The sequence below is a fragment of the Microlunatus phosphovorus NM-1 genome (assembly GCF_000270245.1).
Lineage (GTDB): Bacteria > Actinomycetota > Actinomycetes > Propionibacteriales > Propionibacteriaceae > Microlunatus > Microlunatus phosphovorus.
The window spans coordinates 3745170-3802840 of the sequence record NC_015635.1 but is presented as its reverse complement, the minus strand read 5'-3'; the positions used below and the strand labels follow the sequence as shown (position 1 = coordinate 3802840).

At 67.7% G+C, this 57671-nt stretch carries 45 protein-coding genes (2 of these 45 cut by a window edge); 22 read left to right on the top strand and 23 right to left on the bottom strand.

Annotated elements, in window-relative coordinates:
* A protein-coding gene (locus tag MLP_RS17010) for an alpha/beta fold hydrolase (RefSeq protein WP_013864393.1) crosses the window boundary here: on the bottom strand, positions 1-150 show its beginning. It extends 660 nt beyond the left edge of the window; 150 of the gene's 810 nt are visible here — the first part of the coding sequence; its start codon is at positions 148-150; its stop codon lies beyond the left edge, outside the window.
* Positions 151-229: 79 nt separating this feature from the next.
* Entirely contained in the window at positions 230-892 is a 663-nt protein-coding gene (locus MLP_RS17005; protein WP_013864392.1) for a LysR family transcriptional regulator, read from the bottom strand.
* Positions 893-909: 17 nt separating this feature from the next.
* Between MLP_RS17005 and MLP_RS29265 the strand changes: the two genes are divergently transcribed.
* The 4 genes from MLP_RS29265 (at position 910) to MLP_RS16990 (ending at position 5200) form a co-directional block, all read left to right on the top strand.
* Positions 910-1038: a hypothetical protein gene (locus MLP_RS29265; RefSeq protein WP_269453363.1), complete on the top strand. Its 129-nt coding sequence runs from the start codon at positions 910-912 to the stop codon at positions 1036-1038.
* 51 nt (positions 1039-1089) lie between these two features.
* A complete protein-coding gene (locus MLP_RS17000; protein ID WP_013864391.1) occupies positions 1090-1659 on the top strand; it encodes an NADPH-dependent FMN reductase in 570 nt (189 codons plus the stop codon).
* Positions 1660-1800: 141 nt separating this feature from the next.
* Complete coding sequence (locus tag MLP_RS16995; RefSeq protein ID WP_041792798.1) at positions 1801-4254, top strand: ATP-binding cassette domain-containing protein; 2454 nt, start codon at positions 1801-1803, stop codon at positions 4252-4254.
* A gap of 109 nt (positions 4255-4363) precedes the next feature.
* A complete protein-coding gene (locus MLP_RS16990) occupies positions 4364-5200 on the top strand; it encodes a phosphotransferase (protein WP_013864389.1) in 837 nt (278 codons plus the stop codon).
* Positions 5201-5314: 114 nt separating this feature from the next.
* Here the strand turns inward: MLP_RS16990 and MLP_RS16985 are convergent, their stop codons facing one another.
* Positions 5315-6388 carry a S1C family serine protease gene (locus MLP_RS16985; RefSeq protein ID WP_070100477.1) on the bottom strand — a complete coding sequence of 358 codons (1074 nt, stop codon included), beginning with the start codon at positions 6386-6388 and terminating at the stop codon, positions 5315-5317.
* Positions 6389-6468: 80 nt separating this feature from the next.
* Positions 6469-7638 (bottom strand): amidohydrolase family protein, encoded by a 1170-nt coding sequence (locus MLP_RS16980; protein ID WP_041790195.1) that lies wholly within the window; start codon positions 7636-7638, stop codon positions 6469-6471.
* A gap of 450 nt (positions 7639-8088) precedes the next feature.
* Between MLP_RS16980 and MLP_RS27520 the strand changes: the two genes are divergently transcribed.
* Both MLP_RS27520 and MLP_RS16975 read left to right on the top strand, forming a co-directional pair.
* Positions 8089-8226 carry a Wadjet anti-phage system protein JetD domain-containing protein gene (locus tag MLP_RS27520; RefSeq protein ID WP_013864386.1) on the top strand — a complete coding sequence of 46 codons (138 nt, stop codon included), beginning with the start codon at positions 8089-8091 and terminating at the stop codon, positions 8224-8226.
* A gap of 195 nt (positions 8227-8421) precedes the next feature.
* Positions 8422-11151, top strand: coding sequence for an aminotransferase class I/II-fold pyridoxal phosphate-dependent enzyme (locus tag MLP_RS16975; RefSeq protein WP_013864385.1), 2730 nt, complete (start codon positions 8422-8424; stop codon positions 11149-11151).
* Between the two features lie 262 nt (positions 11152-11413).
* On the opposite strand, the gene MLP_RS16970 is transcribed toward MLP_RS16975, so the two are convergent.
* Positions 11414-12934: a PucR family transcriptional regulator gene (locus MLP_RS16970; protein WP_013864384.1), complete on the bottom strand. Its 1521-nt coding sequence runs from the start codon at positions 12932-12934 to the stop codon at positions 11414-11416.
* A gap of 128 nt (positions 12935-13062) precedes the next feature.
* Between MLP_RS16970 and gabT the strand changes: the two genes are divergently transcribed.
* From gabT to MLP_RS16955, 3 genes are all read left to right on the top strand, one after another.
* A complete protein-coding gene (gabT, locus tag MLP_RS16965; RefSeq protein ID WP_013864383.1) occupies positions 13063-14412 on the top strand; it encodes a 4-aminobutyrate--2-oxoglutarate transaminase in 1350 nt (449 codons plus the stop codon).
* A 12-nt stretch (positions 14413-14424) separates the two neighbouring features.
* Positions 14425-15894 (top strand): NAD-dependent succinate-semialdehyde dehydrogenase, encoded by a 1470-nt coding sequence (locus MLP_RS16960; RefSeq protein ID WP_013864382.1) that lies wholly within the window; start codon positions 14425-14427, stop codon positions 15892-15894.
* A 123-nt stretch (positions 15895-16017) separates the two neighbouring features.
* The gene (locus MLP_RS16955; protein WP_013864381.1) at positions 16018-19239 is read left to right on the top strand and encodes a tetratricopeptide repeat protein; all 3222 of its coding nucleotides are present in this window, start codon (positions 16018-16020) and stop codon (positions 19237-19239) included.
* A gap of 24 nt (positions 19240-19263) precedes the next feature.
* Here MLP_RS16955 and MLP_RS16950 read toward each other — a convergent pair whose 3' ends face one another.
* From MLP_RS16950 to MLP_RS16940, 3 genes are all read right to left on the bottom strand, one after another.
* Positions 19264-20802: a biotin carboxylase gene (locus MLP_RS16950; protein ID WP_013864380.1), complete on the bottom strand. Its 1539-nt coding sequence runs from the start codon at positions 20800-20802 to the stop codon at positions 19264-19266.
* 62 nt (positions 20803-20864) lie between these two features.
* Complete coding sequence (locus MLP_RS16945; protein ID WP_013864379.1) at positions 20865-22820, bottom strand: primary-amine oxidase; 1956 nt, start codon at positions 22818-22820, stop codon at positions 20865-20867.
* A gap of 31 nt (positions 22821-22851) precedes the next feature.
* Positions 22852-24057, bottom strand: coding sequence for a serine hydrolase domain-containing protein (locus tag MLP_RS16940; RefSeq protein ID WP_041790193.1), 1206 nt, complete (start codon positions 24055-24057; stop codon positions 22852-22854).
* An 87-nt stretch (positions 24058-24144) separates the two neighbouring features.
* On the opposite strand from MLP_RS16940, the gene MLP_RS16935 reads away from it, so the two are divergent.
* Genes MLP_RS16935 through MLP_RS16925 form a run of 3 tightly spaced genes read left to right on the top strand, consistent with a single transcriptional unit; the run spans position 24145 to position 26914 of the window.
* Entirely contained in the window at positions 24145-25443 is a 1299-nt protein-coding gene (locus MLP_RS16935) for an ion channel protein (RefSeq protein WP_013864377.1), read from the top strand.
* Between the two features lie 50 nt (positions 25444-25493).
* Positions 25494-26282, top strand: coding sequence for a CoA transferase subunit A (locus MLP_RS16930; protein WP_013864376.1), 789 nt, complete (start codon positions 25494-25496; stop codon positions 26280-26282).
* The gene (locus MLP_RS16925; RefSeq protein WP_013864375.1) at positions 26279-26914 is read left to right on the top strand and encodes a 3-oxoacid CoA-transferase subunit B; all 636 of its coding nucleotides are present in this window, start codon (positions 26279-26281) and stop codon (positions 26912-26914) included. Before MLP_RS16930 ends, MLP_RS16925 begins: the two co-directional genes overlap by 4 nt.
* Before the next feature lie 60 nt (positions 26915-26974).
* Here MLP_RS16925 and MLP_RS16920 read toward each other — a convergent pair whose 3' ends face one another.
* Positions 26975-28282, bottom strand: coding sequence for a phospholipase D-like domain-containing protein (locus MLP_RS16920; protein ID WP_172641588.1), 1308 nt, complete (start codon positions 28280-28282; stop codon positions 26975-26977).
* 332 nt (positions 28283-28614) lie between these two features.
* Between MLP_RS16920 and MLP_RS16915 the strand changes: the two genes are divergently transcribed.
* Positions 28615-31977: a DEAD/DEAH box helicase gene (locus MLP_RS16915; protein WP_013864373.1), complete on the top strand. Its 3363-nt coding sequence runs from the start codon at positions 28615-28617 to the stop codon at positions 31975-31977.
* Here MLP_RS16915 and MLP_RS16910 read toward each other — a convergent pair.
* Together MLP_RS16910 and MLP_RS16905 are read right to left on the bottom strand one after the other, a co-directional pair.
* Positions 31906-32877 (bottom strand): aldo/keto reductase, encoded by a 972-nt coding sequence (locus tag MLP_RS16910; RefSeq protein ID WP_013864372.1) that lies wholly within the window; start codon positions 32875-32877, stop codon positions 31906-31908. The two genes, MLP_RS16915 and MLP_RS16910, sit on opposite strands and share 72 nt — an antisense overlap.
* A 37-nt stretch (positions 32878-32914) precedes the next feature.
* A complete protein-coding gene (locus MLP_RS16905; protein WP_013864371.1) occupies positions 32915-33448 on the bottom strand; it encodes a gamma carbonic anhydrase family protein in 534 nt (177 codons plus the stop codon).
* A gap of 132 nt (positions 33449-33580) precedes the next feature.
* Between MLP_RS16905 and MLP_RS16900 the strand changes: the two genes are divergently transcribed.
* Positions 33581-34381, top strand: coding sequence for a universal stress protein (locus tag MLP_RS16900; protein WP_172641587.1), 801 nt, complete (start codon positions 33581-33583; stop codon positions 34379-34381).
* Positions 34382-34405: 24 nt separating this feature from the next.
* Here the strand turns inward: MLP_RS16900 and MLP_RS16895 are convergent, their stop codons facing one another.
* From MLP_RS16895 to MLP_RS16875, 4 genes are all read right to left on the bottom strand, one after another.
* Complete coding sequence (locus tag MLP_RS16895; RefSeq protein ID WP_172641586.1) at positions 34406-36802, bottom strand: CHAT domain-containing protein; 2397 nt, start codon at positions 36800-36802, stop codon at positions 34406-34408.
* Between the two features lie 196 nt (positions 36803-36998).
* A complete protein-coding gene (locus MLP_RS16890) occupies positions 36999-38558 on the bottom strand; it encodes a S8 family peptidase (protein WP_013864368.1) in 1560 nt (519 codons plus the stop codon).
* 588 nt (positions 38559-39146) lie between these two features.
* A complete protein-coding gene (locus tag MLP_RS26570) occupies positions 39147-40091 on the bottom strand; it encodes a hypothetical protein (RefSeq protein WP_013864366.1) in 945 nt (314 codons plus the stop codon).
* A 301-nt stretch (positions 40092-40392) separates the two neighbouring features.
* The gene (locus MLP_RS16875) at positions 40393-41805 is read right to left on the bottom strand and encodes an MFS transporter (protein WP_013864365.1); all 1413 of its coding nucleotides are present in this window, start codon (positions 41803-41805) and stop codon (positions 40393-40395) included.
* Between the two features lie 157 nt (positions 41806-41962).
* On the opposite strand from MLP_RS16875, the gene MLP_RS16870 reads away from it, so the two are divergent.
* Complete coding sequence (locus MLP_RS16870) at positions 41963-42430, top strand: hypothetical protein (RefSeq protein ID WP_041790185.1); 468 nt, start codon at positions 41963-41965, stop codon at positions 42428-42430.
* Between the two features lie 12 nt (positions 42431-42442).
* Here MLP_RS16870 and MLP_RS16865 read toward each other — a convergent pair whose 3' ends face one another.
* Positions 42443-43258 carry a response regulator transcription factor gene (locus MLP_RS16865; RefSeq protein ID WP_041790183.1) on the bottom strand — a complete coding sequence of 272 codons (816 nt, stop codon included), beginning with the start codon at positions 43256-43258 and terminating at the stop codon, positions 42443-42445.
* 75 nt (positions 43259-43333) lie between these two features.
* Positions 43334-45415 (bottom strand): sensor histidine kinase, encoded by a 2082-nt coding sequence (locus MLP_RS26565; RefSeq protein ID WP_083843858.1) that lies wholly within the window; start codon positions 45413-45415, stop codon positions 43334-43336.
* A 101-nt stretch (positions 45416-45516) separates the two neighbouring features.
* Here MLP_RS26565 and MLP_RS16855 point away from each other — a divergent pair, with 101 nt between their 5' ends.
* The gene (locus MLP_RS16855) at positions 45517-45900 is read left to right on the top strand and encodes a response regulator (RefSeq protein WP_041792781.1); all 384 of its coding nucleotides are present in this window, start codon (positions 45517-45519) and stop codon (positions 45898-45900) included.
* A complete protein-coding gene (locus tag MLP_RS16850; RefSeq protein WP_013864360.1) occupies positions 45893-46267 on the top strand; it encodes an Hpt domain-containing protein in 375 nt (124 codons plus the stop codon). Before MLP_RS16855 ends, MLP_RS16850 begins: the two co-directional genes overlap by 8 nt.
* On the opposite strand, the gene MLP_RS16845 is transcribed toward MLP_RS16850, so the two are convergent.
* Positions 46261-46899 (bottom strand): rhomboid family intramembrane serine protease, encoded by a 639-nt coding sequence (locus MLP_RS16845; RefSeq protein ID WP_013864359.1) that lies wholly within the window; start codon positions 46897-46899, stop codon positions 46261-46263. The two genes, MLP_RS16850 and MLP_RS16845, sit on opposite strands and share 7 nt — an antisense overlap.
* A gap of 148 nt (positions 46900-47047) precedes the next feature.
* Here MLP_RS16845 and MLP_RS16840 point away from each other — a divergent pair, with 148 nt between their 5' ends.
* Genes MLP_RS16840 through MLP_RS16830 form a run of 3 tightly spaced genes read left to right on the top strand, consistent with a single transcriptional unit; the run spans position 47048 to position 50088 of the window.
* Complete coding sequence (locus MLP_RS16840; protein ID WP_013864358.1) at positions 47048-48058, top strand: phosphotransferase; 1011 nt, start codon at positions 47048-47050, stop codon at positions 48056-48058.
* A gap of 27 nt (positions 48059-48085) precedes the next feature.
* Positions 48086-49066, top strand: a complete 981-nt coding sequence (locus MLP_RS16835; protein ID WP_013864357.1) for a Gfo/Idh/MocA family protein — start codon at positions 48086-48088, stop codon at positions 49064-49066.
* Entirely contained in the window at positions 49063-50088 is a 1026-nt protein-coding gene (locus MLP_RS16830) for a Gfo/Idh/MocA family protein (protein ID WP_013864356.1), read from the top strand. Before MLP_RS16835 ends, MLP_RS16830 begins: the two co-directional genes overlap by 4 nt.
* On the opposite strand, the gene MLP_RS16825 is transcribed toward MLP_RS16830, so the two are convergent.
* Both MLP_RS16825 and MLP_RS16820 read right to left on the bottom strand, forming a co-directional pair.
* A complete protein-coding gene (locus tag MLP_RS16825; RefSeq protein WP_013864355.1) occupies positions 50055-51023 on the bottom strand; it encodes an aldose epimerase family protein in 969 nt (322 codons plus the stop codon). The two genes, MLP_RS16830 and MLP_RS16825, sit on opposite strands and share 34 nt — an antisense overlap.
* Positions 51024-51050: 27 nt before the next feature.
* On the bottom strand, positions 51051-51731 hold the full coding sequence (locus tag MLP_RS16820) for a DUF4352 domain-containing protein (protein WP_156821192.1): 681 nt from the start codon (positions 51729-51731) through the stop codon (positions 51051-51053).
* A gap of 108 nt (positions 51732-51839) precedes the next feature.
* On the opposite strand from MLP_RS16820, the gene MLP_RS16815 reads away from it, so the two are divergent.
* Both MLP_RS16815 and MLP_RS16810 read left to right on the top strand, forming a co-directional pair.
* The gene (locus tag MLP_RS16815) at positions 51840-52832 is read left to right on the top strand and encodes a DUF4192 domain-containing protein (protein ID WP_013864353.1); all 993 of its coding nucleotides are present in this window, start codon (positions 51840-51842) and stop codon (positions 52830-52832) included.
* Between the two features lie 48 nt (positions 52833-52880).
* Positions 52881-53840 (top strand): PfkB family carbohydrate kinase, encoded by a 960-nt coding sequence (locus tag MLP_RS16810; RefSeq protein ID WP_013864352.1) that lies wholly within the window; start codon positions 52881-52883, stop codon positions 53838-53840.
* Positions 53841-53858: 18 nt separating this feature from the next.
* Here the strand turns inward: MLP_RS16810 and MLP_RS16805 are convergent, their stop codons facing one another.
* The 3 genes from MLP_RS16805 to MLP_RS16795 form a co-directional block, all read right to left on the bottom strand.
* A complete protein-coding gene (locus MLP_RS16805) occupies positions 53859-56111 on the bottom strand; it encodes a [protein-PII] uridylyltransferase (protein WP_231851484.1) in 2253 nt (750 codons plus the stop codon).
* A gap of 83 nt (positions 56112-56194) precedes the next feature.
* On the bottom strand, positions 56195-56533 hold the full coding sequence (locus MLP_RS16800) for a P-II family nitrogen regulator (protein WP_013864350.1): 339 nt from the start codon (positions 56531-56533) through the stop codon (positions 56195-56197).
* A protein-coding gene (locus MLP_RS16795) for an ammonium transporter (protein WP_013864349.1) crosses the window boundary here: on the bottom strand, positions 56530-57671 show its 3' portion. The gene runs 217 nt beyond the window's last position; the window shows 1142 of its 1359 coding nt (coding positions 218-1359); its start codon lies off the right edge, out of view; the stop codon is at positions 56530-56532. The genes MLP_RS16800 and MLP_RS16795 overlap by 4 nt, the downstream gene beginning before the upstream one ends.

Here is a 57671-nt window from a genome sequence, read left to right as displayed (position 1 = left end):
GTCCGCGAACGCCCCGTGCACCAGCACGATGGTCGGTCTTTTCGGGGCGGGATGGCCGGTGGTGCCGGCCGCGCTCGGATAGATGCCGGCGGTGGCCAGCAGGGTCAGAGTCGCCACAGCCAGCAGCCAGCTGCGCAGCAGTCGTCGCATGGTGAAGTCCTTTCAGTCAGGGGAGAATGAACCAGGCTGGTGCGGTCGGCACAGTCCGCGCGCTGACTGTCTCGTGACCTCACCAGACGATGTCGGGCCTGGTGGTCACCATCGTGTTCGAGGACCGCCAGCTCTCGCCAATGCCGATTCTGGCGACGCTGATGCCGCCTCGGCATGAACCGTCCGGGGCCGCCCTGGTGGCCTGTGTCAGCCGTCGGTCGCCGGGGTGGTCGCGCGAGATCGCGACCATCAGCGCTTCCTCGAACAGCGGCACGACCCGCAATGTCCTCGGGCCGATCGGCAGCCGGGTGAACGCGATGTCGACCCGACCATCGGTGACGAAGTCGACCTGGTCGGCGAGGCTGGTGAACACAGCGTCGATCTGGAGGTCGGGATGTTGACGCTGGAAGGTGGTGATGATCGATGCCGCATCGGTGCCAGGCATGAACCCGATCGTGAACCGAGCCTCCGCGCGCCCCGCCGTGCGTGCCGCTCGCTCGAGCGCTGTGGCCGCCCGCAGCAGGTCCCGAGCCTGGTCCAAGATCTCGCGGCCGGCGGCGGTGAGCTCGGTGCCCTGGCGCGAACGCTCGAACAGCTTGGTGCCCAAGGACTGTTCCAGGGCTGCGATCTGACGGCTCAGTGCGGGCTGGGTCATGTGTACCGCCGCCGCAGCACGGATGAAGCTCAGCGATTCGGCGACCGCCACGAAGTAGTGCAGTCGGCGTAGATCAAGATCGACCACGGCTGCATGCTAGTGGGGTGTCGGCGATGATTGCCGGGCGCACTCTCACCGCACTCTCATCGGCGAACGACTGTGAGCTGCGGCTGCCCGACGCGGAGGCACCAGCGCCGGGCTACGTTGGGCTGCTTGCCGCGCTGGGCTCCTGACAACCACACTTGGTCACAACGCCTAGTTCCACCAGCCGAAAGGAACAGCCCGTGACCACGTACCAGGTTGGCTATTTCATCGGAAGCCTGTCGTCCACCTCGATCAACCGGGTCTTGTCCAAGGCGCTGATCAGTCTTGCGCCGCCGGACTTGGAGTTCAGCGAGATCCCGATCGGGAATCTGCCGCTCTACAGCCCTGATTACGATGCCGACTACCCGCCGGAGGCGATCGCCTTGAAGGAGGCCATCGAAGGCTCGGACGCGGTGCTGTTCATCAGCCCGGAGTACAACCGCTCGATTCCCGGTGCCTTGAAGAACGCGATCGACTGGGCCTCCCGGCCGTGGGGCAAGAACTCCTTCCACCACATTCCGGCCGGCGTCATCGGCGCCTCGATCGGCGCCATCGGGACCGCCGTCGGTCAGCAGAGCCTGCGGGCGGTGCTGGGCTTCTGCAACGCGCGCCAGATGACCTCCCCGGAGGCGTACATCCACTATTCCCCGGCGGTCTTCAGCCCCGACGGCGAGGTCAGCGATGAAGCCACCGCCGCGTTCCTCCGTGGCTACATGGAAGAGTTCCGCGATCACATCGCCCGTGTCCTGACGGTGCTTCCCCGGCCCTGACCACGGCGGCCGTCGAGCCCTGACCCGCGCCCGGATCTGCTCGGTCTTGTCGGTTCTGCTCCATCTATTGATCGAGCGAGACCGACCAACCCGAGCAGATCGCAGCGGACCAGCCGAGAGTGTTGAGATAGTGGCGTGGCGATGACAGAAGACCTGGCCGACGGCATCCGCGTACGCGGCGCTCGACTGCACAATCTGCGCGACGTCGATGTCGATATCCCACGGAACCGGTTGGTCGCGGTGACCGGGGTGAGCGGGTCCGGCAAGTCGTCGCTGGCGTTCGGCACCATCCATGCTGAGGCGCAGCGTCGCTATTTCGACTCGGTCGCCCCGTTCGCTCGGCGGTTGATCCATCAGGCGACCAACCCGCGGGTCCGCCAGGTCAGCGGTCTGCCGCCCGCCGTCGCCCTCCAGCAGACCCGAGGTGGCGGGAACGCGCGCTCCACCGTGGGCACGGTGACGACCCTGGCCAACACCGTCCGGATGCTGTTCTCCCGGGCCGGTGCCTATCCCGAAGGTGCCGATCCGGATGGTGACGGTCGGCTCGACTCCGACCACTTCTCCGCGAACACCACCGTCGGCGCCTGCCCGGAGTGCGACGGACTGGGCGAGGTGCATCGGGCTACCGAGGCATCGATGGTGCCTGATCCCAGTCTGTCGATCGCGGAGAAGGCCATCGCCTCCTGGCCCGGTGCCTGGCTCGGCAAGAACTATCGAGACATCCTCGACACCCTCGGCTACGACATCCACCGACCGTGGCGCGAGCTGTCGCCAGAGGATCGGCACTGGATCCTGTTCACCGAGGAGGAGCCGGTCGTCACCGTCCACTCGGTGCGCGAGGCGGGCCGGATCCACCGACCGTACGAGGGCAAATACCTCAGCGCCGAACGCCACCTGCAGAAATCGCTCGGCTCGGGCTCGGCGGCCACCCGGGAGCGCGCGATGAGCTTTGTCGACGTGCAGACCTGTCCGCTCTGCCACGGTCGCCGGCTCCGCGCGGATGCGCTCGCGGTGACCTGGCGTGGTGAGCCGGTCGACGTCGTCACCGGCTGGCAGTTGGACCGGTTACGCGACGAGTGCCGTTCTCGGCTGATCGAACTCGGTGCCGATACCGGGCGGGAAACCGCGGTCGAGGAAGCTGAGGGGACCCTGCTGGCGGAACTGCTGAGTCGCCTCGATGTCCTCGTCGAACTCGGACTGGGCCATCTCAGCCTGGCCCGGCCGACCGCCTCGGTCTCGGCCGGCGAACTGCAACGATTGCGGCTCGCGACCCTGCTCGGTACGGGGCTGTTCGGTGTCGTCTACGTCTTGGACGAACCGTCCGCGGGTCTGCACCCGGCCGATTCCGAGGCGCTTCGCGATGTCGTACGTCGCTTGGTCGACGGCGGCAACAGCGTGCTGCTGGTGGAGCACGACCGCGATCTCATCCGGGTCTGCGACTGGGTGGTCGACGTCGGGCCCGGCGCCGGCCGGCACGGCGGCCAGGTCCTCTATTCGGGTCCCGTGGCCGGCCTGTCCGGAGTTGGCGATTCGCTCACTGGCAGCTGGCTGGACCGACGACCCCGGCCGATGGGTGAGCCACGAGCCCCGCAAGGGTGGTTGCCGCTCAACGGTATCCGGCGCAACAATCTGCGAGACCTCGATGTCGCGATGCCGCTCGGCGTCCTCACCGCGGTGACCGGAGTGTCCGGGGCCGGCAAGACCAGCCTGCTGGACGCGGTCGCGGACGGGGCGGGGGAGCGACGGCTGGTCCGGATCACCCAACAGCCGATCGGGCGTACGCCGCGGTCCAACCTGGCTACCTATACCGGTCTGTTCGACCATGTCCGGAAGCTGTTCGCGGCGACAACCGAGGCCAAGGAGCGTGGCTTCGGGGTGAGCCGGTTCTCCTTCAACGTGGCCGAAGGGCGCTGCCCGACCTGCCAGGGCGAGGGCATGGTCGAGGTCGGACTGATGTTCCTGCCTGGGTCGTACGCGCCCTGCCAAACCTGTGGCGGTAGCCGCTATCTGCCGGAGACCCTCGAGGTGCGCTGGCAGGGACTGACCATCGCCGAGGTGCTGGAGCTGTCGGTGGAAGAGGCACTGACCGTGTTCGCCGTCGCGCGCGAGTTATGGATAGTTTCGTCACCGACTACGGGGACGAAACTATCCATAAGTGCCGGGTCATCCATGGATGCCGTGCTGCGCAGCCTGCGGGCCCTGGATGCGCTCGGGCTGGGGTATCTCGGTCTGGGTCAGCCGGCGACCGAGCTCTCCGGTGGTGAGGCGCAGCGGATCAAACTGGCCACCGAGCTGCAGCGCACCAGCCGGGAACCCACCCTCTATCTGCTCGACGAGCCGACCACGGGGCTGCATCCCGCTGACCGGGAGCGGCTGGCGGCGGAGATCCATCGGCTGGTCGACGCCGGCAATACCGTCGTCGTCGCCGAGCACGATCGCGATCTGATCACCGCAGCCGACTGGGTGCTCGACCTCGGACCGGGCGCCGGCGACCGCGGCGGACGAGTGGTGTACGCGGGACCACCGGTCGGCTTGTCCGCCGCCGCCGACAGTCTGACCGGCCGGCACCTCGAGTACCAGCGATTGGCAGAGTAGCCGCCGTGATTGTCTCGTCGGTTCCCGACCGCTATCAGCGTCTCGACGCGCTCTGGCAGAAGATCTCGTTGCTGCCCGAGCGGTGACCCGTGCCGGATAGCCTCCCGCTATGGAGCTCCCCGAGCAGGCGCTGGCGGGCGGTATGGACGCAGCTCGGGGTGTGGTCCGGGTCGGCGACACGGTGCGTCGGCCGGGCATGCGCGCCGGGGTGAAAGAGTTGCTGCTCCATCTGGAGAGGGTCGGGTTCGTCGGCGCTCCGCGCTATCTCGGAACCGACGAGAAGGACCGCCACGTGGTGTCGTGGGTCGACGGTGACGTCCCCGTGCCGCCGTACCCGGAGTGGGCGATGACCGAGACGGCCCTGGTCTCCCTGGGGCGGTTGCTCCGCGAGTACCACGAAGCTGTCGCATCGTTCTCGCCGGTCGCGGCTGACTGGTCCACGGAATGGGCAGACCCCCACGGCGGTCCGACGGTCTGCCACAACGATCTCTATCCGGAGAACGTCGTATTTCGCGACGGCGTGGTGGTGGCACTCATCGACTTCGACATGGCCGGGCCCGGCCGGCCGCTCTGGGACCTGGCGATCGCCGCCTCGGAGTGGGCTCCATTGCATGCGCCGAGCGCGCGCCCGGCCGCTCAGCAAGGTCTGGACGCGGTGCGCAGGGTCGGGCTGCTCGCCGCTGCGTACGGTCTGGCGGCGGACCGGGCCGAGGACCTCCTCGACATCGTGCTCGAAGAGCGGGCGCATTCGACGCAGAACATCCTGAAGCAGGCTGCGGCCGGAGATCCGGTGTGGGTCGCGCATGTCAACGAGCCCGGCTTTGCCGAACGGACTGCTGCCGACCTGGATTGGCTTGATGCCCAGCGCGCCGCGCTGCAGAGCTCGACCGGGATGCCCGCTAGCGGCGAATCTGCTGCGGAAGGGCGAGGGCGGCCAACCCGCTGAGTGCCCGCGTGCCACAGGATCGACCACAGGGGATGACTCCCGCGATCGCCAGGACCGTGCGGGCGAGCGCGACGGTCCGAATTCCCAGTCGCTCCAAAAGGTGGCTTCGTGCTCTCAACCCATGATGATGTCGGTGGTCATGGACTGGTTGTCGCGCACGTACTGGATGGTGACGGTGGTGCCCGGCGGATTGCTGAGTGACGCCTCCTGCAGTTGGTCTGCGCTGGTCACGGGCTGTCCCGCCAAGGCGGTGATGATGTCGCTGCGCCGCAGGTTGGCGCGGGCTGCCGGACCGTCGGCTGTGACACCGGTGATGTACAGCCCGCTCGGGGTGAGCGTGCTATTGGGTCCGAGGACCGGTACGACACTGAGCCCGAAGTCTCCGTGCACGATCTTCCCGTCGCTGATGAGGCTGTCCGCGACCCGTTTGGCGGTCGGCGCGGGCACCGCGAACCCGAGTCCGATGCTGCCGGCCACCGGCTGTCCCAGGGAGTCGCTCGCGGTGGCACCGGCGGTCGGGACACCGACGAGATCGCCGCTGCAGTCGGCGAGCATGCCGCCGCTGTTGCCAGGGTTGATCGACGCATCCGTCTGGATGGCCGATACGAGCAGAGCGGTGGTGTCGTTGTCCGACGGGACCCGGACACTGCGCCCAAGACCGCTGACTACGCCGGACGTGAAGGTCTCGGTCAGGCCGAGTGGGGCCCCGATGGCGAAGACCTGCGCCCCGATGGGCGGCGTGGAGCCGAAGCGGACAGGCTGGGCGGGCTCTTTCGGGTCGACCTTGACGACGGCAAGATCGGTCTTTGGATCCCTCCCGACGAGCGTTGCCGGAAGCTCCTCACCATTGGGCCGTACGACGATGACAGCGCCGCCGCCGACAGCGGAGGAGATGACGTGGTTGTTCGTCAGGATGTGTCCCTCGGTGTCGAGGAACTGACCAGACCCGTTGCTGCCGGATCCGGTCCGGCTCTTGACATACAGGGTGACGACTGAAGGCATCGTCTTGGCAGCGACCTCGGCGGCCGGGCAGGTGGCGGTGGATCCGGTCCCGACGGACTGCTGGGTTGCCGACCTGGTGGTGACGGACACGGCCAGCGCAACACCCGCCGCCAGCAAGGCGGCGACTCCGAGGGCGAGCGGTCCCCAGTGCTGCAAGGGCGTCAGGTGGGTTGAGTCAGAGGGCATCCCGCGTCTCCCGAGTGCTGAGGGACTGGCGCGGCCAAGGGTAATCGGGCGCATCCTCGCCAACAACGACGACGGAGCGCTCAGCTTCGGGGCGATCGGGGCAGGAATCGATCGCCACCCTGCGGCGCGAAGAATTCGCCATCGCGGACGATCTGATGACCCCGGCTGAGGACATGCCGTGGGCGGCCTCGCCCGTGCTCGTCGGCATAGGGGTCGAATGAGTTGTCGACACTCGGCTCGAGGTCGGTCCCTTGCCAGCTGGCAGTGGGATCGATCAAGACCAGGTCCGCGTCGCTACCCACCCGAATCGCGCCCTTGCGCGGGAACATGCCGAGGGCGCGGGCGGCGCGTTCCGCCGATATCTCGGTGAAGGTGCCCACCGACAGGCCGTGAACGTTGACAGCTTGGTGCCACAGCATCGGCGTACGGATCTGAACCCCGGGCGCGCCTAACGGCAGCTCGCGGAAGTCAGTGGCCGTGGGGCGCTTGGTCGTCAACGAGTACGCGTTGTGATCCGAGCCGACGGCTTGGACGGTGCCGTTGGCGACGCCGTCCCAGAGCATCGCCTGGTCGGCTCTCGAACGGATCGGCGGCGACAGAACATAGCGCCACGGCTCGGGGCCGGTGAAGACGGTGTCATCGAAGGTCAGATAATGGGTGCAGGTCTCGGCGTACGCCTCGACGCCGATCGCGCGGGCATCGGTGACCGCGCGCAACGCCGCCGCGCCGGAGACGTGGAAGATCCAGATCGGCGATCCGAGCTCCTTGGCGAGCAGGCACAGGGTGTTGATCGCCGTGGTCTCCGCCAGGGCAGGGCGGCTCGCGGCGAAGTCGGCGATTCCGGTCCGGCCTTGATCCACGAGCTCGCGCTGAGCCTCGCCGAGAATCGTGTGGTTCTCGGCATGGAACCCGGGCAAGCCGCCGTGGTCGGAGATGGCGCGCATCAGACGCCAGGCATCCCCGTCAGTGACCAGGTTCTCCGGATAAGTCGTGAACATCTTGAAGGAGGTGCAGCCCAGATCGATCACCGTTTTGATGTCGGTCAGCACCTGGTCATCGGCGCGATTGAGCATCGGATGGACGCCGACGTCGATGACAGCGGAGGCGTTGATCGCAGCGATCCGGTTCTCAACTGCTTCGACCAGACGTTGTCCGGGCGCCATCGGAGGCACGAAATCGATCAGGGTCGTCGTCCCTCCGAGGACCGCGGCGCGGGTCGCCTGCCCGAAGGAGTCCTCGGTCTGCGGCATATCCACATGGGTGTCGATGCCTCTGCTGACCTGGGCGCGCCAGCAAGGCTGATTGCCTGCCGCGCGGATACGTACGTGCTTAACGATCGTCCGTTGTTGACCGATCGTTGACCAAGTCTGGACGCAACTGAGTAGCTTCAGGCCATGACTTCGTGGAGCGACGAGCAACTGAATGAGTTGATCGAGCAGGCGACGGTCGACTGTTACGACGAGGAGGTCGATCGGCGTTGCGCCAGCCACCGCACCAGGTGATCCGCGGACTGCGGCAGCGGTGGCTCAGTCACGCATTGCTCGGCGAGTTCCGGCGGATCGAGGTCATCAAGGGGCAGCAGGCGGTCAACGTGCTGACAGCCGCCCGACCCCGGAGAGAGGCGGTCTCCCGGACATTGATCTGCTGTCCGGCCCACGAGTGGATCAGCGTCGAGGCGTTGTTCTCGCTGATGCGCCATCGTGGTCGAGAACGAGATCACCTATCTGAGCGTGCCGGTCCCCGACGATGGCGCGGTCATCTGGGGCAAGGGCTTCGATATCGACAAGGTCGGCCGGCTGCCCTGGCTGGCCGGGGCTGAACTCGCCCTGACCCGCTGATCGGTGAGCCCCAGCACAGTCTGAACCCGCCTGCGACCGGTCCGGCGATCCTGAGCACAGACAGTCTCGTCATAGGTCGACTGAGTAGGATCTGGCCGTCGTGGCGGACCGGCCGTCGACCCCACCGATTCCACCCCGCCGCGATCCCACTCCACCGATTCACCCGTCTCGACCCACCGACCGATTCGGAGTTTCATGCCCGCCTACAGTCAGCGCCCGCCTCGCCTCAAGGTCTCCGCCCTGGCGGCGATGGCGAATCCCTCCTCGCAGCGCATCGACGTCTGGCATCTGCTCGATGATGCGACCAAGCAGCTCGCCGCCGTCCACCATGCCGGTCTGGACACCACGCTGGAAGAGGACCGGGTACGTCGTCAGCTGGACCGGCTGGCGGCGTACGAGGGTTTCTGGCTCTACCCCGGACTGGAGCGGCTGAACCGGCTCCGGGAGCACCTCGATGTCATGGACACCGCCGAGTTGGCCGAGCAGGCCGCACTCGCGGCCCGGCTGCTGGAGGAGTATGGCGACCGGGCGGCGCTGTTCGACGACGATGAGCCGTTGGAGGAGCAGGAGCTGATCGCCCGGGCCTCGCAGCAGCAGTTCTACACTGTGATGCTGGCCGACGACTCGCCTGCGACCTCTCCCGAAGGTCTGGAGGGCCAGCTGCGGGCGCTGCGTCAGCCGGGCGACGAGATCCAGTACGGGATCCTGCGCTGCACCAGCGTCGAGGACGTTTTGACGGCGGTCGCCCTGAACGGGGAGGTCCAGGCGGCGATCATCCGCCAGGATCTGCCGATGCGATCGCGGGAGCGCTCGCCGCTGATGACCCGGCTGCTCGGGGTCGACGAGATCCCGGTGGTCAAGGACCGTACCTACGACTGGGTGGAGTGCGGCCAATGGATCCGTGAGCTGCGGCCCCGGATCGACCTCTATCTGCTGACCGACGAGTCGATCGTGGCCGGTGCCGAGGAGGCGCCCGGCGTGTACGACCGGACATTCTATCGGCTCAACGACGTCACCGATCTGCACTCCACCGTGATCGCCGGCATCCGTTCCCGCTATCGCACTCCCTACTTCGACGCGGTGCGCGCGTTCGCGGAGTCACCGGTCGGCCAGTTCCATGCGCTGCCGGTGGCCCGGGGCGCGAGCATCTTCAACTCCCGCTCGCTGCGCGACATGGGCGAGTTCTACGGCCGCAACATCTTCATGGCCGAGACCTCCTCGACGTCCGGCGGGCTGGACTCGCTGCTGGATCCGCACGGCGCGTTGAAGGAGGCGATGGACAAGGCGGCGGACACCTGGAACAGCGACCGGACCTACTTCGTCACCAACGGCACCTCGACCGCGAACAAGATCGTGGTCCAGTCGCTGACCGAGCCGGGTGACATCGTGTTGATCGACCGCAACTGTCACAAGTCGCACCACTACGGCCTGATGCTGGCGGGGGCGAACCCGGTCTATCTGGACGCCTATCCGCTGGAGCAGTATTCGATCTACGGCGGGGTGCCGCTGAAGGTGATCAAGCAGACACTGCTGGACCTGGAGGCCGCCGGCCGGTTGCACAAGGTCCGGATGGTGCTGCTGACCAACTGCACCTTCGACGGAATCGTCTACAACCCGCAGCGGGTGATGGAGGAGCTGCTGGCGATCAAGCCCGATCTCTGCTTCTTGTGGGACGAGGCGTGGTACGCGTTCGCAGTGGCGGTGCCCTGGGTCAGGCAGCGGACGGCGATGGTCACCGCCGAGCGGCTGGCGAGCAAACTGGCCAGCCCGCGCTACGTCGCCGAGTACGCGCAGTGGAAGGCCGAGATGGCCGGTATTCCGCGGGAGGAATGGGCCGACCATCGGCTGCTGCCCGATCCCGCCAAGACTCGGGTCCGGGTGTATTCGACCCACTCCACCCACAAGTCGCTGTCGGCGCTGCGCCAGGCGTCGATGATCCACGTCCGGGACCAGGAGTTCAACCGGCAGTCGGCGGAGGCATTCGGCGAGGCGTTCTTGACCCATACCTCGACCTCGCCGAACCAGCAGCTGCTGGCTTCGCTCGACCTGGCCCGTCGACAGGTCGACATCGAAGGCTTCGAGATGGTGCGGCAGGCGTACAAGATGGCGCTCGCTTTCCGGCAGCGGGTCCGCTCCGATCGCCAGATCCGGCGTTGGTTCACCATCTTGGACGAGGTCGATCTGGTGCCGGCGGAGTTCCGCCATCGCCCGGAGGCCGGGCCATCGGAGACCCAGGTCAACCGGTGGAACGAAGCCTGGCAGGAAGCGGAGTTCGTCCTCGACCCGACCCGGGTGACGCTCTACATCGGCGGCACAGGCCTGAACGGCTACGAGTTCCGCGAAGACATCTTGATGGAGCGCTACGGCATCCAGATCAACAAGACCTCCATCAACAGCGTGCTGTTGATCTTCACCATCGGTATCACCTGGTCGGCCGTCCACTATCTGCTCGAGGCGCTCCGCAGCACCGCGATCGAGCTCGAGCGCCAGCACAAGCTGGCCAGCCGGGCGGAGTTGCAACTGCAGCTCAACAAGATCAGCTCGATGACCACCAACCTGCCGCACCTGCCCGACTTCAGCGACTTCGACCCCGCTTTCCGTGCCACACCGACCTCAGCCGACGGCGACATCCGCACCGCCTTCTACGCCGGCTATCACGAGAGCGAGAAGGAGTACGTCCCCCTCGGCAAAGCCCACGAGCTGCTGCGACAGGGCCGCCGGCTGGTCTCGACCACCTTCGTGGTCCCGTACCCGCCCGGCTTCCCGGTCCTGGTGCCCGGCCAGTCCATCTCGGAAGACATCGTGGAGTTCTTGATCCGGCTGGACGTCAAGGAGATCCACGGCTTCCGGGCTGAACTCGGTCTGTCGGTCTTCACCCAGGCGGCGCTGGACAAGGTGGCGGCCACTCGTTCTGCCTCGAGATGAGCAGAGCCGTGGGAACTGCTGGACCGGTCAAATTTCCCTCGCGTTCTCAGAGTCTCGCCTGGCGCAGGCGTGGCATCTGGAACGTGAGAGTGATTCTGCTCGCGGAGGTATCCAGCGGTCACCGTCTATTGACCGGACCATGGTGTGCGTTTGGCGCCCGCAGGCCACGGATGGGCGTGAGCCGAGGGTGAACCGCGTACGTCTTGCGCCGGCGGGCCACAGACGATCGCAAGGGCCCCGCTACCCGCCGCCCGGTGACCCGTCAGGCAGGTGCGGCGGTCAGCAGGGCCCAGAGCTCTGCCTTGGCCTCGAAGGTGTCCAGGTCGAGCCGGACCAGGCTGCCGGCTCGCTTCACCTGGGCCTTCAGGGTGTGCCGATGCATGCCCAGTTCGCGGGCTGCCGGGTCCCAGGCGGCATTGTGTCGTAGCCAGGTCTCCAGGACGCGCCGCAGATCTGCTCCGTCGGGCGCGGCCAGCAGGGGAGCGAGCCGCTCCTGCGCCAGGGTCTCGATCTCATCTCGAGAGAGCAGGCCGAGGATGGCGCTGGTCTCCAGTTCGATCACCTGCGCGGTCGGTGGGGCCGCGTCGAGGGCCTCGCGGGTCTCGTGCAGCGCGGCGATCAGGTCCGGCCAGCCGACCGGGCGGGACATCACGACCGGTGTCTGCCGGGCGGTGATCACCGCCGCCGCCAGATCGGCCATGGCATCACCGATCACGACGGCGAACCGCCCGTGCCAGCGGGTGGCCAGCACCGAGCGTTGCGCCCGAGCCATGCGTACCGACAGCGCGTGCTCCAGCTCGCCGGCGTCGGTATCGGTCCGCAATGGAGTGAGCAGCAGCCGCACCGGCCCCTCCGGAAGCTGCCGTCCGGCGGCGACCAACACGTCGGCAGCGGCGTCGACATGCCCGGCCAGGGCCAGCTGGAACAGCTGAGCGTTGAGGGCCAGGGTGGACTCCTCGCGCCGGGCTGCATCTTCCACCGCGAACTCGGCCAGCGCCACCGCATTGGTGATCACCGCCGTCGCGGCCGTGTCAGGCCGCTCGGCCAGGGAGACGGCCAACACGCCACGCAGCTCGTGTCGGCGGCCCAGGGTCTGCATCGTGACGGTCCGGCGTACGGACTCGGGGTGGTCCGACGGACCAGGCAGGTCCAGCGCGGAACCCGACCGCAATCGGCGCTGCAGCAAGCGGCGAGCCTCGCCCTGCACGGCCGAGAGCTCAGCACCGGCCAGCCGGTGCGGTCCATGCTCGGACAGCACCTCGCCATGAGCGTCCAGCAACAAGACACCGGCCCTGAGCCGCCGGCTGAGCTCCTCCAGCACGGCGGCGATCCGGTTCGCCGACAATGCTGCGAGGGCCAGCGCCCGCTGTGTCTCCAGTGCCCACAGATCGCGAGCATGGTCCTGCTCGGCCAGGGCGTCGGCGACCCGGCGGGCCAAGGCGATGAACGGCGTCCGATAGGGGACCTCCACCAGTGGCAGTCCGCGCTCCGCACACGCGGTGATCAACGGTTCCGGCGTGGTGCGCACCACCTCGGTGCCGAAACCGAGGGCGGTCACGCCGACGGTGACCAAACGATCGACGTACGCGGCGTACCCGGCCGGCGACGTCTCGCCGCCGAACTGGGTGCCGGTGGTGAGCAGCAGATTGTCGATCTCCAGGAACGGGGTCGGGTCCATCAGATCTGAGCTGTGTGCCCAGCCGATCTCGGCGCCAGCCTGGCCCGTGAGCAGTTGCAGGCCGAGGGCAGAATCGGAGAGCAGGTCGCTGAGTCGGATCGCCACGAGACCACCGTAGTCGCCAAACTGCCAAAGTGGCGCTCGATCCACCATAGTGGCACGGTTTGGCGGCATACGGTGGTGGGCATACCCCGAGATCACACCAGAGAGATCCCCACCAAGGAGCCACGCTTATGACCGTCTTGTCCCACGCCCTCACCGGTGGTCCGGCCCTGCCGCAGGAGCGCCGCCTGGTCACCTCGCTCCCGGGCCCCAAGACCCAGGAGCTGCAGGCCCGGAAGTCGGCCGCGGTCGCCCCAGGCATCGCCGTCATGATGCCCGCGTACGTCGCGGCGGCCGGTGGCGGAGTCGTGGTCGACGTCGACGGGAACTCACTGATCGACCTGGGTACCGGCATCGCCGTGACGACCATCGGCAACGCGGATCCGGCGGTGGCCGCTGCGGTTGCTGACCAGGCCGCCAAGTTCACCCACACCTGTTTCATGATCAGCGGCTACGAGTCGTACGTGGAGGTGGCCGAGCGGCTCAACCGGCTGACGCCCGGCGATCACGCCAAGCGCAGCGCGCTGTTCACCTCAGGAGCCGAGGCGGTGGAGAACGCGGTCAAGATCGCCCGGATCGCCACCAAGAAGCAGGCCGTGGTCGTGTTCGACCACGCGTATCACGGGCGCACCAACCTGACCATGGCGATGACCGCGAAGTCGATGCCCTACAAGAGCGGCTTCGGCCCGTTCGCCGGCGAGATCTATCGCGCGCCGATGTCCTACCCCTACCGCGACGGGCTGAGCGGTCCGGAGGCGGCCAAGATCGCCCTGACCCAGATCGAAAAGCAGATCGGCGCGGACAACCTGGCCGCGATCGTCATCGAGCCGATCCAGGGCGAGGGCGGCTTCGTCGTCCCGGCACCAGGATTCCTGCCGGAACTCGTCGCCTGGTCCAAGGCCAATGGTGTGGTGTTCATCGCCGACGAGGTGCAGACCGGTTTTGCCCGGACCGGCGCCATGTTCGCTTGCGAGCACGAGGGCATCGTCCCGGACCTGATCACCACTGCCAAGGGGATCGCCGGTGGCCTGCCGCTCTCGGCGGTGACCGGTCGCGCCGAGATCATGGATGCGGCTCATCCCGGTGGACTCGGCGGCACGTACGCCGGCAATCCGATCGCCTGCGTGGCGGCCCTGGCGACCATGGATGCCTACGAGCAGGGCGGTCTGATCGAGCGGGCCCAGCAGATCGAGGCGATCGCCCTGGAGCGCCTCACCGCGGCCCAGTCGCGTGATCCGCGGATCGGCGACGTACGCGGTCGCGGCGCCATGCTCGCCATCGAGCTGGTCGACCCGACCACGGGCGAGCCGGACGCACCCCTGGCGGCCGCGACCGCGAAGGCTGCTCACCAGCAGGGCGTTATTGTCTTAACATGCGGCACCTACGGCAACATCATCCGACTGCTGCCGCCGCTGTCCATCCCCGACCACCTGCTGGCCGAGGGCCTGGACATCATGCTCGCCGCCCTCGCCACGAACTGAAAGGTCATCGACGTGACACAGACTTTGACCCCCGCCCAGCTGCTGCCTGCCGACCTGCCGACCGGTCTGCTGATCAACGGCGAATGGACCGCAGGCAGCACCGGGTGGACCATCCCGGTGCTCAACCCGGCCACCGGTGAGGAGATCGCCACGATCGCCGACGCCGCGCCGTCCGACGCCGTCGCTGCCTTGGACGCGGCCTGCGCGGCCGGGCCTGCGTGGGCGGCGACCGCGCCACGGCAACGCGGTGAGATCCTGCGGCGTGCCTTCGACGAGGTGACGCGGCGCAAGGACGATTTCGCTCGGTTGATGACGATCGAGATGGGCAAGCCGCTGGCCGAGGCGTACGGCGAGGTCACCTACGGCGCGGAGTTCCTGCGCTGGTTCAGCGAGGAGGCGGTCCGGATCAACGGCCGCTACGGGTCGAACCCGGAAGGCACCGGCCGGATGGTCGTGTCCAAGCGCCCCGTCGGCCCGGCGTACCTGATCACGCCGTGGAACTTCCCGCTGGCCATGGCCACCCGCAAGATCGGCCCGGCGCTGGCCGCCGGCTGCCCGGTGATCGTCAAGCCGGCGACCAACACGCCGCTGACCACGCTGCTGCTGGCCCAGGTGATGATCGAGTGCGGCGTACCGGCCGGGGTGGTCAACGTGATCACCTCGTCCAGCGCCTCCTCGATCACCAAGCCGCTGCTCGCCGATCCGCGGCTGCGCAAGCTGTCCTTCACCGGCTCGACCCCGGTCGGTGTCCGGTTGCTGGCCGATGCGGCGCCGAACGTGCTGAAGACCTCGATGGAGCTCGGCGGCAACGCGCCGTTCCTGGTCTTCGAGGATGCCGACATCGATGCCGCTGTCACAGGCGCGATGACGGCCAAATTCCGCAATATCGGTCAGGCCTGCACGGCGGCCAACCGGTTCATCGTGCACGCCAGCGTGTCCGACGAGTTCGTCGCCAAGGTGACGGCTCGGGTGCAGGAGATGAAGGTCGGCAACGGCTTGGACGAGGGCGTCACCATCGGCCCGCTGATCGACGGCGGCGCGGTGGACAGCACCAACGAGCTGGTCGCGGACGCCCTCAGCAACGGCGCCAGCGTCACCGTGGGCGGCAACCGGATCGAGCGTCCCGGCTTCTTCTACGCCCCGACCGTGCTGCGCGATGTGCAGCCCGGGACCCGGCTGCTGAAGGAGGAGATCTTCGGCCCGGTGCTGGGTGTCAGCACCTTCGAGACCGAGGACGAGGCCGTCGCGATGGCCAACGACACCGAGTACGGGCTGATGTCGTACGCCTACACCCGGGATCTCGCCCGGGGACACCGGCTGATCGACTCGCTGGAGACGGGCATGATGGCGCTCAACACCGGTCTGGTCTCCAATGCGGCGGCGCCGTTCGGCGGTGTCAAGGCCTCCGGTCTGGGCCGCGAGGGCTCGGTGGAGGGCATCGAGGAGTACCTGGAAACCAAGTACACCTTGATTCCGGTCTGACGACCCGGCACCTAGTGGAATTTGCTGCGACGGCCGACGAAAGAGTGTTAGATCGGAGGCACGTAATAATCGCAGCGTCACAGGGTCTCCTACCGACGCGCACGGGTTGGAAAGAGGCCGTTGGTGATCCGCGCCGTCTTCGTCTCGTTGGCCACGTTCTTGATCCTCGGCAGTACCTTCGCGATCTCGGTGCTGGCCTGGCGCGTCGATCGCCAGTATGTGACCACGAGTTCGGCGGAAGCGGCACCGGAACCACAACGCCCTGGGTCGAAGCTACAGAGTGCGGTCCGGTCGTTCCCGTTGCACACCGATCGGGCCGTGTTCTGCGGGCCTGTTGACTCGGATGCACTGGAGACGCAGCTGCTGGAGCTGGGTACCGAGCTCGGGCTCGAGGGGTGGCTGCCCGGGTTGGCGAGCACGGCCATGGATCAGTACCAGAACGACTCCGAGGAACTTCCGTACCCGTACGAGTACCCGGACCTGGACGCCACGGTCGCATCGAACCTGAAGGCGTCGGTCGTCGCCGAGGATCCGGGTCTGGTGCTCGACCTTGCCGCGCTGGCAGTGACGGGAGCGGCCAATGCCGAGACCCGTTCCGGTTTCGACTACATGAAGGCGGGTGGCGCGCTCGCCTACAGCGTGCTGAGGCGCGCGCTCGAGGTCCATCCGACCTGCGACCTCCAGCTTCAGTTGCTGCATCTGGTCACGCTCGGCTACAACGCACGAGACGCCGCGATCAGTGCCGAGGTCGAGCGTGCGCAGCAACTCTGCCCAGACGACCCGACGCCGCTGTGGCTGAGGGCGCAGGACCGTGCCGGCCGCGCGTACGAAGCCTATCTACGTTCCGACCTGCGTCCGCAGGAGCGGATGTCGGGGGCGCTCGAGGATCTGCACACATTGCAGCGTCAGTTCCCGAGATCGCCATTGGGCTACGCCGGAGAGGCGGATCTGCTGCTGGACCGTGCGGACTCCGCCGAGAAGAACGGACTGCGTCCCTTCCAGGCCCGTCAATGGCGGCGGGACGCGCTCCGGCTCTATCAACAGGCCCGCGCTATGTCCGATGATCCTGGGCTTCTCGTCGGTGAGGCGCGGGCTCTGTCGGACCTGGACCGTCACGACGAAGCGGCAGCGGCATTCGCTCAGTTGCCGGCCGATGCGTTGCCTTTGGCGAACGTCGTGACTCAACAGGTCCGCGTCCGGCAGGCCGCTGGTGACTGGCAGGGCGTGCTCACACTGCTATCGACCGAAGTGGTCTATCAGGACGGACGGGAAGTCAGCAATTCCGTTCATCGACTGCCCGGCTACGGCCGGTTGCAAACCATGGCTACCTATGTGTGGGATGCGAGCTATCAGCCCGAGGGCGGAGCCGATACCTATGACGTCGCCTTCATTCCGCAGAGTCGGAACAGCCATCTGACCGATGGACGCTGCTTGGAGCAAGCCGGTCAGAATGCATTGCTCCTACTCGGCCGCGCTGGGGAGGCCGGGACCTGGGCACCGACGTCGTTCAAGACGCCACTGCGCTCCGGCGGTGACTCGCCATGCGACTACGTGACGACGAGCCCGGTCAGTTCGCCGAACGATGCTCAGGATCTCTTTCGCTGGGCTGGTGACCTGAGCGGGGCGCGGCAGGTCGTGGACGATTGGCTTGCGGCGAAGCCGGACTCGTACCTGGCGCACCAGCGGGCCGGCGAGATCGCGTATCTCCGCGGGGAGTGGCGGGCAGCTGTCGACGAGTTCAACGAGGCCGCGGCGGCGTGGCAGCGATCCGACACCGACAAGGACTCCACTGCCTGGAGTCTGGACCTGATCTTCCCGAGTGCCGTGCTCGATCTTCAGCTCTCCGCGGCTCAGCAAGCGGGTGGCGACAGCGGCGCCGCCCAGCGCACACTGACTGACCTGATGCTGGCGCTCGACCAGGCTGCGTCCTCACACGATGAGAGCGCGGAGGCACGGGGCGATGATCAGGCGGTCCGCTTCTATGCCGAGGCTCAACTCGGAGCAGCCGCGCTGGCCGAAGGACGAGACCGTGACGCCGTCGACCACCTCTCACGCTCGGTGCAGGCAGCCAACGAACGCACTGATACCACGTTGACCGAGGTCGTCGTGGATGCGGAAGGCGATGCACCGATGGCTCTGCTCCGGGGCGCGCAGGAGAGCAATCTGGCACTGGCACTGTCGCGTATCGGACGCCACGACGAGGCGATCAAGTCGGCCGAGGCGGCACTGAGCCGGGATCCGAGCAACCCGATCTTCCTTGACACCCTCGCCTTCAGCCATGATCTGGCCGGAGACGCCGGTGCGGCGATCCCGGCGTACGAGGCCGCCCTGACGGCTGATTCGACCTCTTTCGTGTCCGCCAACAATCTCGCCGTACTGGTCGGCAAGGCGGGAGACGATGCCAGGGCGCGTTCGCTCTTGCGACAGGTTGTCGCCACCGCGCCGACCTACGGCATCGGCTGGCACAATCTGGGCGTGGCAGAAGCCCGGTCAGGGCTCCTCAGCCTGGTGTCGTCCCAACATGCGCTCGGTACGGCGGCCCGGCTGGATCGGTCGCTGCGTAGTGCTCCGGCGGATTTCGTCGTCGACGATGCCGTCTACTCTTCGGGTCTCGATATCTCGAAGCCCTTGCCGCCGGACTGGAGCTATGCGTCCACCGCGCAGCGGACCACCAGTGGGTTCCTCTTTTCCATGATCATTTTGGTGGCGCTGCGAGCAGCTTGGAGCCTTGGCCTGGACCGCGTGCTCGAGACGGTGACCCTCCGACTTCACCGGGCCGATCGCGTACCTGGTCGCCTGGCGAAGCTCGTCGGCCGACCGATCGGGTTGGCGGTGGCACTGGGTGCCTCGATCGTCGTCCTTGCCGCAGGTCCAGTTCAGTGGGCTCCGACCTGGGGTGAGTCCGCACTGCTCCTCCCCGTGGTCGGATCGCTGGTCCTGCTGCCGATCGCCGTTCGCCAGTTGATGGTCCGCGCCGCCGGGGACAGCCCGCGTCAGGTCGGATCCGCCTCGGCAGCAGTGATCGGTCTCGTCGCCGTGCCTTTCGGGCTGACGCTGGCGCCCTACCCTGGACTCGCCGACAGTGCGGTGGAGCAACCACGACGGGTGGTGTGGGCCCCGGCGATGACCGCCGGGATCATCGCCGTCGCGTTCACTGCCCTCACGGTCATCTCGGCCGTGCCGTTGGCTCGGGTCGTTGCCATGGCGGCGGTGGCATTGTTCGCTTCGATCATGCTCCCGGTGCGACCGTTCGATGGCGCTCAACTCACCAATCGGGTGGTCGGCCTGAGTATCGGCGCGGCATCCATCCTGGTCGCCGTCGCGGCGAGCGCCGGCTGGTTGTGAGCCGACGCTCGACCCGACTTCGGCCTACTTGATCGCGCTGTTGGACGCGCTCGGCGGGGCGGGCGGGTTGGCCTCCCGCAGGGGCACGCCGGAGTACTGACCGCGGATCGCGTTGATCAGGTGCTTGGCCCGGATGGTCAGTGAGAACGGGCCGTCGCCGACGGAGTGCTGCAGCCGACCCTTGGTGACGATGACACCGAGATCGGCGCCCTTCCAGCGATAGTCGCCGGCGCCGTAGATCCGCAGGAAGAACGCCTCCTGCTCGTTCTGCAACTGGTGCCAGTCCAGCGCGGCCCGCTTGAACACCAGCGAGCCGGAACGGTCGATGGTGTACTGACCGGTCGGCGCGTCGGCGGTGATCAGCTCCACCACCGGCGAGGTCTCCTTGATCACCATCTGGCTCCACAGGTCGGCCGCGGCCAGCTCGCGCCACCGCTCGTTGATCTCGTCGATGTCGAGCTCGAAGTCGACCCCGGAGTACTCCAGCAGATGGAAGCAGAACAGCGGCACATCGGCGTACGAGCCGGCAGTCACATTGGTGATCGCGGAGGCCCCGCTGATCCGTGGGTTCAACTCACCGAGGTAGCACTCGTTGTCCTCGATGTCGACCAGCACATCGACCTCGAAGAAGCCCCGGTAGCCCTCTTGGCCGAGCCGGTCGCCGAGCCGGCGAACCAGGTCACCGGCCCGCCGGCGCAGGTCGTCGTCGAGCACGCCGGGGAACATCTCGTTGCCACACCAGCCACCCCGGTAGGGGGTGAGCTCCCGATGACCGGTCAGCTCGGTCATGAACGGCCCGACGATGGTGCCCTTGCGCGTGATCACGGCCTCGACGGCGATCGGGCGGTTGTTGATCCGCTTCATCACCTTGACCTCTTGGTCGACGATCTCCTTGGCGTTCTTCTTCCAGCCGGTCTCGTCGTCGATGAAGAAGGTGGTCTTGCCGGAGTCGCCGTACGCGGTCTGCACGACCAGATCGGTGCCCAGGCCGGCCTCGGTGGCCTGCGCGACCAGATCGTCGTAGTCGGTGACGGTGGTCAAGATGTTGGGCACGCTGGGGGCGCCGACATCGTTGCCGAGCCGGGTGGTGACGAGCTTGGAGTCCAGATACTCGCGCAGCGCTGCCTTCGGCAGGATCAGGTCATAGCCGAGTTCGGAGCAGATCCGTTCGGTCTCCTCGTCGAAGAAGACCATCGCGATCTTCGGTCGCACCCCGGGGGCCCGCCGGCTGTTGATGAAGGCCAGCACCTCCGCGTTGGAGAGCAGCCAGTTGTTGATCTCCTCGCCGGACTCGAACTCGATGTAGGGCTTGCGCCGCGGCGTGAAGACCCGGGGGTGCGCGCCGTCCCAGCCGTCGTAGTAGGTGATGTAGGTGAAGTTGCGGACCCAGCGGTCCAGGCCGAGCAGGTTGAACGGGGTGGCGCCGACGAAATAGATCGGCACCTCGTTGGTGCGGAAGAAGTGCCGCACCTCGGAGATGTTGCGAAGTGGATGACTCAACGGTCCGACGTCGGTCGGGCCGTACTGGGCGTCGTTGCTGTGGGCGATCTCAGTGTCGGTCATCTGTCCTCATTCTGCGTTGGGATGGGGGTGGTGGGGGATGGCGGAGTTTGACGAGTAGACGATCAGTGGGAATGGCAAGAGGATTCAGGGGCGCAGTGGGCGCCCTTGGTGCTGGGGGCGTCCAACGCCGGATTGGCGTCGAAGAAGCCGAACGGCTTGAGCCAGAAGGAGATGGTGTCCGCCGGCATGATCGGCCAGTCCTCGACGCGGGTGATGTGGTGGATGCCGAACACGTACCACAGCACCACGTCGGTGTTCACCAGTGACTCATCGTCTTCGGTCCAGCGCCGGATCCCCTGGGCGTGCGGCTCGGCACCTGCGGTCAGATCGGACTCGGACTGGGTGGGATAGTCACCGGCCGGCCAGCGCTCCCGGTCGTCCTGTGCGGTGACCCAGAGCGTGTGCCCGATCACCGACGCACGCTCGTAGACCGGCGAGGCCTTGTCGATCATCGCCGGGAAGGCCGCGCCCGGCACGAGCTTGTACGCGGTGTTGCTGCCGTGCCGGTTCCTCTTGCCCGGGTTGACCACCTTCCAGGCCCGCTGGGTCTCCCAGTTGTAGTCGCGGCCCGACTCACTCTCCGAGGAGATCGTGGTCGCCTTGGTGGTGAGGTTCAGTCCGTAGGGGTTCGCCGCGGTGATCGGCTCGGCGAACGAGTCGACCTCGAGGACGGTGTTCTCCTCGCCGTCGATGTCCAGATCCAGCTTGGCGATCAGGAAATGCTGGTGGAACGGCGCGTACGTCCGTGCATCCACCGTGGTTCCCCAGGCCGACGAGTCGCCCTCGCTGGCCATCGGGGTGGTGACCATCAGGCCGGTGGCCCGCACCTCACATTCGATGTTGCCGTCCTGATAGAACCGCCAGTAGATCAGGTATTCGTAGTTGGCGACCGTGGCGTGCGCGGAGACGACCATCCGACGCATCCGGCGGACCTGCGCGCCGGTCTCGGCGTCGACGTGCTTCCACAGCACGGCGTTGTCCTCCTCGTGCAGACAGATCGCCTGCTTGATCACCTGCGGCTGACCGGCGGAGTCCGGCACCACGGCGTCGGCGTAGACGATCTCGCCCAGACAGTCGCAGCCCAGCTCCAGCGAGGTCGTCATATAGCCGAGACCCCATTCGCCGATGTCGAACGCGGTCCGGCGGTAGTGGTCGTAGCTGGCGTCCCGGTAGGGGACCACCATCTCGGCGAACGACATCCGATACGCGATGTCGCGGGTGGTGCCGCTGATCGGATCGTCGAAGCTCACCTGGTAGATGACCGGACCCTCGCGGTAGTTGAAGCCCAGCCGCATGGTCCAGTTCTGCCAGCGCAGTTCGTTGCCGTCCAGGGAGAACGAGACGCCCTCGGGCTGGGTGATCTCCAGGGTCTTGAGATCGGTGCGCTCGGCGATACCGTTGACGGCCGGGTCGTACTCGGCCTGCACGTCCGGGAATCCGAAATCGTGGTGGTCCTCGATGTCGAGCACCTCGTTGGTGTTCATGTCGACGATGATCTTCAGCCCGGACACCGGATGTCCGTACGGATTGCCTTCCGGGGTGGCCCGCACCCAGATGTCGCACCAGCCGAGGCGGCGGTCACGCCACTGCTCGGGCATCACCTGCTTGCCGTAGGTCCAGACGTCGAACAGCACCAGCGACAGATCGGTGATCCCGCGTGCGGCCAGCGCCGCGGCGACGCCCTCGTGCTCGTGCAGCGCGTGATCGATGTCGTGGTACTCGTCGACGGTGAAGTTCGGCGTCACGTCGGGGATGTGGGTCCAGGAAACCAGCTGATCGGCGATCAGGTCGACGACCGCCTCGTACACGTCGTTGCTGGCCTTCTCCCAGACCACCGACAGCGACTTCCGCGCGATCGGGTCCCCGACGGTCCACGCCTTGACCTCGGACTTGGGCGGCTCGGCGAGCTCGATCGAGGCGAATCGCCAGCTCTGGTCGACACCCCTCTCTCGGCGGAGCACGGCTGCGGTGGAGCGGAACTCGTCCTCGGTGAGTGGATCGAGTGGATGGGCGGTCATGGCGGTGTTCCTCCTTTGGAATCCGCGAGGCCTAGAGCCCCGCGAGGTCGGCGCTGATCGCGTCGAACGCGGCAACAGTCGAGAACAGCTTCCAGGCATGCTGCGGGGTGGGCCAGCTGGAGAGCTTCGCGGCCACCACCCGAGCCTGCCGATTGACGTAGATCATCTGGCCGTGGATGCCGAGACACAGCAGCACCGGGCGGCGGGCATCGGGGATCCAGAACTGGTTGCGATAGAAGCCACCGGGCATCCGGTTGTCGCCGGGGGAGTCGGCGAAGGCCCGCACCGAGTCGAGGTCGCCGAGGAAGCTGTCCTCGATCCACCAGGACGGGACGACCTGCTCGCCGGTCAGCGAGGTGCCGTTGCGCAGGATCATCAGACCGAACCGGCCGAGATCGCCGAGGGTGGCCGACATGCCGCCGTCGAACATGCCGCTGCCTTCGGAGTCGATGCCGATGTTGGCGTCGAACTCTGCGCCGATCCTCGACCAGACCAGTTCGGAGGCCACGTCGGCGAAGCGCCGGCCGGTGGCAGCCTCGACGACCCAGCCGAGCACGTCGGACTCGCAGCTGCGATAGTCGAACGGACCGCCATGCGGGCGATCAGAGTGCAGGCTGAGCAGGAACGTGCGTAAGGTGCTGGGCACGTCCGGGTTGAGCCGCGGCGCCCAGCCGAACGCCTGCTCGAGCACCCGAACCTCGGCCATCGGGTCCAGATACTCCTCGGAGAAACGGATTCCGGAACGCATGTCGAGCAGGTGCCGTACGGTGGCGCCGGCATAGCCGGACTCCTGCAACTCCGGCACATAGTGGGTGAGCGGGGCCTCGGTGGCGATCACGCCCTGGGCGGCCAAGGCGCCGACCACGATCCCGACGACCGACTTGGTCACCGACATCATCAGGTGCACCGTGGACGGATCCATCCCGCTGGGATAACGCTCCACCATCACCTGGGCACCCCAGCTCGGATGATCGTGAATGACCATCCAGCCGTCGGTGTCGGTGCTGGCCATCACGGTGTGCAGCGACATGACGCTACCGTCGGAGGTGGTCACCGGCAAGATGTCCGGCTCGTACGCGATCCGTGGCAGCTGCGGCGCATGACCGGGTGCACGGCGGATCGGGACGGTGGGAAAGATCTCGGCCATGTGCTGGAAGGTCCAGTTGAGCTGGCCCTCCGACTGCCAGTTGTCGAGCGTCACCGGAAACGGTGGACGACTCGTCCCAGACCCGATCATGGCGTCAACATACCTGGGCTGGTGCTCATCCGCGTGCCACGGTTCAACTGTGGTCGGCGGCGCCGAGCGCGGCTTTAGGATCACGTCGTGACGGAGACCACGCCGCCGGCGCCACCAGCGCCAAGTCCACGCCAGCTGTTGCTGCTGGCCATCCCCGCGCTGCTGGTCGGTGTGTTGTCGGCGGGCGTCCTGTGGGCCCTCGATGAGGTCGCCGAGGTCATCGAGCACGCCCTCTGGCACGCCGCGCCGGAGGCTCTCGGGATCTCGGACGGCTCCCGCTGGTGGATCTTTGCGATCCTGACGCTGACCGGGGCAGCCGTCGGTCTGGTGGTGTGGAAGCTGCCCGGTCATGGTGGTCGTGACTCGGCGACCACCGAACTGGTAGCCGATCCGTTGCCGCTCAGCGCGCTCCCGAGTCTCGCGCTGGCGGTGATCTTGACCCTGGCCGGTGGCGTCAGCCTCGGCCCGGAGAATCCGATCATCGCGATCAACGCCGCGCTGTCCATCGCCCTGGTCGTTCGGCTGGCGCCGAGGGTGCCCCCGGCGCTGGTGATGGCGATGGCCACGGCGGCGACGATCGGCGCGTTGTTCGGCACCCCGGTGGCCGCAGCGCTGATCTTCACCGGGGTCGTGGCCGGCACCCCGGGCGGCGGTGCGCTGTGGGACAAGCTGTTCCTGCCCCTGGTCGCCGCGGGTGCCGGCTCGATCACCATGGTGATGCTGGACCAGCCCTCCTTCGCCTTCTCGCTGCCCGCGTACGGCGGTCCGCGAGCGATCGACCTGGTGACCGGTGCGCTGATCGCGGCGGGGAGTTTGGCGATCACCTTGGTGGGGGTGGTGGCCCTGCCTCCGCTGCATACGTTCTTTCACCGGCTGCGCAACCCGTTGGTGTACGCCACCTTCGGTGGCATCCTGCTCGGCCTGCTCGGTGCTGTGGGGGGTGAGATCACCTTGTTCAAGGGGCTGCACCAGACCGGTGAGCTGTTGGCTCACCTCGACGACTGGTCGGTGGGTGCGCTGGTCGTGTTCGGGCTGATCAAGCTCGCGGCGCTGGTCGTGGCGGCGGCCTCCGGCTTCCGCGGTGGTCGTATCTTCCCGGCGGTGTTCATCGGGGTCGCGTTCGGACTGTTGGGTCATCAACTGCTGCCGGACGTGCCGGTCGCGCTCGCCGTGGCCTGCGGCGTTCTGGGTGCGGTGCTCGCGGTCGCACGGGACGGCTGGGTTTCCCTCTTCGTGGCGGTGGCCATCACCGGTCAGGTCACGCTGCTGCCGGTGCTGTGCATCGTCATTCTGCCGGCCTGGCTGCTGGTCTCGCGGGCTCCGGAGATGGTGGTCGAGCACCCTGTGAAGGAACGCTGGAACCGGGCCCTGCCCGCACGTGGGTAGGTTGTCCAGCAGAGCCAGCCGCGTCGTCGCGGCAGGAGGGGAGGCGGGTTGTGGACAAGGTGGTCGGTTCCGCCGAGGAGGCCGTGGCCGATGTCAGGCCTGGAGCCCGACTGGCCGTCGGTGGCTTCGGTCTGTGCGGCATCCCTTCGGTATTGATCAATGCACTCTTCGAGGCCGGAGTCGGGGATCTCGAGGTGGTCTCCAACAACGCCGGAGTCGACGACTGGGGACTCGGGCTGTTGCTCGGTGCTGGCCGGCTGCGGCGAGTGGTTGCCAGCTATGTGGGGGAGAACCGGGAGTTCGCCCGCCAGTACCTGTCGGGTGAGCTCGAGGTGGAACTCACCCCGCAGGGGACCTTGGCGGAGCGGATGCGGGCCGGCGGCTCGGGCATCCCGGCCTTCTTCACGGCCAGTGGCGTGGGGACCCAGGTCGCCGAGGGCGGGTTGCCCTGGCGGTACGACAGCAGCGGGGCGGTCGCGGTCGCCTCTCCAGCCAAACAGACGCAGTCCTTCGACACTCCCGAAGGGCCGAAGGAGTTCGTGCTGGAGCGGGCGATCATTGCCGACTTCGGGCTCGTCCGGGCTTGGCGAGGGGATCGGCACGGCAACCTGGTGTTCCGTGACTCGGCTCGCAACTTCAACCCGCTGGCGGCCATGTGCGGGCGGATCACCGTCGCCGAGGTGGAGGAACTGGTCGAGCCCGGTGAACTGGATCCCAACCAGATCCACACACCTGGTGTCTTCGTGCACCGAGTGGTCCCGCTGACCACCGAGCAGGTGGCCGCGAAACGGATCGAGCGTCGTACGGTGCGTCCCCGGCCGGAAGGAGTCGGCCGATGAGCTGGACGCGGGAGGAGATGGCGGCCCGGGCCGCCGCTGAGCTGCGCGACGGCGACTATGTCAATCTGGGCATCGGGCTGCCGACGCTGGTGCCCAACTTCGTGCCCGACGACGTCGAGCTGGTGCTGCAGAGCGAGAACGGCATCCTGGGCGTCGGTCCCTACCCGTACGAGGGCGAGGAGGATCCCGACCTCATCAACGCGGGCAAGGAGACGGTCACCCTCCGCAAGGGCGCCTCGTTCTTCGACTCCGCGATGTCCTTCGGCATGATCCGGGGCGGCAAGATCGACGCCGCCATCCTCGGTGCGATGCAGGTCTCGCGAACCGGTGACATCGCCAACTGGATGATCCCGGGCAAGATGATCAAAGGCATGGGCGGGGCCATGGACCTCGTGCACGGTGCGAAGAAGGTGGTCGTCTTGATGGAGCACGTCGCCAAGGACGGCTCCTACAAGATCGTCGACTCCTGCTCGCTGCCGTTGACGGGGCGGGGAGTCGTGCAGCGGATCATCACCGATCTCGCGGTGATCGACATTCCTGGTGATGGTGGCGAGCTGGTTGTCGTCGAACTGGCTCCCGGCGTCGGGCTCGAGGAAGTGCGTGCCAAGACCGAGCCGCCCCTGATCTCCTGAACGCAAACAGCGCCCGGTGACGAGGTCACCGGGCGCTGCCTTGAGCAGCGGGTTGGCCGACTAGCCGCCGTCCTCCATCTCGGCGCGCTGCGAGGCGTAGTCACCACCGGAGTTCAAGGAGATCCCGTCATCGCTGCGCTTGCTCTTCAGGATGATCGGCGGGGGCGTGGAACGCAGTCGCTTGGACTTCTTCTGGATGTAGCTGAAGTTCTTGCTGTAGGCGAAGTAGTTGGTGCTGCCAAGCACCCGCAACACCATGTCGTCGTTGTACAGCGACCCGTTGCTGGTCAGGTTCTGCGAGCCGGTCCACACCACGCGCTGGTTCGTACCCTCGACGTAGCCGTTGACGATCATGGCCTTGTGGTGGGTGTACTGCTCCGCATAGTCGTTGCGGTTCTTGTCCTTCCACGCGTCCTCGACAACCATCTGGCCGTGGCTCTTCGACTTCTTCAGCAACTGCCGCATGATCGTCCGGCTGGCCCGGCCACGGTTGAGCGTGACATCGACCTTGCAGCCCTTGTTGTGCAGCGACCAGAGCTGCTTGGCCACGTCCATCCGCGGGTTGGTGAAGCCCCACATGGACATCCGGACGACCGTGCGGCCCTTGCTGCCCATGTTCTTCGCGGTCTTGCACCTCACGGTCTTCAGCACATCCAGGTACTGGATGACCTCACCACCACTAGCCGTGCGCTGCGGGTAGAAGTACAAGGTGTACGGGCCCGAGGTCGTGTTCTTCCCGTTGCCGTACTTGTGGTCCTGCTTGTTCTTGATCATGTCGCTGAAGTACGTCATCAGCCGGTCGTAGATCACCTGGTTGTTGGCGATGATGTGGGAGTTGTTGAAGCTGTTGTAGATGTTCACCCGGTGCGGGTTGGCCGAACTGATGATGGAGACGTTCTTGGCGGTGCCGGACTGGGAGAACAGGTAGTACTTCACGTGGATGGTGCCGTACGGGTAGTCCGACATGCAGGCGCCGCGATTGCACTTGACCACGAAGCTGCGGCCACTCGTGCTGGTGCCGAACGCCTTGCGCAGCCGCTTGATCTGTGAGGTGTCCCACGCGCCGTTGTCGATCAGGAACCGCACGTTCACGCCGCGCTTGTGGGCGGCGATCAGCCGGTCCGCGGTGGACTTCTCGCTGAACAGGTACATCCCCATGGTGATCGTCGCGCCCTTCGGGGTGGCGACGATCGTCTTGTCGAGCCTGGTCTGGATGCGCCGTTCCGCAGTCTTGTTGCCGGCGGCGTTGTTGAAGGTGACACCCGTCTTGGGTGTGAAAGGCACCGCCTCTGCGGTCGGCACCAGATAGACGCTCAGCAACCCGATCCCGCAGATCGCGGTGACCAGCGCCATCCATAGACGTTTCACTGCGTTACCCCTCATTCGTTCCCCCTCCGGGTGCGAGTGCTCCCGGGCCCCGACTTTTTATCGACAGTTAAGCGTGCCACACCCGTCGGGCCGGAGATCGCGACGGCGCCAAGCCCTCCGATGTGCAACAGACCCATACTCCGGGTGCTTCTCGCGCAGTCAATCTGCCCCTCTGTCGCCTGATCGGGGGTTGATCGAACGGCGATGCGTTGCATAGCCCGCCTTCAGGAATCCGCCAGAACTGGTGCCCGAACCTCCCGGTTCGTTACGAAATCGTGATGTTTAACGACTGACGACTAGCACTGTCGGTAGCGAGAGCTAGCCTTCGCGGCATGTGGGCCCGACTGCTCTCCAGCGACGCGATCATTGCCATGGTCGGGCATGAGGCGTTCGCTCGCGGGATGGTCTATGCCAACAACGGCAACGTCGCCGATGTCCGGGTCGATGCGAAGCAACTCGCTGTCACCGGTCAGGTGCTGGGTGGCGGGCGGCGTCGCTATCAGGTCCGGATCCAGTTGGTCGACACCGGTGAGCACACCGGTCATCGGTCCACCTGCACCTGTCCGGTGGTTCGGGACTGCAAGCACGCCGCGGCGGTGCTGATCGTCGCGCGGGCGACACTTGCCACGGCGGCCCAGGCGGCGCGGCCGGAATGGGAACAGGCGGTCACCCGGATGGTGCGGGAGGCTCCGGCGCCCAGCCTGGCTCCGGCCGAGATCGGCCTGGAGTTGGCCGTCGACGCCGGCCGGGTCTACGGAGAGTTTCAGTCGGCACCCCGGCTGCTGATGCGCCCGGTCCGTCGCGGCAACCGGGACCGGTGGGTCTATTCGGGAGCCTCGTGGTCTGACCTGGACTATCCGTCGGACGCCTGGTCCGACGACGTACGTGAACTGTTGCTGCAGTTGCGGGCGGCAGCCGGATCGGCGGCGCGCTTCAGCAGCCCGCGGAGCGCCTGGCTGGCCCTCGACGATGCCTCCACCATGATCTGGTGGCCGCTGGCCAGCGCCGGCCGGGCAGGTCTGACGCTGGTCGGGGAGAAGGGCGGCCAACCGATGGTGCTGACCGAGCGGGTCGCAGTTCGCTTGGAGCTGACGGCGACTGCCGACGGCGGCCTGCGGGGATCGGTGGGGCTGCCGCCTGAGGTGCTGCGGCCCAGCGAGCTGTTCGAGGTGTCGGAGAGCAGCCAGGCTTTCGGGCTGCTGGGCAATCCGGCCCACGGCGCCTACTGGCTCGCGGCACCGGCGACACCCGAGGGCCCGCGCGATCTGGTGCTGGCTCGGCTGGCTCGTCCGTTGCCTACCGAACTGCATCGACTTGCACAGCAGCAGGCGACGATCCAGATCCCGCCGGAGGATCGCGACCGGTTCCTCGCCGACTATCTGCCGGCTCTTCGTCGGGCGGTGCCGGTCATCTCCGATGATCCGTCCCTGGTGCTGCCCGCGGTGCCGGTGCCCGAGCTTCTCCTGCGGGTGGGCTTCCGGCCGGAGCATCGAGTGCGGCTCGACTGGACGGTGCGTTACCGCCGGTCCGAACAAGACGGTGCGGGGGAGTCGGAACAGCGGTTCGGGATCGATGAGTCCCCGGTCGTGAGCCACGGGCTGCGCGACCCGGTTGCCGAGCACGACCTGTTGGCTGGCCTGGACCTGCCCTACGGCGAGCTCCCGCAGCTCGCAGACCCGGATGTTCCCCGACGGCCTGCTGCCCATGCGCTGTTGGGCGGGTCGCACGCTGCGCAGTTCGTCCACGATGTGTTGCCGCGGCTGATCGAACAAGGCGTGGTGGTCGAGACTGACGGGGAGGTCGTGGACTATCGTCCGGCCACGAGCGATCCCGAGATCACCGTCTCGACCGCGGCGACGGAGGCCAGCGACTGGTTCGACCTGCACGTCCTGGTGCGGATCGACGGCGAGCCGGTGCCCTTCGACCAGCTGTTCGTGGCGCTCAGCACGGGTGCGGAGTTCCTGGTCCTGGAGACCGGGGTCTATGTGTCGCTGGACAGTCCGGTGCTGGATCGGCTGCGCGAGCTGATCGAGGAAGCCCAGCTGCTGCAGGAGCGGGACGGAGACGGCTCCCAGTTGCGGATCAATCGGTTCCAGACCGCGCTCTGGGACGAGCTCACGCAGGTGGCGGTGGTGATGGGCCAGGCCGAGGCGTGGCAGCAGACGGTGCGCGCGCTGGCGGTGCCCGATGCCTCCGCGGACGTCGTAGAGCCGGCCGGTCTGCGGGCGGACCTGCGGCCGTACCAGCGGGACGGCTACGGCTGGTTGGTGAGCCTGTGGCGGCATCGGCTCGGCGGCATCCTCGCCGACGACATGGGTCTGGGCAAGACCGTCCAGACTCTGGCGATGATCGCGTACGCCCGGGAGTGCGAGCCGGATGCAGCACCGTTCCTGGTGGTCGCTCCGACCAGCGTGGTGACCACCTGGGCGGGCGAGGCGGCCTCGTTCGTGCCGGGTTTGACGGTCCGCACCGTGACCCGGTCGCGAGGCAAGAGCGGGCGGCCGCTGATCGAGGATCTTGCGGATGCGGACATCGTGGTGACCTCGTACGCCCTGCTGCGCATCGACCACCAGGCCTATGCCGCGCAGCAGTGGAGCGGTCTGATCCTGGACGAGGCGCAGTTCGTGAAGAACCACCGTTCCAAGACCTATCAGGCCGCCCGCCTGGTCCCGGCCCGGCTGAAGCTGGCGATCACCGGCACCCCGGTGGAGAACAGTCTGCTGGATCTGTGGTCGATGCTGTCGCTCACCGCTCCGGGCCTGTTTCCGAGCGCTGAGCGGTTCAGCGACTATTACCTCCGCCCGATCGAGCGGGATGGCAGCAGCCTGCGACTTGCCCAGCTGCGACGACGGATCGCGCCGCTGGTGCTGCGACGGACGAAGGATCTGGTGGCCGGTGAGCTGCCGCCGAAGCAGGAGCAGGTGCTCCAGGTGCCGCTGCAGCCCAAGCATGCGCGGATCTATCAGACCCATCTGCAGCGGGAGCGACAGAAGGTGCTCGGCCTGCTCGACGACTTGGACGACAACCGATTCACCATCCTGCGCTCTCTCACCTTGTTGCGGCAGCTAGCCCTCGACCCGGTGCTGGTCGACGAGTCGCATGTCGGAGCGACGGCCAGCAAGACCGAACTGCTGCTCGAGCTGCTGAGGGAGGTGGTCGGCGAGGGACATCGCGCCCTCGTCTTCAGTCAGTTCACCAGCTATCTGCGGCGGGTCGAGGCACGTCTTGCCGAGGCCGGCCTCCGGACGGTCTACCTCGACGGGGGCACCGCCGATCGACAGTCGGTGATCGAGGAGTTCCGAGCCGGTGAGGCGGACGTGTTCTTGATCAGCCTCCGGGCCGGCGGGTTCGGGCTCAACCTGACCGAAGCCGACTACTGCTTCGTGCTCGATCCGTGGTGGAACCCGGCGGTGGAACAGCAGGCCGTGGATCGGGCGCACCGGCTGGGCCAGACCAGACCGGTGATGGTCTACCGGCTGGTGGCCCAAGGCACGATCGAGGAGAAGGTGATGGCGCTGAAGGAGCGCAAGAGCGCGGTCTTCGACGCTGTCCTTGGCGGCGACTCGCTCTCGTCGGCGGCCTTCGGCGCCGACGAGATCCGATCCCTGCTGGGACTGGCTAACTCACCAGGCGTAGTCCTCCGGGGCGGTACGCCGACCGGGAAAGATCTCGTCCAGCCGATCCAGCGTTCCTGAGTCCAGCGACAGTTCGGTCGCCCGAACTGCGCTGTGCAGCTGGTCGGCGACCCGCGGGCCGATGATCGGTGCGGTCACGGCGGGACGGGTCAGCAACCACGCCAGAGCGAGTTCACCGGGCGGCGCACCCAGTTCGGCGGCCAGGTCCTCGTACGCCTGCACCTGGCTGCGATGCTGTTCCAGCGTCTCCGCGGCACGACCCTCGAGCCGGCGTACCCCTTGGTCCTGCTGACGGATGACGCCGCCGAGCAGACCGCCGTGCAACGGAGACCAAGGAATGACGCCCAAGCCATAGTGCTCGGCGGCCGGCAGCACCTCCAGTTCGATGGTGCGGGCCATCAGATTGTAGAGCGACTGCTCGCTGACCAGACCGAGGTAGTGCCGGGACCGAGCGGCCTCCTGGGCCTGCGCGATGTGCCAGCCGGCGAAGTTGCTGCTGCCGGTGTACAGGATCTTGCCCTGCTGGACCGCGACCTCGATGGCCTGCCAGATCTCCTCCCAGGGGGTGCCACGGTCGATGTGATGGAACTGGTAGAGGTCGATGTAGTCCGTCTGCAGCCGCCGCAGGCTGGCGTCCAACGCCCGGCGGATGTTGAGTGCGGACAGCTTCCCGTTGTTCGGCCAGGGATCCATGTCGCCGTACAGCTTGGTGGCCAGCACGGTGCGCTCGCGGCGACCTCCGCCGGAGGCGAACCAGCGGCCGATGATCTCCTCGGTGTGCCCCCGGTGGTCGGTGCCGCCGTACGCGTTCGCGGTGTCGAAGAAGTTGATTCCGAGCTGGTGCGCGGTGTCCATGATCGCGTGGGCATCGGGCTCGGAGGTCTGCGGGCCGAAGTTCATCGTGCCCAGGCAGAGACGGGAGACTGTCAGGCCGGTGCGGCCGAGATGGGTGTACTCCATACCCGCCTGCCTATCACTGGGGACAAGTGTTGCTGATTCAGCCCGTGACAAGCCGGTGCTGGGCAGCCAACTCCAGATAGATCTGGGCGTTGGCGACCACCCGGTCGAACTCGGTGTCGCTGAGCTGGCGACGGACCTTGCCGGGGACCCCGGCCACCAAGGACCGCGGCGGGATGACGGTGCCCTCCAGCACCACGGTGCCGGCCGCCACGAGGGAGCCGGCGCCGACCCGCGCGCCGTTCAGGATGGTGGCGTTCATCCCGATCAGGCAGTCATCCTCGACGGTGCAGCCGTGCACCACGGCGGCGTGTCCGACCGACACGCCGGACCCGATCCAGGTAGGAAAACCGTAGTCGGTGTGCACCACGACGTTGTCCTGCAGGTTGCTGCCGGCGCCGAGCGTGACCTTGTCCATATCGGCTCGGACCACCGCGCCGTAGAACACACTGGCCGTGGACTCGATCGTTGCGTCGCCGATCACGGTCGCGGTGGGCGCGAGCCAGGCATCGGCGTGAATGGTCGGCTGGCGGCCGTCATAGGGCAGCACCAGCGCCGCGTGCGGTGCGTTCATGGGTGCCATCCTCGCACCACGGCTCCGGCTGTCGGGACCTAAGTCCTGAGGGTCCTGGTCGATCGCCTCTCGGGACACCGATGGGCCTGCTGGCACGGTCGAAGTAGCCAGCGAATGCCGGAGGAGGGTGAGATGGAATCGGGACGACCGCGGACCATCGCGGTCGGCGTCGACTCCTCGCCGGAATCGCTGGCGGCGGCGAGGTTCGGGGCCAAGGCAGCTGAGTTGCGCGGTCTCAGCCTGACGCTCTGCCATGCGGTGTGCCCGCCGGCGACAACGGCGTCGTCGGCGTGGCAGCTGGCCCGGGTTCAGTCTCAGTTGCGGATCGCCCCGAGCGTGGAGGTCCATACGGTGCTGGACCAGCTCTCGCCGGCTGTCCTGCTGAAGGAGATCGAGGACGATGCCGCGATGCTGGTCGTGGGCCGGCGCCGGACCGACCGGCCCGAGCACAGCATTCTCGGCAGTCTCGCGGCGCAGCTGGTGGCCTCAGTGCGCCGACCGCTGGTCGTGGTGCCGGCCGGCTGGACCCCGCCGCCGTGGACCAGCCGACCGGTGATCGTCGCGCTCGATGCGACGACCGAGGCAAACGAGGTCCTCGCCTACGCCTGCGAGGAGGCCGCCCGCTGGCAGGCGCCCCTGGTGGCGACGCATGTCGTGGCGCCGTCGGCGCTCGGCGAGCCCGAGCTGTCGCGTCGGGCCGTGCACGAGTTGTTGGCCGGCTGGAAGCAGGACTACCCCGAGCTCACCATCGATGTGGACGTGCTGGTCGGGGAGCCGGACAACGCCATCATCGAGGCATCCCGGCGGGCCAGTCAGCTGGTCGTCGGCAGCCCTCGCCACCCGCAGCGCAGACGCGGCTGGACCGACTCGGTCTCCCGTACGGCGGTGCGCTGGACGCACTGTCCGCTGGTGGTCGTGCCACGCAACGACTGAGCCCGGCAGCTGAGTTCAGACCGGTCAGGCGCGCCAGGCCGTGCCGAAGCAGACGAACGGACTCGGCTCCTCGACTCCGGCCGCGGCGGCGCACAACGCCTCGGCCGCATTTGCCCCCCGAACCAGGTGGCGGTGGTAGCCGGTCATGATCTTGGCGGCGGTGTCGTCGTGCACGCGGGCGACTCCGGCGACCACGCTGGCCGTGCCCAGCTGGAGCAGAACGCTGGTCAGGCCCAAGGTCTCGGTGGCTCGCACAGTGCTTTGTCCGGCATCGCAAGCCGACAACACGACGTGCTCGGGCAGCTGCGGGCGCTGGTCCAGCTCGTAGGCGAACAGCGGTCCGGAGGTCAGGGACAGCGACGAGAACATCGGGTTCTCGCTCCGGTGGACGCCGTGGGCGGCGACGTGGACGAGTCGGCTGGTCGCCATCGCCTCCAGCAGCTCGGCGGGCGTCGCCCCCGGCAGCTGGCGTACGTCGGCACCGGCCGACCAGCTGGCGGCCACGTCGGCGGCCTCTTCCTGGGCGCGGGCCAGCCCTGGTCCTGCCACGGCCGTCATCGACCAGCGATCCGCGGGGGCGGCGCCGGCCAATCTGGTACGCCCGCGGAGCCAGCCACTGAGCGAGGGAGCCACAGTCAGCGGGCGTCCGGCCAACGGCGGCAGCAGCGACCAGGGCAGTGTCAGCAGGCTGCCGGGTGAACTGAGCACCACCGGCCGGTCGTCGTCGACGATCGCTGGACCGAGCAGCCGGCCGAGCTCGGCTGCGCTGTGCCGCAGGGAACGCCTGACGGCTGCTTTCATCGCCTCGGGCAGCCCGGCATTGGCCAGCACGTCCAGGTCGGCAGCCAGCCGGCGCTGCCAGCCACGGACGGTTTCCGCGTCGGCGAGTTCCCGCAGTCGCATCCGGCCGCCCTCGGTGATGGTGACGGAGCCGATGTGCCCGCGGTGCTCGATGACGGTGACCAGATGACAACCGTCCGTGGCGGCCGCGGCGCGCAGGTCACGGACCGGTGCCGGCGGCTGCCAGGCGCGGCTGCCGCTGTTCAACCAGGAGCGGGTACGCAGTTGTGCTTGTAGGTCGGCGACCTGCCGCAGGGCCGGCGACGCCGGAGCCCTCCGCGTCCCTGTCGCCGACAGTGGTCGGGCGCCGGCTTGCACGTCGTCGGCAGCCGTCTCGGCGGCGCGCCGCAGCGCGGTGAGCAGCCCGGCGGTGGCCTCGTCGGCCGGCGGGGTGACCGGTTGAATTCGGCTGGTGACGGCTCGCGACCGTTCGACGGCGGCCAGCACGGCGACGGCGCGGCCGGAGCGGATCGCGAGGTCGACGTCGTGCTCCACCAGCCTGCGACCGTGAATTGCGCTCGCGCTTTGCAGGTCGATGCCGCCGAACTGGGCCTGATAGGCGGCGAGTTCTCGCAACCCTTGAGCGAGCGAGCGGCGTGCCGCCGGCAGCCGATCGTGCCGTTCCAAGCTGACCGCCCGAACCAGGCGATGATGCAGCCGGACGGCGATCGGCTCGGTCCTGCCGACTGTGCCGATCTGGTCGAGCAGAATGTCGGCCGCATCGGTCTGGTGCCGCTCGAGTTCGAGTTCGGCCGCCAGCAGCAGCGTGCTCCGCGCCTGCTGGCCGAAGTCGGCCGCGGCGAACTCGGCCGCCAGTCGCCGCGTCGGCGGGAGCAGCCGGGCCGGTGGCCGCCCGGCAGCCTGGTCGGCGTGCAGCAGCACCAACTCGGCGTTGCGTCGCCAGCGGTCGTTCCCGTGCCGCCGGAAGCGATCCCGCGCCCGGCCCGCCAACAGCCGCGCCTCGGCGACCCGGCCGGTCAGCAGCGCCACCTCTGCTCGGGTCAGATCCACCTCGGCCAGGTCCTGCCAGCACCGATCCCGCCGGAAAAGCTCGCCCGCCTGGGCCAGTGCGGCGTCAGCTTCATCGGGGAGTCCCGCCGCCAGCAGCACCCGGGACCGATCGAGATGGGTGAGCCCTTCCAGCGTCTGGCTGTCGACCTCGAGCGCTTCCTGCATCAGCCGCAGGGCCGTTGGTAGATCGCCGGAGGTGAACTCCAGGCAGCCCAGGTTATGCAGGGCGATGTGCTGGAACTGGGTATCGCCGAGCGGGCGGGAGAGCTGAACCGCCGTCGCCAGATCCAGACGAGCACGGCCGATCACGCCCATCTCCACGAAGAGCGCGCCGCGATTGAGGAGCACTCGGATGGCATCGCGGTCGCCTTCGCGCATCAGGTCGAGGGCGTCGGCGAACGTCTGCTCGGCTTCCTCGAGTCGCCCGCCACGAAACAGGATGAGGGCCTTCTGGCTGAGCATCAGCGCAGTCAATTCCTGGTCGGCGAGGCAGGTCGACCAGTCCAGGGAGCGTTCCATGGTGGCCAATGCGACTTCGATACCGCTCATCTCGACGGCGGCCTTCGCCATGGTGGCCAGCATCCTAGTTGCCAGGCGGCACCGAACTGGCTCACAGATCGCTTCGCTGTGAACGTCAGGGAGCTTCAGCAGCGCCCAGCCGGCGGTGGCCAGACGGTGTCCGCGCGCCACATGGCCCGAGCTGTTCTCGATGGCGGCGCGATGCTGATAGTCCTGTGCGCGGGCGAGAACCGAGGCTGGGATCGGCTCAATGACTGTGTTTTTCGGCGACATCGCGTACGACGTTCGCTAGTTCGGAGCCCGGCTCATCCAGGTGGACCTGCAGGCAACGGCCGAGGAAGGCAGGCGCTGCGAACGAGGTTCCAGACCAGGTCGCAAACCCCGAACTGAAGTCATCGAGGTCCAGCGACTCACGCTGGCGCTGATCCCACTCGGTGCGCGCCGTGGGCTGGATGCCGCCTTTGGTGAACGTCTCCGGCAGGGTGCTCATCAGTTGGGAGCCCGTCCAATAGGTCTTGACCCAAGCGCCGGCGTTGCTGAACAGGGCCACGGTGTCGTTCGGGTTGCGGGCACCCACGCTCGTCAGGTTGTCGACGTCGTCGGCGAAGGCCGCGGGCAGCAGTGGCCGGTCGGTGGCGTCGTTGCCGGCGGAAGCGACCATGACTACGGTCCTGCCACGCCGGTCCTTCTCGGTCGAGAGGTTCTTCAAGGTGTTGTAGAGCGACGCCGTCTTCGACTTGTCCTCTTCCTCGTGGTAGTAGCCGAACGACATCGAGATCGCGTCGACCGCAGTGCCCTTGATCCGCATGGCGGCGAGTTCTTCGAAGGCGGTGATCATGGCCGACTCCGGCACGTACCCGCTGGAATCCATCACCGGGAACATGATCAGACTGGCATCTGGACAGGTCTGCCGGAGCAGGCCGGCGATGAAGGTGCCGTGTCCGGCGAAGTCGTCCAGTCGGCCTTCGAGTTGATCGTGACAGATGCCGGTGTCCTCCGCGCAGACCGATCCGGGGTTCGATCCGACGACGGTGACTCCCTGCTCCAGCCAACGGTGCTTGCCGATACCGGTGTCGAACAGGGCGACAACCGGTGCGTCCTTCCGCCCACTCCGGAGTGGATCGGCACCGACGTAGGACACAGGCGTCCGTCCACCGAGGCCTGGGATCGCGTATTCATCGCTGAACCCGACGCCGATCGTTTTCGTGACGCCGATGGTCTTGGTCACGCCGATCGTCTTGGTGCCGCCGACGGTCATCGACTGGCCGAGGATACTCGCCCCCATCAGGTGATCCAAGCCCACCCTTGTCGGCGCCAGGATCGGCCGCTCCCCGCATTCGGTACGTTCTGGCATCTCGCGTTCAGCCGCCGCTGGAGCATCGGCAGCAGGATCCCGCTCAGGTGTCGCCCGCTTGTGATCGTCGCCTTCGCCACGCTGCACCGCCGCGCGGTATTGCTGGATCAGCGTCCAGGAGTCGATCGTGACGGCATGTCCGGGGGCCGGAGCCAACGTCATCGGGGTGACCCAGGGCGTTGTGCGCTCGTCCCTGACCCGAGTGTTGAAGACGGCAACATTTCGACGGTCAGGGACCGCAAGGATGTGCTTGTTCTCCAGAAGCCAAGCTTGGAAGTCGGTGATCTCGTCGCTCTCCGGAGCGCCCTCGACAAGGATGCTGTCGGCGATGTACAGCGTTGACGATGCGCTGCTGTCCGAGGTCCGAATCGCTTTGCCGGGCTCGAGCGCCCGGGCGTTGTACGCCGCAAGCGGGTCGTACATGCCGTGGTATCGCTGCTGCACTGGACTCATGATCTCCCCCGATTTCGTCCGCTGCTCGTGTCAGCGTAGGGGGCCACGGGTTCGATAGACCACGAACTTTTGTCCGTGCTCCTCGGTCATTTTCAAACCGAGAATCCCGATCCGAAGTGGATTCGGTTCACGAGTTGCTGGTGCCGGCGCCGGCGGAGCTGCCGCGATGCGGCCCGACTCGGAGTCCGCCGACTCGGCACCTGGCGTGCCCTCCCGTCGTCGGCTGTATCAGCCACCGACGGTCTTCGTGGCCTCTGCGGCGAGCGGGATGAGCGATGATGCCGCAACGATGAGGGTTGCGATCGCGTACTTGATGGTCTTGGGCATGCTGGTCCTCCTCTCAAAGATGAGCCTCTCGAGCAAGAGGGCGGATCCGATGGTTGTGCGGCCACTATCGGGCTCATCCTTGGCGATGACCACCAGCCACAAGCGGCGACATCCGGATCCGTCGGTTTGATGGAGCCATAAGTCGCCAGTCGATATGTGGTCCTGTTTCGAATGGCGACTATCGGCTGCTTCGCGGCCCGGGAAAGGACCAATCCTCGCCTCTCGGTGAGCGGCACCGAATCGAGTGGTGACTTTCGGGTGTCAGGACGTGGGGGACCGGCGCCGTGGCTCGAATGCCTCGCACCACTCGGGACCGAATATCGGGGGCGGACCGTCGTATCCGCGAGATACCAATGCCTCGAAGATCCGCATGACGACGTCGCGCGGACGCTTCAGATGCGCCTTCGCGACACGCACCGGAACCACCCCGAACGCGACGAGGCGCTCGTACCGTCGCAGATCCCTCGCATAGGTGTCGGGATCGGTGCGATGCTGATCGCCCTCATACTCCCCGGCTACCCGCCAGGTTCTGAGATAGAGGTCGACCCGCGCGATGAAGCCACGCTCATCACCGAGCTCGACATTGCACTCCGGCTCAGGCAACCCGGCCAACACCATGAGCAGCCGGAGCCGGGTCTCGCGTGGCGACTCACTCCCCGCACGAACAAGCTCGGCGGCGCGACGAGCCCGGCAACAGTCCCGCCCCTCGGCGGCCGCCAGCGCAGCCTGCACCTCGCTCAGCGTCGCATGCCGCGCTCGGATCAGCCAATCTCCGGCGACCACCAGACTCACCAGATCCAGATCATGTCGGGCTGCGACCAGTGCCGGCAACGGCAGCAGCACCTGGTGCTGACAAGGCGGCAACCCCTGACTCGTCCGACGGACCCGTACCTCGCCGCGCACCGAGTGATGCTTGGCAGTCGTCACATACCGGTACGGTCGCTCTGTGCCGACCTCGACACCCCACAGCCGCAGCGCACTCACCCCGTCGACGGCAGTCACACCCGACGGAAGCACCGTCAAATAGGCCGCAACCAGCGTCTGGTACGTCGGGTCACAGCTGGCGGCCAGGAACAGTCCCCGCCCGATCCGTTGGACGCCCGGCCCACGCAGAGCACCTGGTTTGATGCCTGCGGCCGCAGCCCGACCGGGTCCGAACGCGCCTGTCGTCAACTCCTGCGGCAAGGGCTTGCGACGGGCTGGCATGCGCCTACCCTGACTGACCAGACCCGAGCCCACCAGAGGTTCAGCGAAACGGACAACACCCTGCAGAAAACGACAACACCCCACTGAAACGGACGACACCTCAGCCGCTTTGTGTGTGGCCACCCTGCTGGCGCGGTGAAGCAGCTGAAAGTCGCCACTCGATATGAAGTCCCACGTCGAGAGGCGAGAACTCGTTGTTTCAATTGCCGCGAAACAGCCGGAAGTCGCCGCTCAACCGCTACCCGCCAGATACGTCAAATCGAGTGGCGACTATCGGCTCCTTCAAGATGGCTCTGAGTCGTCAGTCTTCCAATGCCCGGCCGCGCAACTCCGGCAGTGCCAGTGCGGCGACGGCGGCGATGGCGAAGGCCAGCGCGAAAATCGCGAACAGCCCGGTGAGACCAGTGGTCGTGCTCAGCAACGGCACCAGCAGGGGCGCGATGATCGAGGCGAGCCGGCCGAAGGCGGCCGCGCTGCCGGCACCGGTGGCCCGCAGCTGTGTCGGATAGACCTCGGGGGTCACCGCATACAGCGCGCCCCAGGCGCCGAGATTGCAGAACGACAGGGCCATCCCGGTGGCGAGCACGGCCGGTACGGAGCCGGCCAGGCCGAAAGCGACGGCGCTCAGGGCCGAGCCGGCCAGAAAGAGCGCCAGCGTCGGTCGGCGGCCCCAGCGCTCGATCAGGATCGCGGAGAGCGCATAGCCGGGCAGCTGAGCCAGCGTGATGATCAGCGTGAACTCGAATGACTTCACCAGCGTGAAACCCGAGGCCACCAGCAGCGTCGGGAGCCAGATGAACGCGCCGTAGTAGGAGAAGTTGGTGCCGAACCAGGTCAGCCACAAGGCGAGCGTCCGGCGTCGATAGGCCGGCGACCACAGCGCCAGCCACGACGGCGGCGCGCTCGCACTCTGGCCGTTCGTGCCCTGGCCGATCGGATTCTGGCCGGCGGAGACCTGGACAGCCGCGAGCTGATCGATAGGACTCGGCGCCGGAACTCCGGCCGAGCTCTCGAACCGGCGGACCGCCGCTTCGGCATCGGCGTCTCGGCCACGGCGCTCCAGGAACCGCACCGACTCCGGCAATCCCCAGCGGACCACCAGCGCGTACGCCGCCGGGACCACACCCAACGCAAACGCCCATCGCCACCCGTCGGCCGAGGAGGGCACCACCAGGTAGCCGATCACCGCCGCGGCCAGCCAGCCGAGGGCCCAGAACGCCTCCAAGGCGACGACGACTCGACCGCGGATCCTGGCTGGTGCATATTCGCTGACCAGGGTGGAGGCCACCGGCAGTTCGGCGCCCAGCCCGAGACCGACCAGGAACCGCAGCATCAGCAGCATGCCCACGCCGGTGGCCAGCGCCGAGGCACCGGTGGCCAATCCATACACCAGCAGGGTCAAAGCGAAGACCTGGCGGCGACCGATCCGGTCGGCGAGCAGCCCGCCGAGGCTGGCGCCGATCGCCATCCCGACGAAGCCGATCGAGGCGATCGCGGAGAGCTCGCCGGGCGAGAGAGACCACTGGGTGGCCAGGGCAGCCAGCACGAAGGACACCAGGCCGATGTCCATGGCATCCAGCGCCCAGCCGATACCCGAGCCGACGAGCAGCTTGCCGTGCTGTCGGCTGAACGGCAGCCGATCGAGCCGTTGCGATCTGCCCAGGACAGGGTTTGCCGAAGCAGAGTTGGCTGTGTCCTCAGACGACTGGTCCACCCCGAGATTGTGTCAGGGCGGACAATCCTGAGGAAATCTTGAGCCGCTCTTCGGGCACCGCGCGGCACCTGATGAGGCGGATCATCGATGCTCTCTTGCAGGGCCGTGGGGGCGGTCCACAACCCGGATGGGGATCCGGGCAGAAGAAGGGACAGTCGTGCTGACTCATCACGTCGCCGCCTTGTGCGCTGCAGACGCGGTCGGCTGTCCGGCGACAGCGCAGCCCGGGGGGACGGGCGAGACGCTGCCAGCCGCGGAGCCGGTCGGGTCAGTCGGGGGACTGCCCGCGCCGGCTCCGGCGGCGGCCGATGACCGATTCGTGGCCCTGGATCCCGGTCAGGACGCCATGAAGCAGTTCGTCACCGACTATCTGCAACTGCTGGACGGGCGACTCGACGCGATCCGTCGCTGTCTTGCGGACAGCGACATGGAAGGCGCCCGGGTCGCGATCCTGAGTCTGGAGTCGAGCAGTCTGATGCTTGGCAAGAACCCGCTCACTGCCAGCCTCGCTGAGTTGCGGTCTCAATTGGATCTCAGTTCAGCCATGCAGCGGCACGCACTGATGTCGTCGGTCGAGCACGCTGCGACGAGCTTCCGCGCGGATCTGGAGCGGGCGGCGCAGTAAGCCGGTGCTCGCCTAGCGGACTCGCGGCTCCGCGATCCGATAGCCCACGCCACGGACCGTCTCGATGTAGCGCGGTGAGGTGGCATTGTCGCTGAGCTTGCGGCGCAGGTTCGCCATATGCACCTCGACCGCCCGCCGATCCGAGTCGGAGACATAGGCGCCCGAGGTTTCGCCACGTAGCTCCAGAGCCAACGTGTCTTTGCTGATCACCCGACGTTTTCCCGCCATCAAGGTCAACAGCAGATCGAACTCACTGCGGGTCAGTTCCACCGGCGCACCGTCAAGGTCGCACAGCCACATGTCGCCGTTGATCCGCAAGCCGTTGTGCGTCAACCAGCCGGTGGAGTCCGCGGCGGTCGTGTCCGGTGTCGGCGCCGGGGTGGCGGCCACCACGAGCGGAGTTGCGTTGTTGACGTCGCCTTCCGGTCGGCTGGGGTGGCGGCTCCACATGGTCTTGCGTCGGCGCATCATGGCTTCGATCCGCGCTCGCAGCTCGCGCGGCCGGAATGGCTTGGTCAGATAGTCGTCCGCGCCGGCATCCAAGCCCATCAGTGTGTCGATCTCTTCATTGCGGGCCGACAACATGATCACGTACGTGTCGGAGAAGCTCCTGATCCGGCGAGCGACCTCGAAGCCATCGATGCCCGGCAGGCTCACGTCGAGCGTGGTGAGGATGGGTTGGTGCTGACGTACGGCGTTGATGCCCTCGATGCCGGTGGCCGCAGGAACGGCGTGGAACCCGGCCTCGTTGAGAATGGCGGCCAACAGGTTGCGGACGTCGACATCGTCCTCGATCACCACCGCCGTCCGCTCCTGACCCGTCACCATGGCCACTACCGTAGTCGGACACGGGTTCTACATCATCCGAATGGGGTCATCCATCACCCAACGGGGGTGGGGTGTTCACCGCCCGTCTTCGACTTGCCCGTCGGAGTCGGCGGGCAGGGTGAAGGTGAACGTCGAGCCACGATCAGGATTGTTCTCGGCCCAGATGCGGCCGCCCAGGCGGTGGACGATGCTCCGGCTGATCGCCAAGCCGAGACCGGTGCCGCCTTTGTCTCGGGCATCGGAGGAGTCGACCTGTTCGAACCGTTCGAAGATGAGGTTCAGTCGATCGGCGGGGATGCCTCGACCCTGGTCGATCACCCGGAAGGCCACCATCCGATCCTCCGGTGCGGCCTCCATCACCACCTGGCTGCCGGGCGGAGAGAACTTGATCGCGTTGCCGACCAGGTTGATCAGGGTCTGCACGACCCGATCGGCATCAGCAAGCACGGTGCCCTCAGCGCGTTCGATCAGCACCCCGACTTCGGCATCGGCGGCCAGCACCTGGACCTGGTCGTGCGCCGCTCCGAGCAGGTCAGCGCTGGCGTGCGAGCCGATCTCCATGGGCAGCGAGCCGGCCTCGATCCGTTCCATGTCGAGGATCTCGTTGATCAGCCGAGTGAGCCGCTCACTGCTCTCCACCGCGATCTCGACCATCCGCGTCGCCGGCGGGGTCAACTCACCCAGCGCTCCGCCGGCCAGCAGTCCCAACGACCCGCGGATGGCGGTCAGCGGGGTCTTCAGCTCATGACTCACCATCGAGACGAACTCGTTCTTGAGCTGATCCACCTCACGGCGGCGGGTGATGTCGCGGAACACGACCACCACCCCTCGAACCCCGCGACTGTCGGTCATCGGGCTCGCACTCACTTCGACCGGCACCTGTCGGCCGTCAGTGGTCCAGTACGAGTCCTCGATGCCGGTGATCGCGACCCCGGTGTGCAGGATGGCACGCAGATAGCAGTCGCCGGGCGGATGTGAGTGAAAGCGCTGATGTGCGGGCAGGCCGAGGAGCTCGTTGCGGCGCGTGCCGAGCAGCCGGTCGCCGGCCGGGTTCATGAAGGTGACCCGTCCCAGGCTGTCGACGCCGTAGACCCCGTCCTCGACGGAGTTCACCATCAGGTCGGTGCGCTGGGTGACCTCGGCGAGCTCGGTGCTCCGTTCGGCGACCCGCTGCTCCAACCGTGCTCGCAGCCGGTCATTGTCTGCCAGCAGCAGCATCTGGCGCACCAGGATGGCCACGGTCACGGTGGCGAGCAGGACGAGCACGGTCAGCGGGTCGGTGCCGCGAGACATCGTGTTGAGGGACAGCCAGCCTGCAACCATGAAGACCGCGAAGATGACCAGGGACCTCACCACGGGGGAACGGTCGATGCTGTCGACATCCGGTGGCGTGGGGAAGGTCGACGGCGACCACATGATGGCGATCGTCAGCAGCGCATAGCCGGTGATCCAGCCGATGTCGGTGACGCTGCCGAAGGAGAAGGCGCCGTGGGAACGGCCGATCGCCGCAGCGATCTCGGAGAGGGAGAACAGCACGAAACCAGCTGCGGTCAGGGCGAGCCCGATCCGGTCAGCGGGCCGGGCGCGAAGCACCAGCAACCAGATCACGGTGGCCATGATGATGTCGATGACCGGCGCCAGGACCAGCGCGATGGTGCCCGAGGTCGGATGCTCCGCGACCCTGGGCAGCACGGTGTTGCTCAAGATCAGCAGGATCGAGCCGCCGAGCACGATGGTATCCAGCAGCAGCCGCACGAAGTCGTAGAGGTGTCGCGGTCCGAATGGGTACGCGAGCAGACCCACCAGGATGAGCGCGACCGAGGCCAGGATCAGCGCGTCGCCGACCTGCGAGAGCTCGATCAGGCCGGCGAGATCGACCACCGTGAGCCACGCATTGCCCAAGGCGGCGGCCCCGGCCGCCGCGCCGAACAGAGCCCAGGCTTGCCGCCGGCCGGTCTGAGACCGACGCGAACGCACCAGACACACGGTCGCCAGACTGCTGCAGCTGATCAGCAGCGCGACGCCGGAAGTTGCCCGACGGACCGGCTGCGGCAGACCGCTGGCCAGCACCAAAGCCACCAGGATGAGCGCGAGCACGGTCGCGATCAGCACTGTGCGGGGCGGCTGGAACCTCTCCGATACCGCGGGCTCCGCCATGACCGGTGACGCTAGCAGCCTCCGGCGATGATTACGATGGAGCAACGATCAGAACCGGGTGCCGGGCTGCGCCCGGTATCGGCGACGATGAGGATGGTCTGGTGAGCTCTCGCAAAGTGCTTGTCGTCGATGACGACGACATGATTCGCGAGGTAGCCAAGATCGCCTTGGAGTCGGTCGCCGGCTGGCAGGTGAGCACCGCGCGCAATGGCGAGGAGGCGCGTCGAGTGGCGTGCCAGCAGCGGCTCGACCTCGTGCTGTTGGATGTCATGATGCCGTCCTTGGACGGACCCAGCACGGCGGCGCTGCTACGCCTCGATCCCACGACCCGTGAGCTGCCGGTGATCTTCCTGACCGCCAAGACGCCGCTGGCCACCGACCAGCTGGGCCGGCTACCCAATCTGCTCGGAGTGATCAACAAGCCATTCGATCCGATGTCACTCGCCGATGAGATCAACCGGATCGCCGGGTGGAACAGTGAGTGAGACAGAGTCCCGGTCACCGGAGTCAGGGCCGAAGGAGCCGATCTCCCGGCTGCTGGCCACGATCGCCGGCCAGGCTCGGCGGACCAATCAGGTGCGGATCGAACAGCTTCGCGCCGCCTTGGAACGGGCCGGCGAGCACGGGCTGGATCGAGCCGGCTGGGGGGTCGCGGAGCGAACCGCCCATCAACTCGCCGGGTCGGCAGGGACCTTCGGATTCGCCGGGGTCTCCGAACGAGCACGCCAGCTCGAGCACTTCTTCGCCGATACCGCCGGGACCACACCAGACCCGGAGCGGCTCACGGCTGCCCGGGTCGCGCTCGAGGAGGCCAGCGCTCAGTTGGCCGATGATCTCCAGCTGGACTACTGAGACCAGGTGCGCGGTTGGGCCGCGTACGAGGGCGGCGCCGACCGGCTCGACCGCCGATGCAGCAACCAGGCCGCCAGCACCCCGCCGACGGCACCGCCGAGATGGGCCTGCCACGACACGCCCGCCTGGCTCGGCAGCACCCCCCAGATCAGTCCGCCGTAGACCACGAGCACCCCGATCGCGACCAGGATTTGACCGGCCGAACGGGACCAGATGCCGCGAGCCAACAGGTACGTGAGCCAGCCGAAGATCAAACCGCTGGCCCCGACGATGATCGTGTCGGCCGGGGTGAGCAGCCAAGCGGTGAGTCCGGCACTGATCACGGTGATCGTCGTGGTGATCAGCCAGCGGGCCAGTCCGCCGAGCAGCACCAAGAAGCCGAGCACCCAGAACGGCAGCGAGTTGCTGGCCAGATGGTCGAACCCGGCGTGTAGAAACGGTGAGGTGAGAATCCCGGGCAGGCCGTCGAGCTCGCGGGCGCGGATGCCGTAGTAGTCGAGTTGCTCACCGGTCACCTGATCGGCGATCTCCAGCAGCCAGAGTGCAGCCAGCAGGACCGTCATCACCACGACCGCCGCGCCCGGCGACGGGCTCGTCCGGCGGGCGGGAGCACTGGCGTACGGCTGGCTCATGTCTCCAGAGTGCCCCAGCCGGGCAAGCGCGCTGTCACACAGAGCACACCGATGGGTCCGCAGAACCCGTATCTGCCCCTTCGATGAGGGCTCTTGGGAGGTAACGGGGTCCGGACCGACCGGACCGGGGGAGAACCGGACGAGAGCCATGATCATCACCGAAGCGAGACCCGCAGCACAGGGCAGCGCCGACCTGATCCGGAGCGCCGTGGTGGCCGGCCTGATCACCAGCTTTGAGGTCGCTGCCGGTGCAGTGGTGGTCGAGGGCTCCCGCCTGATGCTGCACGGACGGACGATCGCGTACGCCCGGCACGGGCTTGGCTGGACCGGTGCGGCCCAGCGCGAGCCGGTCTGCCTGCGCGGGCTCTCCGGCTCTGGACTGGTGCCAGAATCGGTGTCGGGCAGTGATGACGTCGACTGGGTGCTGGCGCTGCCGGGTGCGCGGCTGTCGGAGCTGCGCGGGACGATGGCTGAGCTGGCCGATGTCTGTCAGGCTTGGGGTTCGGCGGTGGCGGCGCTGCACCGGTGCGGCATCCCGGCCGGCGCACAGGCGCCTGCCGCGCCGCGGCCCTGGGTGTTGGATCCGGAGCGGCTGCCACGCTCGATGCGCCAGTTGCCGGCTGCCAGCGCCCGTGCATTCGTGCTGCGGACCCTGAGCAGCGACCGAGCACTGCGGCGCACTGTCGACCGGGTCGCCGACCGCTGGACTGCTGATCGTTGGATCCACGGTGAGTTGAGCGCGGACCGGGTGCTGGTGCAGCGCACGCCCGAGGTCCGGGTGCGGTTCGTGGATCTGAGCATCGCAGGGCTGGGCGATCCAGGGTGGGACCTGGCCGGAGCGGTGGAGACAGTCGCGGAATTGACCGGGGGATCGCGAGCACCATGGGGGAGTGCCAGCGAGGTCTGTCTGCGTGACTATCTGCTGCAGGGCTACCGGCGCGCTGGTGGCCCTGCAGTGGTCACCGCCGGCACCAGGGCTCTGCGAGTCGTCGGACGGGCCTGGCAGGTCGCAGCAGCGTTGGACCAGCGGGCCACTCACCCGGCGACGATGCACCCGGCAGCGGGCTACGCCGGCGAGGCGACCCGGCTCACCAGGCAGCTGGCGCTCGCTCGGGATCTGGCCGAGCGCAGTGCGCGACCGGGGCTGGTCGCCGCCTGAGAGAGGTGATGCGGCAGATTCCTCCCTATGAGTCTGTGGATCGGCCTGATCGGCGCTGGTGGGATCGCTCGTGAGCACCTGTCGGCGTGGCGCTCGCTCGGGGTCGAGGTCTCGGTCTTCTCCCACGCGGGCGCAGCCGGGCTGATCGCCGAGCTCGGTGGCACCGAGGTCGCAACCTTGTCGGAACTGCTCGGCTGCGCCGATGTCGTCGACATCGCGACCCCGACACCGACGCACGGCGACCTCGCGCTGGCCGCGTTGCACGCCGGGCTGCCGGTCGTCTGCGAGAAGCCCTTGGCGCGGACCGCAGCCGAGGCGGAGCGGGTGATCGAGGCGTTCGAAGCCGCTGATCTGCCGCTGTATCCCGGTCATGTGGTGCGCTACTTCAGCGAGTACGCCGCCGCCCGGGCGGCAGTCTCCGCCGGCGCGATCGGGGAGGTTGCGGTGCAGCGGTTCACCAGGACCGGGTCGGCACCAACGGCAGCCTGGTTCCACGATGACGCGCAGTCCGGCGGGATCGTGCTGGATCAGTGCCTGCACGATCTGGACTTCGCTCGCTGGACTGCCGGCGAGGTCGCTACCGCGTACGCACAGGAGTCGATGGCCGGCGGTGTGCGCAGTGTCCAGGTGCTGCTCGCGCATCGAAGCGGCGCGCTGAGCAACGTGTGTGGCACCTGGGCTCGACCGGGCACGAGGTTTCGGACCACCTTCGACATCGCAGGCACCGGTGGGGTGCTGACGCATGATTCGGCTGAGCACCCTCTGCTGCAGACCGACTTCGGCGATCAGCCGGTTGCCGGTACAGGCCGTGGACTGTTGCCCGCGATGGCGTACGAGAGTCCCTTCCAAACCGAGCTGGGGGAATTCTTGGCCGCTTTGCGTGGCGGACCCCTGCCACGGGTCGGCGCCCGCGACGGGCTGGCCGCGATCCGGATCGCCGAGGCCGCGCAATGCTCGCTGGTCAGTGGACAGGCGGAACCGGTGGCCGGTACGGAGGTGGCGCGATGAGGGTCGGGGTGATGTCCTTCGCGCATCTGCACGCCGCGTCGTACGCCCGGCTGCTGGCGGTGATACCTGGAGTCGAAGTGCTGGCCACCGACCCCGACCATGCACGGCGCCCCGGCGAGTCCGGCGGCGCGGAGCTGGCCGACGCGCTCGGGGTGGCTTACGAGGCCGACTATGCCGCCCTGCTCGCCGCTCGCCCTGATGCGGTGATCATCTGCGCGGAGAACGCCGCGCATCGCCCGCTGGTCGAACTGGCCGCTGCCGCCGGAGCACACGTGCTGTGCGAGAAGCCGATCGCCACCACGCTGGCCGATGCCCAGGCGATGACCACCGCGTGCGCGGCGGCCGGCGTACAGCTCATGATCGCCCACCCGGTGCGCTTCTCCCCGGCGGTCGCCGAGCTCCGACAGCTGGCCGCCGGACCGCTGGGGGAGATCGTCAGCATCGCCGGCACCAACAACGGTCGCATCCCGCACGGCGAGCGAGCCTGGTTCGTCGATCCCGCAGCCGCGGGCGGTGGTGCCCTGACCGATCACCTGGTGCATGTGCTCGACCTGGTGGACTGTCTGTGGCCGGACAGTCGGGTCCGCAGCGTCTATGCGGTGGCGAACCGGCTGCTGCATCCCGAGGTCGCGGTCGAGACCGTCGGGTTGGCGGCTCTGCGGCTGGAGCTCGGCGGCCGCGACGTGCCGGTGGTGATCGATGCGAGCTGGTCCCGGCCCGACGGCTTCGCGACCTGGGGTGGGCTGACGCTGCGGGTGACCGGCACGGGCGGCATCGTGGACCTGGACCCGTTCGCCGGCCGGATCGGCGGTCACCTGAACTCGACCGGCAACGCCGCCTGGATCGGCTACGGGCCGGAGCTGGACGCGCTGCTGCTCGACGCATTCCTGCGGGTTGTCGCCGGTGAGGCGGTCGCGGTGCCGGATGGAGTCGCTGGGACGCGCAGCCTGGCGGTGGTGCTGGCCGCGTACGAGTCGGTGCGAACCGGTCAGCCTGTGGACTGCACTCGTACCCTCAGATAGGAGGTCCGTTCGCCTCCCTCGTGGATGCGCATCAGGGTCGATGAGACGCGCCGAGCATCGTGCAGACCGTGTGCCGGCCAGCTCGAGCATGGAGTGAAGGCGAGATATCGACCGGTGCCATACCAGGGAAACCCTTTTCGGGCGCCGGTCTCCAGTTCGTACCAGACGTGCGGCCAGCTGAACTCGTCCCACTGCAGTTCGACGGAGAGGCCGGCGCTGGGCCGCTGGACGCGGATCGAGGCATCGGCGAAGTCGCACAGATAGGCCATCCTGGTCTCCGGGCCGTCGCCGATGCCGCGCAGGTTCACCAAGCCGTGCCGCCCGTACGCGCGCGGCCAGGGCAGCAGGTCGTCGTACGAGGCCGAGGTGGCGAGCCGGCCGTCCGGACGGACGGTGGTGCAGCCGGAGTGCACGACGGTGTCCGGTCCGAGCAGGCCGGCGCCGAAGGCGATCTGCTGACCCCACATCACATCGATGTGCTCCGCACCCACGTTGACCACGGTGTCGGCAACGGTGACCTGATCGTCGCGCAGCGTGACCTCCCGGGTCAGCTCGAACGGCGAGCGGGTGAGCCGGCCTTGCAGGACCAGCGAGTCACCGGTCAATCGCCAGTCCAGCCAGGTCACCCGCGCCTCACCGTCGAAACCCCACTCGGCTCCGTGGACCGAGGTGCCGTCACCGCCGTTCGGGAAGACCGGATGCCAGCCGCCGGGAGAGTTGGTGTACCTGGTCACCTCCGTCGAGCCGGGCAGCTCGATCGCCTGCCGGCGACGCAGTCCCCACGGAGTCTGCCAGAGCAGCTCGAGATCGTCGGCGCGGCGGCGTAGCGAGGTGACAGTGCCGCCGAGCGCCGGCACCAACTCCACCACCAGGCTGTCCGAGGTCAGGCGAAGGACCTCCCAACCGCGGACGACCAGCTCTTCGAGGTCAGGCACCCGGACAGGATAGAGCGATGCGGGCGGTCAGTCGGGCACTTTGAGCGCCGTGACCGGTCGGGACAGATCATCGCTCAACAGCAACGTCACCTCACCGCGTGGGATCTCGAACGTGACGGTGCCGCTGACCTCCTCTCCGGCCGAAAGCCGGATCAGCTCCAGCGCGGTCGAGGAGTCCGGGTCGTACGTGGACTCGAACAGCCCGCCATGCTGATCGAATGCCTCGAAGGAGTCGGGGCCGTACCGCAGGGTGCCGCTGGTGCAGCTCACCGCGATCTCCAGGGTGAGCAGCGACTTGCCGTCGGCCGTCGAGCCTGCCGGGTCCCAGCTGTGGCGCACGATCCGTAAGACCCCACTGCCGGTGTCGCTGGTGAACTCGATCTGCCTGGCCGGCGACGGGCTGGCGGTCGCCGGCGGGCTCGGCACCGGCTGCGGCGCTGCGGCTTGCCGGGCATCCTGGTGCACGGCCCAGACGCTGGCCAGCACGACGACGAGTCCGACCACGGCGATCGCCATCGCCGTGAGCACAGCAGGCAGTCGACTGCGTGGTGGTCTCGGGGGCCGAGGCGCTGATGGGGGCGGCTCGGCCGATGGCTGCCGAGGCGACCAGCCGGACCCGGCGGACGGGGATCCGGCGCCGGGCACTGGGGGACCGGCGAAGTCCGGTCCGCTCGGACGGCCCATGCCAGGCCCGGTCGACTCGCTCACCCCCGTCACGCTACCTGGGTTGTCCACAGGTCAGTCGGGCCAGGAAGCGCTGTCCACAGATTGCCTGACTGCCCGGTCGAATCCGGCCGGCATCCTTTATGTCTGGGTATGACACGACGTACTTCTTCTTCCCGCACCGCGAGTGCGGCGCCGACCGTCCTCCGGATTCGTGAGCCAGGTGACATCCTGGGCTTGATTCCCTATCTGCTGGGGTTCCACCCCGCTGAGTCCTTGGTGGCCGCGTTCGTCCGCCAACGCCGGGTGGTGGTGACGGCCCGGGTGGATCTGGCCGCGACCGCTGATCTGGAGGCGCTGATCGACCAGTTCGAGTTGGTCGCCGATCAGGTGGACACCCGCGCAATAGTGCTCGTCGGCTACAGCGCCGACGAGAGCGTCCGGGATGTGATGCGCGGCCTGGCCGACGTGATCCCGTTCGATCTGGTCGATGTCTTGGCAGTGTCGGGCGACCGGTGGTGGTCGGTGTGCTGTGACGGGGACTGCTGCCCAGCCGAAGGCCAGGCCTATGACATCGAGGCCCATCCGCTGGCGGTCGAGGCGGTGATGGCCGGGATATCCGCGACCGGCACCCGCGACGACATCATGGCACTCACCGCAGGACCGCCGGCGGCTGAGCGGGACCGGCTCACCGCGGCCGCGGAGGAATGTGCCGGCAAGGTCGACCAGCTGAGTCGGCGCCGCCGACGGCGACGGGTGCGACAACTGGTCGACCGGGTGCTGTCCGCCGACGGGCCGACCGACGCTGAGGCAGTGGAGATCGCAGTGCTGGTTCGCGACATCGGCGTCCGCGACGAGGTCTGGGCGATGATGACGCGCCAGGACGCCGAGGCGTACGTGGCGTTGTGGCGTCGGGTGGTCGCCATCAGCGTCTGGCCGTACGAGCCGGCGCCGCTGGCCATGCTCGGCTGGGCAGGTTGGCTGGACGGGAACGGAGCGTTGCTCAACTGTTGCATCGACCGTCTCGAGCAGGTGGCGCCGGACTACGGCCTGCTGGAGCTGTGCAAGCAGATCAGCAACAACGCCATCCCACCGCGGTACCTCGACCAGATCGCCGACCAGTTGCGCATCGCGTCGGGATGGTGAGGGGAGCCCGGTGCCGGACGGGAGGTCATCTCCGCTAGTTTGGCCCGCATGACAAAGCGATTCGTCGTGTGCGGAGAGACCCTCATCGACCTGATCCAGGCTGGCGGCCAGAACGAAGGCTATGTCAGCTCGACGTGGGCCGCCACGTCCGCCGGCGGGCCGATGAACAGCGCGGTCGCCCTCGGTGACCTTGGCGCCGACGTGCACTTCCTCGGTCGCTTGTCTCGCGACTCCTTCGGTAAGCAGCTCCGCGGCCACATCGAGACCTCCGGGGTGTCGCTCGACCTGGCCACCGAGTCTTCGCAGGCGACGTCACTGGCGGTGGTCAGCCTGGACGCGGAGGGCAAGGCGAGCTACACCTTCCACTTCACCGACACCGCGAACTTCGGTTGGCAGGAGGCTGACCTGCCGAACCTGACGTCGGACGACTGGCTGCACATCGCCTCGCTCGCCTGTGTCGTCAGTCCCGGTAGCGATGTGCTGCTCGCCTGGGCGCACGGCGTGCCGTCGGGGATCTCCTACGACATCAACGTCCGACCGACCGTCATCACCGATCCGGAGGAGTACTGGGCGAGGGTGCGGCCCTGGCTGCGGATCGTCGGCCAGCGCAAGGGCATTCTCAAGGCCAGCGACGAGGACATCGCCTTCCTCGCCCAGGCCACGTCGCCCGGAGCCGACCCATTGGATCTGCTGGGCGAGTGGGTGGCGCAGTACGGTGCCAGCCTCGGCGTGGTCACCCTCGGCCCGGACGGCGTGGCCGCTATCGACGCGGGGGGAAATCGGACGCACGCGGCCGGTTTCCCGACCAAACTGGTCGACACCGTCGGCGCCGGCGATACCTTCATGGCCGGATTCTTGGACGGGTACGTCAATCGTGAGTTGGATCTGCATTCGGCCTTGGTCCGCGGTGCGGCCGCAGCCTCCATCGTCTGTTCTCGGCGTGGCGCCCAGCCGCCGAACACGGCCGAGGTCGACGCCTTGATCGGTGCCAGTCGTCGCTCGCTGTGAGGCTGCGCTCGCTCGGTGCTACGCGCCGTTGGTGAGAGCTGTCAGGGCTGCTTGAACCCGATCGGTCGATGGCAGCGAGCCGTCTGCCTCGGTCAGGTAGAAGGTGTCGATGGCCTGGCCCGCCAGCGTGCTGACATGCGCCGACCGGATGGAGAGTCGGAGCTCGCTGAGTGAATTGGCGAGGGCGAACAGCAGCCCACTTCGGTCACCGGTCCGGACCTCGATCACCGCGGCGCTGGCGCTGGCGTCCGGGATGACGCCGATGAAGGGCCGCGCCGCCCGTGGTCGTCGGGACGCCCGCGACTCACGGATCCGTACCCGCTCGAGCATGGTGGAGTCACCGTCCTGGAGCCGGCTCAGCTCCTGGCTGAGCAGGGTCGGGTGGGGCAGGTCGCCGGGATGCTGGCTGTCGACCCGCCAGGTGGCGATCGCGACAGGTTGGAGCAGCCCGGTCGTGATCGTGTGCAGGGCAGCGGAGCGGACCGATACCGAGTGCGCGGCCAACAGGCCGGCGGTCTCGGCGAACAGGCCGATCCGGTCGGTGGCGGCGACCACCACCTGAAGGCCACCCGGCTTGGACTCCAGTTGCACCCGTGGTCGCCCGTCCAGGCTGACCGAGCGTGCCAGACCCAGATCCACCAGGTCGGTCGGAGTCTGTGGCTGATCTCCGACCAGCTGTGACTCCACGCTGTCGGCCAACGCGTTGACCAGTTGTGCCCGCCAGGGGGACCAAGCCGCAGGCCCGGCGGCCCGGGCATCGGCCTCGGTCAGACAGCGCAGCAGGTGCAGGGTCTCCAGCCGCCCGTCCACCGCCGCGATCAGCGCGTCGACGGTGGCCGGGTCGCGGTGGTCGCGTTTGGTGGCCAACTCGGCGAGGGTGAGGTGCTCACGGACCAGCCGCTCGACCAGCGCGACATCTGCCTCGTCGAAGCCCAGCGCTGCCGAGATCTCCCGTGCGATCGGCGCCCCGACGACTGGGTGCCGGGCGCCGGCTCCGGGCAGCTTTCCGATGTCATGGAGCAGACAGGCCACCAGCAGGAGGTCGGGACGATCCACCCTGGTGAGATGCGGCTGCGCCTCAGCCACGCACTGCACCGAATGCCGGTCGACTGTATGCCGGTGGATCGGGTTGTGCTGGGGCTGGGCGCTGATGCCTTGCCAAGCGGGGATCCAGCGAACGACACAACCGGCCAGCTCCAGCGACTCCCAGACCGGCAGCAACACTGTGCCGCAGGACAACAACTCCACAAAGGACTCCCGGGCTGATGCCGACCAAGGGGTCGCGATGGCCGGTGCGTGTTCGCCGAGATTGTCCGCGGTGATCGGGGAGAGCACCAGTCCGCGCTGCGCCGCCAGGGCAGCGGCGCGCAGGTCGAGCAAAGGGGTGTCCGGGCGGGTGTTCCGATCCAACCCGATCTCGCCGCTGTGGATGATCAGGCCGTGCGGCGCTTGGACATATTCAGGTCGCCGCTCCCGGCGGACGAAGCTGATCGCGCGACGCACCGGCAGCACCTGGCGGGCGGCTCGGCAGGTCAGGTCGAGGGCGTGCCCGATGCGCCGGGCGGCCATGCTGACGGTGCGGTGCAGCTCGTCGGGGTCGGCGTACTCGAGTCGGTCAGCCACGTCCCCGACCTCGTTGACCAGCAGCCGATCCAGGGCTCGGCCCGAGCTCAGGTGCAGTGCGTCCCGGACATCGAGCAACCGCTCGTACGGCTCCCTGACGCCGGCATGCGGACGATCGGTCAACCAGGTCGCGGCCAGGGCCCGCAGCATGGTCATGTCCCGGAAACCCCCACGGGCCTCCTTGAGGTCAGGTTCCAACAGGTACGCGGCATCGCCGAAGGTCTCGTGTCGTTCCTCGACCGCAGTCAGCAACTCGGGCAGTCTCTTGCGGGCGTTGCCCCGCCAGCTGGTCAACAAGGTCGATCTGGCGGCACGGGTGAGCTCGCCGTCGCCGGCTACCAGCCGCAGATCGAGCAGGCCGACGCCGGCACTCAGCTCCCGGGACGCGACTTCGGCACACTCGGCCGGCGTACGGACGGAGTGGTCCAGGCGCACCGAGCTGTCCCACAGCGGATACCAGAGCCGCTCGGCCAGGGCGCTGACCCGTACTCGGTCGGTGCCGTCGTGCAGCAGCACCAGATCGAGGTCGGAGCGGGGACCGAGCTCACGGCGGGCGAGGCTGCCGACCGCGGCCAGGGCGACGCCGGTCTGCGGACCGCCGGCATCGGTGTACAGCTCTGCGAGAGCGTCCTCGACGCACTCGGTCAGACAACGCCGACGATCCGGCCCTGACGTGGCGGACCACGAGGACCGGATCGCGGCGTTGAGGCGCTCCGAGGTCAGATCGCGCTTCAGAGCGCGTCCAGCCCGCGCTCTCCCGTACGCACGCGGACGATCTCGTCCACAGGTACGGACCAGACCTTGCCGTCACCGATACGGCCGGTCCGGGCGCTCTTCACCAGGACATCGATGATGTCCTTGGCATCCTCGTCCTCGACGAGCACCTCAAGTCTTACCTTCGGCACCAGGTCCACGGTGTACTCAGCGCCCCGGTAGACCTCGGTGTGGCCCCGCTGGCGACCGAAGCCTTGGGCTTCGCTGACGGTCATTCCCTCGACCCCGAACGACTCCAGGGCGGTCTTCACTTCGTCGAGCATGTGGGGCTTGATGATCGCGGTCACGAGCTTCATGCCTTCACCTCCTGATTCTTGGGTGCGGTGGCACCACCAGTGTGCGCGCCACCGAAGGACAGACCGCGGCCGAGGGCGCCGATCGGCGTCAGGTCGTAGCCGGTCTCAGCGTGCTCGGTCTGATCCACACCGCGCTGCTCGTCGTCAGAGTCGACGCGGAAGCCGATGGTCTTCTCCAGGATCAGTCCGATCAGGTACGTGACCACGAACGAGACGATCAGCACCGCGAACGCGCCCACTGCCTGGCGCCACAGCTGGTCGAAGCCGCCGCCGTAGAACAGGCCGTCGACCCCGGCGGGAGCCGCTGCCGTGGCGAAGAAGCCGATGGCGATCGTGCCCCAGAGACCGCCGACGAGATGCACGCCGACCACGTCGAGCGAGTCGTCGTAACCGAGCTTGTACTTCAGGCCGATGGCCAGGGCACAGAGCACACCGGCGACCAGACCGAGGATGATCGCGCCGATCGGGCTGACCGATGAGCACGAGGGGGTGATCGCGACCAGACCGGCCACGATGCCTGAGGCGGCACCCAGCGAGGTGGCGTGGCCGTCACGGATCTTCTCGGTGATCAGCCAGGCCAAGGACGCTGCGGCGGTGGCGACCAGGGTGTTGACGAACGCCACCGAGGCGGTGTTGCCGGCCGAGACCGCGGAACCGGCGTTGAAGCCGAACCAGCCGAACCACAGCAGACCGGCGCCGAGCATCACCAGCGGCAGGTTGTGCGGCCGCATCGGGTCCTTCTTGAATCCGATCCGCTTGCCCAACACCAGGGCCAGCGCCAGGCCGGCGGCGCCGGCGTTGATGTGCACCGCGGTGCCACCGGCGAAGTCGATCGCCGCCAGGTTGTTGGCGATCCAGCCTCCGGTGTGGGTGACCACGTCGTTGTCATCGGTCAACGTGAAGTCGAAGACCCAGTGCGCGATCGGGAAGTAGACGATCGTCGCCCAGAGGGCGGCGAAGATCATCCAGGTGGAGAACTTGGCGCGGTCGGCGATGGCACCCGAGATCAGGGCCACCGTGATGATGGCGAACATGGCCTGGAAGGCGACGAAGGCCATTGTCGGGTAGCTGGCGTCGGTCTCCGCCATCAGGCCCTTGAGGCCGAGGAACTCGCCGGGGTTGCCGAGCAGGCCCGCGC

What these genes read in the sequence shown, in the direction of transcription:
- MLP_RS16865 (WP_041790183.1), bottom strand. Translation starts at nt 43,258, where the DNA reads ATGGTGACGGGTCAGGAGCGGACGGCGGTGGTGATCGAGGACGATGTC.
- MLP_RS16900 (WP_172641587.1), top strand. Translation starts at nt 33,581, where the DNA reads ATGGAATCGGGACGACCGCGGACCATCGCGGTCGGCGTCGACTCCTCG.
- MLP_RS16940 (WP_041790193.1), bottom strand. Translation starts at nt 24,057, where the DNA reads ATGATCGGGTCTGGGACGAGTCGTCCACCGTTTCCGGTGACGCTCGAC.
- MLP_RS16925 (WP_013864375.1), top strand. Translation starts at nt 26,279, where the DNA reads ATGAGCTGGACGCGGGAGGAGATGGCGGCCCGGGCCGCCGCTGAGCTG.
- MLP_RS16995 (WP_041792798.1), top strand. Translation starts at nt 1,801, where the DNA reads ATGACAGAAGACCTGGCCGACGGCATCCGCGTACGCGGCGCTCGACTG.
- MLP_RS16830 (WP_013864356.1), top strand. Translation starts at nt 49,063, where the DNA reads ATGAGGGTCGGGGTGATGTCCTTCGCGCATCTGCACGCCGCGTCGTAC.
- MLP_RS16975 (WP_013864385.1), top strand. Translation starts at nt 8,422, where the DNA reads ATGCCCGCCTACAGTCAGCGCCCGCCTCGCCTCAAGGTCTCCGCCCTG.
- MLP_RS16835 (WP_013864357.1), top strand. Translation starts at nt 48,086, where the DNA reads ATGAGTCTGTGGATCGGCCTGATCGGCGCTGGTGGGATCGCTCGTGAG.
- MLP_RS16895 (WP_172641586.1), bottom strand. Translation starts at nt 36,802, where the DNA reads ATGGCGAAGGCCGCCGTCGAGATGAGCGGTATCGAAGTCGCATTGGCC.
- gabT (WP_013864383.1), top strand. Translation starts at nt 13,063, where the DNA reads ATGACCGTCTTGTCCCACGCCCTCACCGGTGGTCCGGCCCTGCCGCAG.
- MLP_RS16810 (WP_013864352.1), top strand. Translation starts at nt 52,881, where the DNA reads ATGACAAAGCGATTCGTCGTGTGCGGAGAGACCCTCATCGACCTGATC.
- MLP_RS16800 (WP_013864350.1), bottom strand. Translation starts at nt 56,533, where the DNA reads ATGAAGCTCGTGACCGCGATCATCAAGCCCCACATGCTCGACGAAGTG.
- MLP_RS16980 (WP_041790195.1), bottom strand. Translation starts at nt 7,638, where the DNA reads ATGCCGCAGACCGAGGACTCCTTCGGGCAGGCGACCCGCGCCGCGGTC.
- MLP_RS16890 (WP_013864368.1), bottom strand. Translation starts at nt 38,558, where the DNA reads ATGAGTCCAGTGCAGCAGCGATACCACGGCATGTACGACCCGCTTGCG.
- MLP_RS16990 (WP_013864389.1), top strand. Translation starts at nt 4,364, where the DNA reads ATGGAGCTCCCCGAGCAGGCGCTGGCGGGCGGTATGGACGCAGCTCGG.
- MLP_RS16985 (WP_070100477.1), bottom strand. Translation starts at nt 6,388, where the DNA reads ATGCCCTCTGACTCAACCCACCTGACGCCCTTGCAGCACTGGGGACCG.
- MLP_RS16950 (WP_013864380.1), bottom strand. Translation starts at nt 20,802, where the DNA reads ATGACCGACACTGAGATCGCCCACAGCAACGACGCCCAGTACGGCCCG.
- MLP_RS16945 (WP_013864379.1), bottom strand. Translation starts at nt 22,820, where the DNA reads ATGACCGCCCATCCACTCGATCCACTCACCGAGGACGAGTTCCGCTCC.
- MLP_RS16840 (WP_013864358.1), top strand. Translation starts at nt 47,048, where the DNA reads ATGATCATCACCGAAGCGAGACCCGCAGCACAGGGCAGCGCCGACCTG.
- MLP_RS26565 (WP_083843858.1), bottom strand. Translation starts at nt 45,415, where the DNA reads ATGGCGGAGCCCGCGGTATCGGAGAGGTTCCAGCCGCCCCGCACAGTG.
- MLP_RS16915 (WP_013864373.1), top strand. Translation starts at nt 28,615, where the DNA reads ATGTGGGCCCGACTGCTCTCCAGCGACGCGATCATTGCCATGGTCGGG.
- MLP_RS26570 (WP_013864366.1), bottom strand. Translation starts at nt 40,091, where the DNA reads ATGCCAGCCCGTCGCAAGCCCTTGCCGCAGGAGTTGACGACAGGCGCG.
- MLP_RS16815 (WP_013864353.1), top strand. Translation starts at nt 51,840, where the DNA reads ATGACACGACGTACTTCTTCTTCCCGCACCGCGAGTGCGGCGCCGACC.
- MLP_RS16910 (WP_013864372.1), bottom strand. Translation starts at nt 32,877, where the DNA reads ATGGAGTACACCCATCTCGGCCGCACCGGCCTGACAGTCTCCCGTCTC.
- MLP_RS16845 (WP_013864359.1), bottom strand. Translation starts at nt 46,899, where the DNA reads ATGAGCCAGCCGTACGCCAGTGCTCCCGCCCGCCGGACGAGCCCGTCG.
- MLP_RS16905 (WP_013864371.1), bottom strand. Translation starts at nt 33,448, where the DNA reads ATGAACGCACCGCACGCGGCGCTGGTGCTGCCCTATGACGGCCGCCAG.